The sequence below is a fragment of the Mycolicibacterium chlorophenolicum genome, from assembly GCF_001044235.1.
Taxonomy (GTDB): domain Bacteria; phylum Actinomycetota; class Actinomycetes; order Mycobacteriales; family Mycobacteriaceae; genus Mycobacterium; species Mycobacterium chlorophenolicum.
The window spans coordinates 1-56,312 of record NZ_JYNL01000072.1; the positions used below are offsets into that span (position 1 = coordinate 1).

Here is a 56,312-nt window from a genome sequence, read left to right on the forward strand (position 1 = left end):
GATGACCAGACGAGCCTTCGACATAGCGCTGACGGTCACCCCGCCCGGCTATACCGATGTGTTGCGACACCCTATGCGTATGTCCTGAAACACCACACCGTCATCGGCTCCACCGAATCCAGGCCGGAGACCTCTCTCGCAGGTACCCCTCAGCTTCGGCTGCGCTTCGGTTCGCCGCGCTCGAGATGACGCCGCGACACTGCCGTTCGATCCTCAGCACAGTGGGCAGCTCGGCCTTGATACCGGCGTCAATTACGCCGGTATCCGTCGCCGAACGCTCTAGCCTCTTGTCCTAGGTGGTCGAACCCCCCAGGACCGGTGGTGCCCGGATGACGGCCGTGACGGCATGTCCTACGTGTGGCGGCGGAACCGTGCCGAATGCCCGGTTCTGTTATCGATGTGGGTCGCCACTGGTCGGTTCGACCACCCGTGCGGAGTACAAGCAGGTCACCGCGCTGTTCGCGGACGTCGTGGGTTCGATGGACATCGCGGCCGCGGTGGGTGCCGAGCGCCTGCGCGAGATCATGGCCGAACTGGTCAGCCGCGGCGCGGCCGTGGTGCGGCGCTACGGCGGCACGATGGAGAAGTTCACCGGGGACGGACTGATGGCGCTGTTCGGGGCGCCCGCAGCTCTGGAGGATCACGCGTACCGGGCGTGCCTGGCCGCGCTGGCCATCCAGGAGGAGACGCACCGGTTGGCCGGCACGGTCGCCCGCCGTGACGGTGTCGCGCTGCGGCTGCGGGTGGGCCTGAATTCGGGCCAGGTCGTCGCCGGTGACATCGGTTCGGGTGTCTCGGGCTACGCCGCGATCGGCGAGCAGGTGGGGTTGGCGCAACGCATGGAATCGGTGGCCCCGCCGGGCGGCGTCATGCTCAGCGCGTCCACCGCTCACCTGGTCGAGCATGCCGCGGCGCTCGGAGACGTCGAGCTGGTCTCGATCAAGGGCAGGGACGCGCCGGTGTCGGCGCGCCGGCTTCTGGCGATCCGGCCGCGAACGTCGCGGATCGGGCGCACCGAGGCGAGCCTGGTCGGCCGGCGCTGGGAGATGGCCGCCCTGGAAGCCCTGGTGGACCGCACGGTCAGCGGGAGCGGTGTCGTCGTGAATCTGGTGGGACCGGCCGGTATCGGTAAGTCTCGGGTGGCTCGAGAGGCGGCGGCGCTGGCGGCGGCTCGTGGTGCCGACGTGTATTGGACGCACTGCGAATCTCACGCTCGTGACATCGCTTTCGACGTGGTGACGAGGCTGCTGCGGACGGCCAGCGGCATCGCCGACCTGGACGACGACGCGGCCCGTAGTCATGCCCATGCACAAGTCCCGGATGCCGACCCGCAGGATCTCCTCCTGCTCGATGATCTGCTCGGCATCGGCGACCGGGATGTGCCACTGCCCCGCATTGATCCGGATGCGCGCCGGCGGCGGTTGACCGCGCTGTTGGATTCCGTGACGCTGGCTCGCACCGAACCGGCGCTCTACGTCATCGAGGACGCGCACTGGATCGACGACGTCAGTGAGTCGCTGGTGACCGACCTGCTCGCGGTGATTCCCCAAACGCCCTCGATGGTGCTGATCACCTACCGTCCCGTATACGACGGAGCGCTGACGCGCGTGCCCGGAGCTCAGACCATTGCGCTTGCCCCCCTGAGTGATTCAGACACCGCGGCGCTGATCGGCGAGCTGCTGGGGCCGGATCCGTCGGTCACGGCGCTGGCGACGATCATCGGCGAACGGGCCGCCGGGATTCCCTTCTTCGCCGAGGAGATGGTGCGTGAGTTGGCTCAGCGGGGCGCGCTGAAAGGTGACCGCGGTCGCTATGTCTGTGAAGAGGACGCCGCCGAGATCACGGTGCCGGCCACCGTGCAGGCGGCGATCGAAGCACGCATCGACCGGCTGAGTGAAACGGCGAAGCAGACGTTGAATGCGGCGTCGGTGATCGGCGTCCGCTTCGAGGCGGAGCTGCTGGCCGCATTGGGCATCGATGAGGTGCTCAGCGAACTGCTGGGTGCTGAGCTGATCGAGCAGGTGCAATCCACCCCGAGTCCGGAATACGCCTTTTGCCACCCGCTGATTCGCACGGTGGCCTACGAATCACAGCTCAAAGTCGATCGCGCCGAGCTCCACGGTCGCGTCGCGGCCGCCATCGAATCCGTCGCCGCGGAGGCGGCTGATGAGAATGCCGCGTTGATCGCCCAACATGCAGAGGCGGCCGGTGATCTGCACGCCGCATACGGCTGGCACATGCGCGCCGCGATGTGGGCGACCTACCGGGACATTGCCGCGGCGCGTCACAGCTGGGAGCGCGCTCGAACAATTGCCGACGCAATGCCTGCCGACGATCCCGACCGGGCTGCGATGCGCATTGCGCCACGAACCATGTTGTGCGGTATCGCCTGGCGAGTGCAGGAGACCGTGCTCGGCGACCGCTTCGAGGAGCTGCGGGAGTTGTGCGCCGCGGCCGGGGACCAGGCGTCACTGGCCATCGGGATGGCCGGACTGGTGTTGGAGCGCGCGTTCCGGGGTCGGATCCGCGAGGCGTCGCAGCTGGCATCGGAAGCCTGGGCACTCGTCGAGTCGATCGGCGATCCGACATTGACGGTCGGGCTCTCTTTTCCTGTCATCTACGCCAAGGGTCAAAGTGGCGAGTGGGGTGACCTGCTGCGGTTGTCGCAACGGACCATCGACCTCGCGGAGGGCGATCCGTCGAAGGGGGACTTCATGTTCGGGTCTCCCCTGGCGCTCGCCTTCACGACACGGGCTATCGCCCGGTGGTGCCTGGGTCGTTCCGGATGGCGCGAAGACCTTCGCCACGGCGTGGCCATGGCGCGCAGCGCCGACCCGTTGTCGTACGCCACGGTCATCACCTATGCGTATTGGCCGGGAACATCGTTCGGTGTGCTGGCCCCCTCCGATCAGGCTCTACACGAGATCAAGGATGCGCTCCGGATCGCCGAGCAGTCCGGTGACGACATGGCGGTGGTCTGGGCCCGATCGGCGCTGGGCCTCGCGCTGGTGCACCGCCAGACGGATGCGGAGCGTTGCCGCGGCGAGACGTTGCTCGCCGAGGTCGGCGACACGTTCCAGCGCCGGGGGCATTCCCTGTCGGAGTTACCGCTCGTCCATGTGTACCTGGCACGGGAGCGGGCGCGTCGTGGACACCACGATGAGGCGACACCGCTCATGCTCGCCGCCGTCGACCACCCGGCTCGCGAGGGCCAACTCCTGGCGTGGGGTTACGCCATTCCCGCGACGGGGGTTCTGGTGGAAACCCTGCTCGAGAGCGGGGCCTCGGCCGACGTGGCCGAAGCCGAGGCCACGATCGAACGGCTGGCCGCCGCGGCTGCCGATGACGGACTGGTTGTTCGCGATGTCTGGCTGCTCCGACTGCGGGCATTGTCGGCCCGTGCCAAGGGCGACGAAGCCTCCTACCGCGACTATCGAGATCGCTACCGCGCCATGGCGGAATCACTCGGCTTCGAAGGACACATCGCCTGGGCCGAGGCGATGACCTGACGACGGCTCCTTCAGGGGGCCGGCACCACCTGATTCTTCGAGAGCACCGTGAGGCCGTCCTGGACGATGAAGCCACGAGCCTCGTCGGCCGCAGGATCGACGCCGATCTCGGCGCCGGGTGGCACCACGACGTTCTTGTCGAGGATCGCGTTGCGGACGACCGCCCCCGCGCCGATCTCGACGCCGTTGAGGAGCACCGAGTCGGAGACCTCCGCACCCGAACCGACCCGACACGACGGGGAGAGAACGGACTTGCTCACTGTGCCGCCGGTGATCACCACGCCCGGTGACAGGATCGAGTTGTGGGTCATCGTCGGCGCGCCGATTTCGCCCTCGACCAGCTTGGCCGGCGGCAGGGCTCCGTAGCTGGTGAAGATCGGCCACGCGGAGTTGTACAGGTTGAACTCGGGCAGCGGCGCCACGAGATCCATGTGCGCGTCGAAATAGGACTTCATCGTCCCGACGTCCCGCCAGTAGTCTCGGTCACGCTCGTAAGACCCCGGCACATCATTGTTCTTGAAGTCGTAGACGGCCGACTCCGAACGGTCGACGAACCACGGCACGATGTCCCCACCCATGTCGTGCTTGGACGCGTCGGCGGTCGCATCACGGGTGACGGCGTCGCGCAGCGCGTCGGCACTGAAGACATAGTTGCCCATCGAGGCCAGTACTTCGTGGGGTGCGTCGGGGAGCCCCACCGGATCGGTCGGCTTCTCCAGGAAGGCCCTGATGTTCTGCGGAGACGTGGGGTCGACGTCGATGACACCGAATTGGTCAGCCAGTTCGATTCGCTGCCGGATGGCGGCCACCGTGCAACCGGCTCCGCTCTCGATGTGCTGCTGCACCATCTGAGCGAAGTCCATCCGATACACGTGATCGGCGCCCACGACGACCACGATGTCCGGATCCTCATCGTTGAGCAGATTCAGCGACTGGTAGATCGCGTCCGCGCTGCCGAGATACCACCGCTTGCCGACCCGTTGCTGGGCCGGCACCGGCGTGACGTAGTTGCCCAGCAGAGTCGACATCCGCCACGTCGTGGTGACATGGCGGTCCAGGCTGTGGCTCTTGTACTGCGTCAGCACAACCACTTTGAGGTAGCCGGAGTTGACGACGTTACTCAGGGCGAAATCGATGAGGCGGTAGATACCACCGAAAGGCACAGCCGGCTTCGCCCGGTCGGCGGTCAACGGCATGAGACGTTTTCCCTCGCCTCCCGCCAGGACGATCGCGATGACTTTCTTGCGGCCCGGGGAAACAGTCATCGCCCCAATCTAGTGTGACGCGGGCCACAAGGCCGCACATTGGCGACAAGCCCGCCCGCTCAGCGGGCGACCGGCCAGCTCCACACCGACAGGTCGCCGCGCGGATAGGTCATGCAGACATCCGTGGCATGCGCCACCACGCCCTTGTTGTTGAAGAAGACCTTCGCCCAATTGCCCCACCGGGTCGCCACCTGCTCGTAGTACACGTTGGTGGCGGTGTCCTCGGAGTACTGGCGACGCGCCGCGGCGTCCAGCGAGTAGAACCAGTGGATGCGGTCCACCGCCATCTGCTGGACGTCGGGCGGGCGGTTGCTCTTGTCCAGCATGTACCGCTCGAAGTAGACCGGGCTGGTGTCCCGCACCGCCGCCAGGTACTGCTCGGCGTCGCAGGACGTCTCGATCTGCCTGCGCGGGATCGGGTAGTCATCGGTCGAGTCCGCGCCAGCCGGTGGCGCTCCCAGCAGGCCCGCCACCAACGCCGCCAGCCCAATAGTCAGCATCCGTCTCACACAGTCACCTCCTCGGCGACCCGCGGCCATGGTTTCGGTTTGGGTCGCGGCCGCACGTGGGTCGGCCACCAGAACCACCGGCCCATCAGCGCCGCGATGGACGGTGTCATCAACGAGCGCACGATCAGCGTGTCGAAGAGCAGCCCCAGGCCGATGGTGGTGCCCACCTGCCCGATGGTGATCATGTCGCTGACGATCATGCCGATCATCGTGAAAGCGAACACGAATCCTGCTGCGGTGACGACGGATCCGGTGCCGGCCATCGACCGGATGATCCCGGTCTTGATCCCGGCGTGGATCTCCTCCTTCATACGCGACACCAGCAGCAGGTTGTAGTCGGCGCCCACGGCGAGCAGCACGATGACCGACATGGGCAGCACCATCCAGCTCAGCGGGATGCCGATGATGTGCTGCCACACCAGGACCGACAATCCGAACGATGTCCCGAGGCTGAGCACCACCGTGCCGACGATGACGGCCGCCGCCGCCACAGCCCGGGTCAGGATCACCATGATCAGGAAGATCAGGATCAACGACGCCACGGCCGCGATGAGCAGGTCGTAGTCCGCGCCCTGCTGCATGTCCTTGTACATCGCGGCGCTGCCGCCGACATAGATCGTCGATCCCTCGAGTGGGGTGCCCTTGATCGCGTCCGCGGCGGCGATGCGCATCGGGTCGATGCGCTCGGTGCCGTCCTCGGTCAGCGGGTCACCCTGGTGGAAGACGGTGAAGCGCACCGCCTTCCCGTCCGGCGACATCATGAGCTTCATGCCGCGCTGGAAGTCGGCCGTCTGGAACGCTTCCGGCGGCAGATAGAACGTGTCGTCGTTGCGGGCGGTGTCGTACGCCTCCCCCATCGCCGTAGTGTCCTCCTGCATGGCGATGTTCTGATCCTGCTGCATCTTCTGCGCCTGATACTGATTCAGCATCATCTGCTTCTGGTTCTTCATGGTCTGGATCATCGCCGGCATCAGCGCTGCCATCTGCGGCGTCAACTGCGCCATCCGTTCGATGTCGGGCACCAGTTCGGTGAAGTCGTCGGACATCGTGCTGATGCCGTCGAGGCTGTCGAAGATCGACCGCAACGCCCAGCACATCGGGATGTCGAAGCAGTGCGGTTCCCAGTAGAAGTAGTTGCGCAGCGGCCGGAACTGATCGTCGAAATCGGCCAGATGGTCCCGCACTTCGACCAGATTGGCCGACGTGTCGTTCATCTTGTCGGCCATGCGACGGGTGACATCGGCCAGTTCCAGCGTGATGCCCTGCATCTTCTCCATCGAGTCGATGGTCACCTGCATGTCGTTGGCCTGCTTGAGCGTGTTGTCCAGCACGGTCTGCTGGAAGTCGTTGTTCATGATCTGCCCGTTGCCGCTCTGGCTCACCGTGTAGGCCAGCGATGCATGCTTGATCGGTTTGCCGTCGGGACGAGTGATCGTGGTGACCGACGCGATGCCGTGCACCCGCACCAGCGCCTTGGCGATCTTCTCGATCACCAGGAAGTCGGCGGGATTGCGCATGTCATGGTCGGATTCGACCATCAGCAGGTCGGGGTTCATCTTGGCGTCGGAGAAGTGCCGGTCCGCCGCGGCGTATCCGATGTTGGCGGGGACGTCGCCGGGCAGGTAGATCCGATCGTTGTATGTCGTGTGATAACCGGGCAGGGTCAGCAGACCGACGAGGCACAGCACCGTCGCCATGACGAGGATCGCCCCCGGCCACCGCACGGTGGCCGATCCCAGCCGGCGCCAACCGCGGGCACGGCCTTTGCCCTTGGGCTCCAGCACCTTTCCGAATCGGGTCACAATCGACACCAGCGCGGGGCCGAGCGTCAGCGCCGCCGCCACGACGATGGTCATGCCGACCGCCAGCGGGATGCCCATGCTCTGGAAGTACGGAAGCCGGGTGAAGTGCAGGCACAGCGTGGCGCCCGCGATGGTCATGCCCGAGGCCAGCACGACGTGGGCCGTGCCGTGAAACATGTCGTAGTACGCGGACTCTCGGTCCATTCCCGACCGTCGCGCTTCCTGATAGCGGCCGATCAGGAAGATCGCGTAGTCGGTGGCGGCGGCGATCGCCAAGGTCACCACCATGCTCGTCGCGAAGGTGGTGAGACCGAAGACCTGGTAGAAGCCGAGGAAGGACACGATGCCGCGCGCCGACAGCAGTCCGACGAAAACCATCGACATCACCACGAGCATCGTGGTGACCGACCGATAGACGATCAGCAGCATCACGATGATGATCCCGATCGTCACGAACTCGATGGTCTTCATGCTGGCGTCGCCGACGATGTTCTGGTCGGTGGTCAGCGCCGCGGGCCCGGTGACATAAGCCTTGACGCCCGGCGGCGCCGCCTTGCTGTCGACGATGTCACGCACCGTCTCCACCGATTCGTTGGCCAGCGCCTCACCCTGGTCACCGGCGATGTAGACCTGCACGTAGGCGGCCTTGCCGTCGATGCTCTGGGCGCCGGCCGCCGTCAGCGTGTCACCCCAGAAGTCCTGCACGTGCTGAACGTGTGTGGTGTCGGCATTGAGGTCGCGGACGATCTCGTCGTAGTAGGTGTGCGCTTCCGGCCCCAGGGGTTGGTCGCCTTCGACGACGATCATCACTGAACTGCTGGTGTCGTACTCCTGGAACTTCGCGCCCACGTGCTTGGTCGCGATCAACGCGGGCGCGTCGTTGGGGCTCATCGAGACGGCGCGTAGCTTCCCGACTTCTTCGAGTTGCGGCACAACCGTATTCAGCAGCGCCACGATCGCGATCCACACCAGCACGATCGGGACGGCGAACATCCGGATGAAGCGGGGGAGCTTCGGGCGGGCCGTGGCGGCGTGCCGCGCGGCCGGTATCGCGTCGGTCGGCGCGTCGTCGGCGTTGTCGCCGGGCCGGCCCTTGAGGAACGTGATCATGCTGCCTTCACCAGGCAGTAGGTGGCGGCGTTCACGCCCTGTGCCGTCCTCTCGTCTTTGACCTCGTCGTCGACGGTGACGCGGCACGTGATGGATTGGCCGTCGCCCTGGGCCATGATGTTCGGCATCACCGACGGCAGCGTCGTCTGCAGGGTCAGTGACCAGGGCAGACTCACCTCGCCGGTGCGCTGCGGCTTGCCGTCGAGGTCGGCGTAGTTGATGCTCGCCGACGATCCCGTTCCGAAGATCTCGTAGGTGACGACCTTGGGGTTGAAGTTCTCCGCGGTGTCGGCGTCGACCGGCGTCACGATGGCCTTGTCGGAGCCGAAAACCGAGCGCAGGTTCGCGACCGCCAGCCCGCCGACCGCGATGGCGACGATGACCAGCACGGGTAGCCAGACCCGCTTGACGATCGTGATCATCGCGGCCGTCGCGTTCGAGTGCTGCTGTTGCACAACGGTTTCGCACCTGGCTGAGCGCGCGCGACAACTACAGGCAAGGTCGTGCCTTTCGGTGAGGGACGCCGCGAGCCACCAGCCGGCGTGTGATCTTGTAGGAACTTAAGCCGACAAGTGGATAGAGTCAATCCGGTTGTTGCGTTTTTGTAAGGCGCGTCACTACATTGGGCTCATGGTGATGTGGCGCGCTGCGACCAAACGGAGCGGGTGCCTGCGCGTCGTAGACTCTGCGTCATGAACGCTGGGGATCCGCAGGCAGCGAGCCTGCGCAAGGATGCCGAGCGCAACCGGCGCCGCATCATCGAGGCCGCGCGCGAGCTCTGCGCCACGCGTGGGCTGGAGGCGACGCTGAACGAGGTCGCTCACCACGCGAAGCTGGGGGTGGGCACCGTGTACCGGCGGTTCCCGACCAAGGAGGCGCTCTTCGAGGCGATCTTCCTCGACGGCATCGACCAACTGGTCGCCCTCGCCGAGACCGCGCTGGAAGCCGAGGACTCCTGGGAANTTCGTGTGGTCGATGTGTGAGTTGACCGCGACCGACCGTGGCCTGCGCGAGGTCGCGTTCAGCAAGGCCTACTGCGGGGGCAGGGTGGACGCGGGCCGCACCCTGCTCGATCCCGTCATCTCGAAACTCGTGAAGCGGGCCAAGCGCGACGGCTACCTGCGGCCCGAGGTGTCATCGACAGACATGCCGCTGCTCGGCCTGATGGCGGGCACGGTCGGCGAGTACTCCGACGGAGTGTCGAAGGAGCTGTGGCGCCGCTACGTCGGCCTTCTCCTGCAGGGCATGCGGTGCCAGCCGGGTCTGGAGCGGTTGCCGGTCGACGCGCTGACGCACGACGAGCTGCAGGATGCGATGAGCACCTGGCAGGTCACACCGGATTGACCACCCAGGCGCCTGTGCGCATGACCCCGGTGACCGACAGGTCATCGTCGAGCACCACCAGGTCGGCGGCCGAGCCGACGGTCATTGCGGCACTGGGCAACCCGAGGGCGCGGGCGGGGATGACCGACGCCTGGGCCACCGCGGCCTGCAACGCCGCGTCCCGCGGCATCCCGCTGTGCGTGACGGCGAACCGCAGCACCCGGTCCATCGTCGCGGTGCTACCGGCGATGGTGTCGGTGCCCGCCACCCGGGCCACCCCGGCGGCGACGTCCACCGCCAACGGACCGAGCAGGTACCGGCCGTCGGACATCCCGGTCGCGGCCATGGCGTCGGTGATCAATGAGATCCGCTCAGGGCCAACGGCTTTGCTGACGAACCGGTAGATCGCAGGATCGAGGTGCACCCCGTCGGTGATGAGTTCGACCGTGACGCGGGGGTCTTCCATCAGCGCCACGATGGGTCCGGGCTCCCGCCGGTCGATCGGTCGCATCGCGTTGAACAGGTGCGTGCCGACCGTCGCCCCCGCGTCGATGGCCGCACGGACCTGGTCATAGGTGGCCTCGGTGTGACCGACCGCCACCACCACGCCCGCCGCGGTGAGCTGCTCGATCGCGGCGACGGCTCCGGCGCGCTCGGGTGCGATGGTGACCATGCGGATCGCGCCATCGCCCGCGCGCAGCACCGCATCGATCTCGGCAGGCTCCGGGTCTCGCATCAGGGCGGGCTGATGGGCGCCGCAGCGCAGAGGTGACAGCCACGGACCCTCGAGATGAATTCCGTCGATCACACCGGCGCGCACGTCGCGCGCCAGCGCTGCGACCTGCCGACGCAGGTCGGCGGGACCGGCGGTGACGAGTGAGGCGATCAGGGTGGTGGAGCCGTGCCTGCGGTGTAACTCCGCCGCGGTGGCCGTCTCCTCGGGTTCGGCAGCCGAGAAGTTGGCGCCCCCACCGCCGTGCAGATGGGTGTCGACGAATCCCGGAACCACCGTCGCGGCGAGATCCATATCGGGTGGCGCGGGCGGGGCGCCCGCGCCGACCCGGCGGATCACGCCGTCGGCGATCTCCAGCCAGCCCGGGCGCAGCAGGTCCCGCCCGGTCAGCACCGTGTCGGCGCGCAGCAGCACGTCAGATGCCCTGCCAGTCCGGTTTGCAGCGGTAGGTCTCGCGGTAGTAGTCGACGAGTTGGAGCCGGCGGGCGGCGGCAGCGTCGAGCAGCACGGTGACGTGCGGGTGATGCTGCAGCACGGTCGCCGGCCACATGGCGCTCACCGCGCCCTCGACGAGATGGTGCACCGCCTCGGCCTTGCCGCGGCCGGTCGCGACCAGGACGATGTGCCGCGCCTCCAGGATGGTGCCCAACCCCTGGGTCAGGCAGTGCGTCGGCACCGCATCGACGTCGTCGCCGAAGAACCGGGCGTTGTCGATGCGCGTCTGCCGGGTGAGGGTCTTGATGCGGGTCCGCGAGGCCAGCGACGACCCGGGCTCGTTGAACGCGATGTGCCCGTCGGTTCCGATGCCGAGGATCTGGAGGTCCACCCCGCCCGCGCCGCGGATCTCCGCCTCGTAGGCCGCGCACGAGGCGGGGATGTCGGCGGCCAGACCGTCAGGGCCCTGCACCGCCCCGTCGGGAAAGTCGACACGAGACACGAACACCTGGTCGATGACGTTGCGGTAGCGCTCCGGGTGATCGGCGGGCAGTCCGACGTACTCGTCGAGGGTGAAGCCGCGGGCCTGGCGGAAGGACAACTCCCCCGCGTCGTATCGCGCCGCCAGTTCGTCGTAGATGGTCAACGGGGACGAACCGGTGGCCAGCCCGAGCACCGCGTCCGGTGTACGTTTCAGCAACGCCGCCACCGCGTCGGCGCCGACTCTGCCGATCTCCGCGCGGTCTTCGAGGATGACGACTTCCATCAGGTGGCCGCGATGAAGAGTCCGTCGCCGTGGGCGATCACCGCGCCCTCGAGCACGGCCTCGGCCGGCGTGATGGCCTCGGCGTCGCGCTGGTCCATCACCACAACGGGGACAATGGGATTCAGGCCCTTGGCCTCGATGGCGGGGACGTCGTAGGTGATCACCTTCTGGCCCGCGGCGACGTCGTCGCCCTGGCTGACGTGGGTGGTGAACCCCTCGCCGTCGAGGGCGACGGTGTCGAGGCCGAGATGAACCAGCACCCCGACGTTGTCGGGCGTCATGATCACATAGGCGTGCGGCATCAGCTTGAGGACCTTGCCGGCTACCGGCGCCACCGCGTCGATGACTTCCCGCGGCGGATCCACCGCCGCGCCATACCCCACCATGCCCGCGGAGAACACCGGGTCGGGGACATCGGACAGCGGGACCGCGCGGCCGGCGACCGGGGCGAGGACGGACGTATTGCTCATTGGCGCTACTCCTTTTGGCCGATCGGATGAAAGCCGATCCCACCCAGAATAGGCTTGCTCCACTTGCGCAAGGGCACGAAACGGGCGAGAGAGAAGGCTGACCTGTGACCAGTGATTCTGCGAAACCACAAGAAGCGCAGAGCAAGTCGGGCCTGCGGATACCGGGGTTCGCCCAGCTGCAGCGGCTGGGCAAGAGCCTCATGCTGCCGATCGCGGTGCTGCCTGCTGCCGGCATCCTGCTGCGATTGGGGCAGCCGGACCTGCTGGGCCGGATCGAGGTGCCGGTCATCGGCGCGTTCTTCAAGGCGATGAGCGCCGCCGGAGACGCGCTGTTCACGAATCTGCCGCTGCTCTTCGCCGTCGGCGTCGCCATCGGTTTCGCCAGGAAGGCCGACGGATCGACCGCGCTGTCGGCGGTGGTCGGCTATCTGGTGGTCCAGGCGGTGTTCAAGACGATGTCGCCGATCGTGCTGGCCGGTCAGGTCGACAAGGCGGGCGAGCAGGCGCAGATCAACTACAGCGTCTTCGCCGGCATCCTCGTCGGCTTGCTCACAGCGTGGCTGTTCGACCGCTACCACGACATCGTGTTGCCGTCCTATCTCGGATTCTTCGGTGGCCGACGGTTCGTCCCGATCATCGTCTCGCTGGCGAGTCTGTTCCTCGCGTTCGCGATGAGCTACTTCTATCCCATCTTCGACGCCGGGCTGACCGGCCTCGGTGAGTTCATCGGCGCGTCGGGGGCAATCGGGGCGTTCATCTACGGATTCGCCAACCGCATGCTGATTCCGCTGGGCCTGCACCACATTCCGAACTCCTACATCTGGTTCCTCTACGGCGACTACCAGACGCCCTCGGGCGAGACGGTCACCGGCGAACTCACCCGGTTCGCCGCCGGCGACCCGACCGGCGGTCATCTGACCGCCGGCTTCTATCCGATCCTGATGTTCGGCCTGCCCGCCGCCGCCCTGGCGATGATCCACGCGGCGAACAAGAAGCAGCGCAAGGTCGCGGTCGGCATCCTGTCGGCCGCGGCGCTGACTGCGTTCCTGACCGGCATCACCGAACCGCTGGAGTTCGCGTTCATGTTCGTCGCGTTCCCGCTGTACGTCATCCACGCGGTGCTGACCGGACTGTCCCTGGCGATCGCCTACCTGCTCGACATCCATCTGGGCTTCTCGTTCTCCGCCGGCCTGATCGACCTGCTTCTCTACGGGACGGCTCCGGCCGCGAAGAACATCCCGCTGCTGATCGGGATGGGCGTGGTGTTCTTCGTCGTGTACTACCTGCTGTTCCGGTTCGCGATCACGAAATTCAACATGCGCACCCCCGGACGCGAACCGGAGGACGAGTTCGAGGCCGAGGAGCAGGCCAACCTGGAGGCGGGCGCGTCAGGAGCGACGACGACGGCGGTCGCCGCGCCGGCTCAGACGAAGGCCGAGCAACTCATCGCCGCGTTCGGCGGCCGCGACAATCTGGTGAACGTCGATGCCTGCATCACCCGGCTGCGCATGGAGGTCGCCGACAAGTCCAAGGTGGATCAGGCTCAGCTCAAGGCACTCGGTGCCGCCGGTGTCCTCGAGGTGGGCAACAGCGTCCAGGCGGTGTTCGGCACGCAGTCCGAGGCGCTGAAGAACGACATCCGGGACGTGCTGTAACCGGAGCGGTCAGCCGACCTTCTGGAGCTGGAACGGGCTCTGGGTGACGATGCCGCCCGCGCATCCGTAGTTCGAGTCCGACGACACCACGCCGCTCAGCGTCACCGGATCGACCGACATCGACACCACGGCCGGTTCGTAATGTCCGTCGTCGCAGGTGAGTCCGCCCGGCTTCGTCACCGTGAACACCCACCGGCCGTCGGTGAACGTCGTGGGAGTGCTCCAGCCCTGGTTGCTGCTGACGGTCCCGGCGCATCCCGTGGGGTCGCAACTCGTCGTGATGGTCAGCACGTTGTACGGATCGCCGTCGGCGGATCCGTAGGTGCCGTTGAGCAGTGGCGGATCGGCGGCCGCGGCGCCGGCGAGGGCGACGGCCGCGATCACCGGCGCAGTGACGGCGGCGAGAGCGCGAAGGACCTTTGCCATAGTGATTCGCAGGGTACGGCCTCGTCAGCCCGGATCGTCGCAGGCAGACGGTCTGATCCTCGGTCGTGTCCGTCGTGTCGCCGAACCGAGATCTGGGACGCAGGGTCGGCCGCGCGTGATCGACGATGGGTAGCGTCGAATCGTGACAGAAACTCCCGCCGATGTGGTCGAGCCCGTAGGACCCGAACATCGACCCCGGCGCCGATTCCGCGTCGTGGCCACCATGTTCGGCATCGCCCTGCTGCTGTTCGGCGTCCCGTGGTGGACGCTGTTCGCGTCGGGTGCCGCCTGGCCTGCGCCCGTCTTCGTGATCGGGACAGTGGTGTTCGTCGCGCTCTTCGCCGTGCTGCCGCTGTTGATGATGGCAGGCCACGGCGCCAGACATCGGGACCGAGCCGCCCTCGCGGGCGATGCGCTGCTCGGTGCGGGGTGGGTGCTGTTCGTCTGGTCGGTGTTCGGACAGGTGCTGCTGTTCTTGCTCTTCGTGGCCGGAATCGAGAACCCCCACCGCGGTCGGGTGGTGGCGGGCGCGGTCGTGGTCTCAGTTGCGGTCCTTCTCGCGTGGGGATACGCCGAAGCGATGCGCGTTCCCCGGGTCAGGAGGCTCGACGTCGTCATCGACCCGCTCGGTGCGGCGTTGGACGGGCTGCGCGTCGCGGTGATCACCGACACCCATTTCGGGCCGATCAACCGCGTCCGCTGGTCGGCAGACGTGGTGGCGAGAGTCAACGAGCTCGACGCCGACATCGTCTGTCATGTCGGGGACATCGCCGACGGCACGGTCGAGGTACGCCGCGAACAGTCGGATCCCCTGGCGTCGGTGCAGGCGTCGTCGGCTCGTGTGTACGTCACCGGCAACCACGAGTACTTCAGCGAGGCACAGGGCTGGCTGGACTACATGGAAGGCATCGGCTGGACCGCACTGCACAACCGGCACGTCGTCGTGCAACGCGGCGATGACCGGCTCGTCGTCGCCGGTGTGGACGACGCGACGGCGGAGGCGTCAGGTCTGCGCGGTCACGGTGCGAATCTCGAAGCGGCGCTGGCGGGAGCCGAGAGCACGCTTCCCATTCTCCTTCTCGCGCATCAACCCAAACAGGTGATCCATGCCGTGCGCGCGGGCGTCGATCTGCAGATCTCCGGACACACCCACGGAGGTCAGATCTGGCCGTTCCATGCCCTGGTCCGACTCGAGCAGCCGGTCGTGAGCGGTCTGAGTCGTCACGGTGAGCGCACCGCGCTGTACACCAGTCGCGGGACCGGGTTCTGGGGTCCTCCCTTCCGGGTCTTCGCACCGAGCGAGATCACCCTTCTGACGCTGCGCTGCCCGTGATTCCGTTCAGGCCGCCGCTGCGAAGAGCTCCAGCTGGATGTTGTCGGGGTCCCGGAACACGAGGGTGGCGAACGCGACCGGCTCATCGCCGGTCCTGACACCGGAGTGCGGGATGTCCAGTGCGTCAAGCCAACTGGCCCACGCGTCCAATTCCTCGCGGGACGACACCCCGAACCCGATGTGGTCCAGCCCGGTCTGCGCCTCGTCGAAGAGGTCACCGCCGTTGCCGGTGTTCTTGTGGAGCCCGATCGCCAGCCCCGAGCGCGGTTCGATGAGCAGCACGGCGTAACCGGTGTCCTCGCACCCGTAATGCGGAAACGTCATCGGTAATCGTTGCGCGTGGAACACCCGCTCGTACCAGCTGATGCTGGCATCGATATCGCGCACGGTGAAGGAGATGTGGTGGATCCCCGCGATCGCGGGGGCGCTGTGGTCGGCCATGGAAACCGTCTTACGCCATCACTGGGCGTCGGCGGGGCAAGACGACGGGATGACGTACCCGCGAGCGGTTCCCAATGGGCCCCGAGGTGAAGGTGCAGTAGCGCACTACTGCACCTTTCACAGCGGCCACTGATCATGATGAGGCGCGTACAGAGAACCATCCGCGAAATCGCTGACGAGGACGCCATGAGAGCTGGTCTGTTGATTGGGCGAGTCGGTGGGCTTGCCGTCGCGTTGGGAATCGGTGCTGCCGTGGCAGTCGCCGCTCCAGCTGCCTGGGCCGATCAGACTGGCGGCGGGACATCTGATTCCTCGCCATCAGCTTCGACCCAGAAGTCCGAGTCGCGGCCGCCCCGGAATCCCGGTCGTCATGCGCGCCTGGGCGCGGCACGAAATCGGACTGCGGACCGACACGGCACACGCTCGAATGACACTGCGTCGATCGAACATCCTGCGTCGTCGATGCCTGTGAGGATCGGTGTTGTACCGCGGGCAGGTAGGCGGTCAGCGTCGGGAAACGTTGATCCCGGTAACCCGGTCGGAACACCGGCCCCATGGGTCGTCGCCGCGGTCGCACGCCGCGAATTCGGCGATACCGCCGATGCGGCCGTCTTGAGCAACGCGGCAGCGGGGAATCAGCCACCGGTCATCGCCACCGTGACGATCGGTCGACCGAGCCCCTTCTCCGGGCGTGTGACCGGCAGGGTCAGCGCCTCGGATCCGGAGCACGACGAGCTGAGCTTCAGCGTCCCGACGGTCAGTACCAAAGGCGCCGCAGTCACGATCAACTCGAGTACCGGTGCCTTCACCTACACGCCGAGCGCGACTGTGCGCCACGCCGCCGCGGTACCAGGAGCAGCCAACGACTCGATGACCGTCACCGTCTTGGACGGCGTGGGCGGCACCGCAGCCACGACGGTCACCGTGCCCGTCCTGCCAACGAACACCCGCCCGAGGGTGGCGTGGACGCCGAAGGTCGGCTCCCCCGACCCCGCCACCGGCGCGGTCACCGGCACTCTGAACGCGCGCGACGCCGATCGCGACCTGCTGGCTTTCATCGCCGCGCCCACCAAAGGCAGCATCGTGTTCGGCTCGGGAGGCGCCTTCACCTACATACCGACCGCGGCCGCACGCCGGGCCGCCGCAAGTCCGGGTGCGTCTGCAGCGGTCAAATCGGACACGTTCGCGGTGGTCGTGAGCGATGGCCACGGCGGCACCTTGACCAGGACATTAAAGGTGGCGATCGCGCCGACGGCTGTAACAGGTGCGGTGACCGTGCTGGGAAGTGTCGCGGTCGATGGTGACGATCCACCCGCGTCGCCAGTGCTGAGCGCGAACGGTGCTCGGGGCGTGCTCGTCAGCCCGCTGACCGACCCCCGAACGCTCGCCGCCGTCACGCATGTCGTTGTCTTCGATCCCGCGACGGGCACGCAGGCCGGCGCCACCCTGACGCTCGCCGGCGCTGGCCGATCGCCCGTCTTCAGTGCGGATGGCACTCGTGTACTCATTACCACCAGGGATCTCAACACCACGACCGGGATGTACACCGTCCGAGAGACCGTTGTCGACGCAGTGACGGGCGCACAGATCGGCACCACAGTCGATCTTCCCGGCGCTCCGATGAGCTCCGTGGTCCTGGATCCCAACGGTGCAACGGTGGTCCCCGAGCCCGCTGCGGCTTCAACCTCGCTGATCGTGAACCCCGACGGTACCCGCGCCGTTACAGTCACTCAGGACTACAGCGACCTCTACGACACCAGCACCTACACCAGCCGCATCGCCGTCATGGACACCGCCACGGGAAAGCAGGTCGGTACCTCGGTATCCCTCACCGGAGCCGGTGATGCGCCGGTGTTCAGCAACGACGGGAAGTACATCCTCTTCACCGCCTCGGTTTCCGACTGGGGTCAAGGCTACGGCTATGTCAACACCTCCCAGCTGGCGTTGATCGACAGCACCACAGGTCTGCTGATCGGTGACGTCGTGAACGCCAATGGCGCGGTGGGCGCGCAGTTCAGCGACGACAGCACGCACGTCTTGATCACCACGTACGACCGGCATGCGGAGTCAACGGTCGTTTCGACGATGTCGACCGCCACCGGTGCGGCAACCGGTACACCGATCTCGTTCAGCGGTCGACCGCTGAGTACCTTGTCGGGAGGTAACTCGGTCATCAGGACACTCAATACCGACGGAAGTCGTGTCCTCATCGGTATCAGTCAATACTCTCCGACAACCATGGCGGCGACCATTCGGTTACTCGTGGGCAATACCACGACGGGAACGACCACAGGTACCACCGTCACCCTGCCCGGGAGTGACAATCCCTATGGCGCAACGCTTTTCAGCACTGACGGGAAACGAGTACTGATCACCGTCAATGCTTACGACTCATTCGGCCACACCGCAAACAGTCGGGTGCTCGTATTGGATACCGAAACAGGCACGCAGATCGGCACCACACTGGCCCTTCGTGGTTTCGCGTCGACGCGGTTCAGTTCTGACGGGCGACACATATTCATCACGACAAACGATGACAACACGCACATCACTCAGGCGGCGGTCTACGACATGGTCACGGGAACGCAAACCGGGTCCACCCTGACCTTCGGTGGGTACCTCAGCACGACGGTTGCGGTCGGCCCGGACGGTCGCAACGCCATGCTGGTCATCGGTGCGTCGAGTGAGCCGAAGACCAACGTCGTGTTGATCGACACCGTCACCGGCGAACAGAGCGGCTCTGCAGCCAGCCTCATCGGCAGCCCAGCCGGCTACCCTGGACCCATCATCAACGGTGATCGCGCCATGGTGACCACCACCGTCGCGACCTCTTTCACAACCAGTACGAGTCGGGTATCGGTGCTCCAGATCGGCTGACCGGTTGGATGGTCCTCCGAGATACGGCATTGCCGTCACAGGCGGGCGCGGGCGGCGTCCATCAACGCCTGCGCGGCGGCCTTCAGCGATAGGTCCGCGCGCAGCACCCCGAAGTTCTGTTCACCGTCGGTGGGATCCGTTCCCCCGTCGACGAGTTCGTAGTACATCAGCGGTCCGGCCCAGTTCCACTGCGCGACCTGTTGCTGGGCTTGCAGCAGGATCGTTGCCTGGTCCTGCTCGGACACGGCGTTCACACTGGTCCCCGTCGGTGCACCGAACTCGGTGATCCAGATCTTCTTGGCGCCGTCGCCGTGGTTGGTCATCACCGTCTGCAGTGCTGGTAGGTCGACGAATCCCCCGACCTGCCGTTGCGCCGGATCCATCGGCAGGTTCGGATAGCTGTACGGGTGAGCGGCGATCCCGTCGGCGAGTTGGGCCGTGCCGTTGGCATAGAGCTGTTCCAGATAGACCGCGGGAGGCACTTCGGCGGCCGACCCGTCGTACTGCGGGCTGAGACCGCCGATCAAAAGCGTTGCCCGGGAATCGACTCCGCGTATCGCGGTCGCGACCGCGCGGAACAGCTGACCGTACTCGTCGGCATCGGGTCGTGTCGGCCAGAACTTCGCGGTGTTCGGTTCATTCCACACCTCCCAGCAATGCAGGCCCAGCGGCGCATAGCGCCGCGCGGCGAGGCTGGCGAAGTTCGCGAGATCGGACAGATTCGTGGGCCTGGCATGCGTCGGATCCGGAAGCAGTCGCGACGCCGTCGATCGCGCCCACTCCGGCGTGTACGCGATGGTCACGAGCACACTCATCTGATGCGCCACCGCCTCGTTGACGAGCAGGTCCGTCGGTGCCCAGTTCAGGCTGCGCCGCTTCGGTTGCACTGCCGACCAATCGATGTCGATGCGCACCCACGTGACACCCATGTCCGACATCAAGTCGAATTCCTTCTTGACGGCCGCCGCATCGGCCCCTCGCAGATGCAGTGTCATACCGATACCCGAGACCGCATCGTCGTTGGTGAGGATGACGTCGGTCTGGCCGAGGAGTTGACCCGCGGTGCGCACGATCAAAGCCCCGACGGCGCTGGTCAATTGGACGCGGAAGGCCTCGTCCGGCTCGTAGGCGGTGTCACCGAGGATGGTCACCGGAATCGTGGCGGACGTCTGGCCGGGCGTGAACACCAACGAACCAGTCGCCGCATTGAAATCTTCGCCCGCCGTTGCCTTGTAGCCGCTTCCGGGATAGACGGACACCGTGTACTGGACGGTCACCGTGGTCTTCGCCGCACCCGACAGCCGCACCGTCAACAGCTCGACCCGTGATCCGCTGTCCCCTTCGGCAAGGTAGGCGACGCTCTGCGGGAATCCGACGGTGATCGTGGTGGAGCCGCTTGTTCTGGCGGCGGAGAGTTTCAGGCTGAAGGTCTCGACGCTACTGCGCAACGACTGGAGCCGTTCTTCGCGGCGCGCGGCCAGGGCGGCGCCCCACATCAACGGCACCACGGCAGGAGAGACCGGATCACCTGGGGCGGACAGCCGCCTGTTCGCGCCCAGCCACGTCGCGAGCCACGTGCGCACCGGTGTCGCCCGTGCAGGCGCCGCGGGACGCGACGCCGGAGCATCCACGGTCACTGTGTCGGCACGTGTGGGAAGCGGCTGGGATGTACCGGACTCGTCCGTCCTCGAGCGAGGGGTGTCGTCGGCGGCGGGCGCCGGCTCGGTCACCGATGCATCCCGCGGGTCCGGCTCGGCGGCCTGCTCGATGGCCCGACTGCGGGAACGCCCGTCCCTCACAGCCGCGTGCGATCGATGTCTGCCGGAGCGTTCCGCAGTGGCAGGACTGACGGTGTCGTCGTCGCCGGGATCGACGACATGGCTCGCCGGCGCATCCGGCTCGGCGGGCGCGTCCTCGTCGGCCTCGTCGGAGTCTTGTGTCGCATCGTCTGCCGACGCCCCGCCACTCGGACCGGACTGCGGCTCCGCTTCTTGGTGCGTCTGTCCTGGGTCGGCCGAATCCGTCGACGACGACGGATTCGACACCGCGGAGTGGTGCGAGTCATCTGAGCCCGCGGGATCAGCGACAGCCACCGCGGGCAGGGACGCGACAGCCGCACCGATACCCAGCGCGACAGCAAGCGCTCCCACGCGTCCGATCGGTCCGCCGCCGACAGACAGTCGCCGAGCCGTTGTCACGATCACCCCCCGGGCGCGCGCAACCGCGGTCCCAGCGACCTGCCTGGACGCTTGCCGACGCGCTCTCGGGAGCTTAGCTCCCCCGAGCCCTACATGCGGCAAAACCAGGGCAATCACCGTGGCTAGAATGGCAATCGCGTTTGCCTACCGTCGCCGCAGCACCGCCGACAGGTGGTGCTGCAGCGGCTGCCCGACGGCGGCCATCCGCAGGCTGTACGTGAGGGTGTCCGCGCGGACCTCGATCGACCGGCATACGGCCATCACCTCTTTGGCCGATTCGGCGCGGCCGATCTCGCTCGACACCAGATCCATCCGCAACCCCTCGCCGTCCGCCGTCAGCCGCCCCTCCTGGATCTCGGTGATGCCCGTGGGATGGGCGAGGATCCACTCGACCCGGTCCGGCGCCGGGGCGCGCAGATATCCCGTCTCAGCGTGCAGCGGCCGACCGTCGGCCGTGGCGCGGGTGCGTTGTACGTAGGTCAAGAACGGCTTGCCCACGTGGTCGAAGGTGACCTCTTCGACGTAGCTGAACGGCTCGATCGTCGGATACTCCCCCGTTCCGTCGCCGGCCCACGTTCCGAGCAGAGGCGCCAGCACGGCGATGCCAGGATGCAGCTCAGCAGCGGAAACAGCCATCGGATCAGCCTACGTCGCACCCCCCGATGTGACTACGCTCACAGGACAACGTAGGTTGTCACGGTTGGCCGGTGTCAGGACGGAGTCGTTTGCGGTGATGAACGTGGAGCGGGCGCGCAGACGCGCGAGGATTCGGTACGCCCTGGTCGCCGTGGCGCTCTGCGCCGGGATCGCCGGCGCACCGGCACCGGCCGTGGCGTGGGCCGAGCCCGCGGGGTCGGATTCGACCTCGAGCACGACCGCCCACACCGGCGCAGCGGACGCGGACTCCTCCTCTCCGTCCACCGGCGATCAGGACACGAAGGCCGACACCTCGCCCACGGAGTCGAAGGACGATTCCCCGAAGGATGAGGCCGAATCCGAGATCCCCGACCGCGGCACCGACATCGGTACCGACACCGCCGACAGCACCGACGAATCTGACGGCACCGAACACGAGGTGGCACAACGCCCTTCGCGTCACACCGAGATCGAACAGCCCACGAAGCCGGAGCGCCGCACGCCGCTTCTGGACCGGCTCCGGGCGAGAATCGACCGGACGCCGGCCGACGAGGACAGCACCGAAGCCGCGCCGCTGACCCGGCACCTGACCGTCGTCCGCACCGAGGATGCCACCCCACCGGCGGCAGCCGTGGCCCCGAACGTCGCCACGATCGACGTCCCGGTCACCACCGACACACCGGAGGGTCCGCAACCGCTCTCGCCGCTGGGGAAGCTGCTGCAGCTGCCCGGCCACCTCGTCAACACGGTGCTGCAATTCTTCGACATCACCCGGTCCTCCCAGGGCCCGGCCGCGCCGATCAAGATCGCACCGCCGATCAACGATCTGCTGTTCGCCGCGTTCCGCGAAGTGGAGAAGTGGATCGGACTCGACCGCACTCCCCCGCCGCAGCCGCCGTTCCCGACGCTGACCTACACCGGCCCCACCACCGCGAAAACCCCGACGGTGGCCCAGTTCCTCAACGCCTCGGCGGCCGCGTACGGCCTCGGAACCACGCCCGGCGGACTGGTTCCGTTCACCGTCAACGGTTTTCAGATGGCGTCGGCCAACATCATCTCGGGCATGGCGGCCCGGGTGTGGGTGACCCCCGACAATCAGATCGTCATCTCCTACCAGGGCACCACGGGCGGGACGAACCTCTTGTTCAACCCGTTCATCGCGGTCGCGCAGATCCTGACCGACCTTCAGGTGATCTACACCCAGACCACACCGTGGGCGTTCCACGACGCGCTGCGCTTCGCCGAACGGGTGCAGGCCGCCGCGGCTCTGCAGGGCTACGGCACCGACGACATCTTCGTCACGGGGCATTCGCTCGGCGGGTGGGAAGCCCAGTACGTCGCCCAGCAGATCGGCCTCGCCGGCATCGGCTTCGAGAGCCCCGGCATGAGCAGCACGGTCCCCGGCAACGGCGCGGACTCGCTGTTCGTCAACGTCGAAACCTACGGTGACCCAGCCCCGTTCATGGCCACCGATCTGCCGGGGCTGCAGCCCTTCATGCCGCCTTACGTGCCCGGTGGCGGTATCAAGCCGCACTACGGCCACATCGTGATGATCGGCGACCCCGCGGCGATGACGCCGCTGCTGAACGCGGTCACGCTGTGGCGCACGGGCCCGATCCGCAACTTCGTCTTCTTCGTCGACTTTCTCGGCAACTTCTTTCAGTACCACCTGCCCGGCATCCAGGCCTACCACCTCGGCGTCACCCCGGATCCCGGCGTGGTGCCGTGGCTGGGTACCGCGCGCGGACCGGTGAACACCGGTTGGGGCGATTTGACGATCCCCGAGTTGCTGCAGGCCGCCTCGGATGCCGGCAGCCTGCACCGCTCCGCCGTCGCCGCCTGACGATCAGAGCGCTTGACCCTCCCCCTGGGGGAACCTCCAGGGTGGCGGTATGACTGACACCGGCACCTCGTGGAATGCCCTACCCGCCGTCGTCACCACCTACCTCACCGCGCACACGTCGCGTGACGTCGCGGCCGCGCTCGACACCTTCACCGCCGACGCCGCCGTCACCGACGAGGGCCACACCGTGCGGGGGCGCGACGCCATCGGCGCGTGGCTGAACAAGGCAGGCAGCGAATACACCTTCACCACCACGTTCACCGGCGCGACCGTCTCCGACTCCGATCACGTCGATGTCGTGCAACGTCTGGAGGGCGACTTCCCGGGCGGAGTGGCCGATCTGCACTACCGGTTCACGCTGGCCGGGGAACTCATCAGCGGACTCGTCATCGAGCCCTGACCCGGCCCCACCCCCGACGGAAGTACCTGCGACGTGCCCTGGCTGCGTGCGCGGTACGACTTCGCGCTGACGCCGAAAGTGACTGGAGAACAATGAGAATCAGTGAGTACGACTACGTGGTGGTCGGCGCCGGGTCAGCCGGGTGCGTGATCGCCGCCCGGCTGTCCGAAGATCCCGCAGTCCGGGTGCTGCTCCTGGAGTCCGGTCCGGCCGACACCAGGCCCGACATCGCCGCGCCGCCCGCCTGGCCGACCCTGTGGGGCACCGACGTCGACTACGCGTACGACACCGTCCCGCAACCGGGCACCGCCGGGCTCACCCACAACTGGCCCCGCGGGCACACACTCGGCGGCAGCAGCAGCATCAACGCCATGGTCTATCTGCGCGGCCACCCCAGCGACTACGACGGATGGGCTGCCGCGGGTTGCGCCGGGTGGGATCACGCATCGGTGCTGCCCCACTTCCGCCGCATGGAGACCGTACGCGGCGCGGATCCCCGATTCCGGGGTGTCGACGGCCCGATGCGCCCCGCACCCGCCGCTGAGGGGGTGGCCAATCCCCTCTCCCAGGTGTTCCTGGAGGCCGCACGGGATTCCGGTTTCCCTCTGACCGACGACTTCAACGGCGCCGAACCCGAGGGTGCCGGCTGGCATGATCTGTCGATCACCGGTGGAGCGCGGCAGAGCACGGCGGCCGCCTATCTGCACCCCGCGCGCAGTAGGGCGAACCTGACGGTCATGACCGATGCGCGCGCCCGTCGCCTGCGGTTCGTCGGCAGCCATTGTGCCGGCGTCGATTACGTGCAGTACGGGCGTCGCATGACCGCCTACGCAGATGCTGAGGTGGTGGTCTCGGCCGGCGCCGTCGATTCGCCGCGGTTGCTGTTGCTCTCGGGCATCGGGCCCGCCGCCGAACTGTTCGACGTCGGCATCGGCGTCATCCACGACCTTCCCGGGGTCGGTCGCAATCTGCACGACCATCCGCTCTGCGGCGTCGTCTACGAAGCGGCACAGGCCATTCCGGCCGGGAAGACCAACCACGCCGAGACGTCGCTGCTGTGGCGCAGCGACGTCACGCTCCCCGGCCCCGACATGCAGCTCATGTTCATCCACGTGCCGTTCCACCCGCCGCACCTGACCGCGCCGCCGAACAGCTTCACCCTGGCGGTCGCGACGGTGCCGGACGCGCGTGGATCCCTGCGGCTCGCCGGACCGGATCCTGCGACACCACCGCTGATCGATCCGAACTACCTCGGCGTGGAGTCCGACGTACGGCGCATGCTCCACGGGCTCGAGGTCGCCCGCGAGATCGCCGCCGCCGCGCCGTTCACGCCCTGGCGGGCGCGGGAGGTGCTTCCCGGACCCGACGTCACCGATGAGGCCGCGCTGCGGGCATTCCTGGCCCGCGGCACCGGCACCTACTACCACCCGGTCGGCACGTGTGCGATGGGCACGGACCCGGACGCGGTGGTCGGGCCCGATCTGCGTGTCCACGGGCTGACCGGTGTGCGGGTGGCCGATGCGTCGATCATGCCCCGGATCCTGCCGGTCAACACGAATGCGGCGGCCATCATGATCGGCGAGAAGGCCGTCGACCTCCTCCGCCGCCCGGACGGGCGACAGACGGTGCGCCGGCAATTCTGACGTCCTCGTCATAGACGTTTGACGCGCCGCGCCGACGGCAACGCCCCCGGTCATGATCATGAAGCGCTGGCAGTTCTCGCTGGTCACCTGCGTCGCGGGCGCATGTCTCGCGTTCGGTGTCGGCGCCGGCATCGCGGCGGCCGACAGCGGCGCGTCCGGCGAGGGTGCGTCGTCGAGTCAGGCCGCCGAGCGCGGTCCCGCGTCGGAGACACGTGAGGCGCCGGCGCGCCCCCAACGGTCGGTCAGGAAGTCATCGGACGCCGCGGAACGCACGCCGCTGTTCCGTCCGCGCGCCGAGAGGCAGGAGCCGGAGACGCCGGACGCAAAGCCCGACCGGAAGTCCGCGACCACACAGAAGCCCCTGTGGCGCTGGAAGGCCAGGACCACAGCGACGTCCGAAGCAACTGACGAGGCGACACCAGAGCGGGCGACGGCCACGACACGCGACCGTTCGCCCGGCCCGGTCGCGACAGCGATGCTCGGCGCGCTGTCCACCCTGAGCGGTGCGGCGCGGCCCGCAGCGGCCCCGCAGCCACCGGTCACGGTGCCGTCGGTCGACGTCGATCGGTACCTCGGCACCTGGTACGAGGTAGGCAGCGTCAAGCAGTTCTTCTCCCTCGGACTGGTGAACACCAAGGCCGAGTACAGCCGCAACACCGACGGGTCCATCAAGGTCGTCAACTCCGGCAACTACTTCTTCGACCGGGGCCCGAAGTCGAGTATCAACGGCGCCGCGCTGCCCGTCGACGACACCAACGCCAAGCTCAACGTGGCGTTCTTCGGGCGGCAGCCCTCGGCAACGCCACCCGGCAACTACTGGGTCGTCGACCTGGGATCGGACTACGACTACGCGATCGTCACCGACCCGACCGGACGGAGCGGCTTCATCCTCAGCCGCACGCCGACCGTGACCGCTGAGCAGTACAAGGCCCTCGTCGCCCAGGCCAAGGCTGACGGTGTGCGCGGCTGGATCACGAAGACCCGGCAGCCCGGCGCCAGGAGCACCGCGCTGGCCTGACGGTCGGGTTACGAATCCGTTTGTCGTGCAGCCGTTTCCGCTCTGGTGATCGCCGCCTGCACACCGCGGTTGTGCAGCAGCACGTCGTCCATCACCGACGTGGTCAGGGACCGCATCGCCAGCAACGGGCGCACCCAGCCCGGTGCACTGACCCGTGCCGCGCGCCGCTCGATCGCATCGAGCACCGCATCGGCTGCCGCGCCGACCGTCATCTCCTTGGTGAAGATGCCGGGCACCGCCCGGCGCACCGCTGCGGCAGCCTCGTCCGCGAACGCGTCGTTGGCCAGATCGGTGTCGATGAAACCGAGGTAGGCGATCCCGGCCGTCACCCCGTGCGGCGCCAGCTCGACCCGCAGCGCCCGCGCCAACTGCTCCACCCCGGCCTTGCTCACCGCATACGGCGCGGCCAGCACGCCGTTGAAGAACGCGTAGATCGAGCCGACGAGCAGCACGTGGCCGCGGCGCTCCAGCACGCTGGGCAGCGCGGCACGCACGGTCCGCCACTGCCCGAGCAGGTCGACCTCCACGGTGTGCTCGAAGGCATCCGGGGCGATGGTGGCCACGGTGTGTGACGGCGGGGCGATCCCGGCGTTGGCGACGATCACGTCGATGCCACCGAACGTGGCGATCGCATCGTCGGCGGCGCGTCGAAGATTCTCCGCCGAGGTCACGTCCGCCTCGAACGCAGCTGCGCCGGAACCGAGTTCGTCAGCGAGCACCTGCAGCGTCGCCAAGGTCCGCCCGACCAGCGCCACTCGGGCCCCGCGGGCGTGAGCGCGGCGCGCCGTCTCGGCGCCGAGCCCCCGTGCGGCACCGGTGATGAACAACACCTTGCCGTCGAGATCCATCCGCGGTGGCCGCGTCACCACGCGGGCAGCGGTCCGGCCGGCCAACCGCACAGCGTCGTCGAGGAGCACGGGTCCGAAGGTAGCCGTTCGGGACGGGCCCGAAACCGGTATCGCCGACCGAGGACCCCCGGCCCGGCGCGACACGCCGCACCCGGCCGGATGGCAGGAAGGGCGACCGCCCCCGGCCGGCATCATTTATCGTCGTGCCGTGCCAGAAATGGATCGTCGCCACCTGATGTTCATGTTCGGTTTGGGCGCGGCGGCTGCTGCGCTGCCCGCCGCGACGGCCCATGCCCAACCGGTGCCCGGCGACATCCCCCCGGTTCCGGCACCCCCCGGGGCGGCAGCGCCTCCGACGGCCGACGCCGGCCCGGTGTTCCTGTTCCAGGAAGAGTTCAACGGTCCCGCCGGCGCACCCCCCGACCCGGCGTGGTGGTTCATCGTCCCCGAGCGCGAAGTCATCAAGAACCCCGTCGAGTGGGACAAGCCCTACAACATGGGCCGCTACGTCACCGACCAGGAGCACGTCTTCCAGGACGGCAAGGGCAACCTGGTCATCCGGGCCACCCGCGGACCCGGCACCACGATCCAGGAGAAGTACGCGAGCGCCAAGATCATCGGCAACTGGCGCGGCGGGGTCGGCACCACCTGGGAGGCCAGGATCAAGCTCGACTGCCTCACCGACGGCGCCTGGCCCGCGTTCTGGCTGCTCAACGACAACCCGGTGCGCGGCGGTGAGGTCGACCTGGTCGAGTGGTACGGCAACAACGACTGGCCGTCCGGCACGACGGTGCACGCGCGACTGGACGGCACGTCCTTCGCCACCGATCGTCATCCCATCGACAACGCCTGGCACACGTGGCGGATGACGTGGCTGCCGACCGGCATGTACTTCTGGAAGGACTACCAGCCGGGGATGGAGCCGTTCTTCACCGTGCCCGCGAACTCCATCGACGACTGGCCGTTCAACGACCCGGGCTACACCCTGGCGCCGGTGTTCAACATCGCCGTCGGCGGCTCGGGCGGTCGCGAGCCCGCGGGCGGGACGTATCCGGCGCAGATGCTCATCGACTGGATCCGGGTGTTCTGACCGCCCCACCTCTGCACGTTCTGCACACGAAGTGCGAGTAGCGGCGTGCAGAACGTCGTGGGCTGAGGCTCCTGGGACAGGCCGGGTGACGGCGGGATCAGCGGGCCGCGCCCCGGCAGCGCCGGGAGCAGTACACGATCTGGTCCCACTGCCCGCGCGACTTCCACTTCTTGCGGTTGTGGAAGGGCCTGCCACATACCGGGCAGATCTTCACCTCGCGCTGATCAGGCATTCCCCTTTTTACGTGACGTGCCGCTGACGTTGTCGACAATTCGCTTCGCGGTTCGTCCGCGCACGGTTAGATTCCGCACGTGACGTCAAGACAGCGGGGTTACTGGTTCTTTGCCGCGGGTGCGGGCGCGTGCATCGCGCTCGGCGCCGGACACGGTGTCGCCGCCGCCGAGCCGGACGCCGGCGGCGACGACTCCCCGAGCCGGTCGGCCGACACCGACACGGCGCGCCCGACGCGGGACACCGCGGCCGACGAGAGCACCACGCGGGACACCGACCCCGCGACCGCCCCCACCTCGACCCGCGGACACGACGACGAACCCGACGACACCGAGGCGCAGGCCCCCCGCAAACCCCGCCACAAACTGTTCACCCTCCGGCACTCCGCCGAGGACAGCAGCGCCACTGACACCGACGAGGATCCGGCACCGAAGAAGACCACCGGCGCCGACCACCGGCGCACCCCGGGCCCGCTGGCCACCCTCGCGCTCAGTGCGATGTCGTCGCTGGCCAAGCCCGAACGGCCCGACCCCGTCGACACCCCGCCGGTGCAGACGCTGTCGGCCCCCGCCGCCGACGTGGTCACCGGCGTCAAGACCGGTCGCGCCACACTCGACATCCCGATCGGTGACAAGGGGCTCACCACGGGTGCCGACTGGTACTTCCCCACCCGGGCCGACGGTTCGGTGGACGCGACGGGCGTGATCTACCTGCAGCACGGCTTCATGGGCCGCAAGTTCTTCTACTCCGCGCTGGCCAAGAACCTGTCGCAGCAGACCAACAGCATCGTCGTCGCCCCCAACCTGCCGTCGTTCCCGTCCCTGCGCTGCGGGGGCTGCTGGATCAACGGGGTGCCGACCCAGCAGGGCGTCGCCGCGCTGTTCCAAGGCGACGAGGAGGAACTGAAGGCGAGCGCCGCCGCGGCCGGGTTCGCCGGAGTCCTGCCGGCGGACTTCGTGCTCACCGGGCACTCCGCCGGTGGCGGACTGGCCGCCGCGGCCGCCGGCTACTACGCGGACGACCCGAACAAGGGCGGCACGCTGCGGGGCGTCGTGATGTTCGACGGTTTCGCGTTCGGCGGCGTCGTCCCCGACGCCCTGGACCGGCTGAGCGACCCGTTCATCCCCGTCTACCAGATCGCGGCGCCGCCCCAACTGGGCAACCTCTTCGGGGCCACCACCGCCGAGCTCGTCGCGGCGCGCCCCGACCGGTTCGTCGGAGTGACCCTGGCCAACGGTTCGCACGTCGACTCGCTGATCGGCGGCAACCCGATCGTCGACTTCTTCTCCCAACTGGTCACGCGGTTCTCACCGCCCGGGAACACCGCGGCGGTCTACACGCTGGCCGACGGGTGGATCAACGACCTGTACGCCGGGCTGGGGCCGCTCGACGGCAACGGCATCTACGGCGCCCCCGACCAGTACATCGTCATGGGCGACACCGCTGCCGTGGTGCTCTCGCCGCCGCCGGTGGTGGACCTGGACTCCTACCTCGGCACCTGGTACGAGGTGGGCAGCGTCAAGCAGTTCTTCTCGATCGGGCTGGTCAACACCAAGGCCGTCTACAGCCCCAACCCGGACGGGTCGATCAAGGTGGAGAACTCCGGCAACTACTTCTTCAACAACGGACCGCAGTCCACGATCGAAGGTGCGGCGCTGCCGGTGGATCCGTCGAACAACAAGCTCAACGTCACGTTCTTCGGCAAGCCGAAGGCCAACCCGCCGGGCAACTACTGGATCGTCGACCTGGACCCGGACTACCAGTGGGCCATCGTCAGCGACCCGACAGGGCTCTCCGGCTTCCTGCTCACCCGCGAGCAGACCGTGAGCGACGCGTTCTACCAGGAGCTGCTCGACCGCGCGTCGGTCTACGGAGTCCGCGGCCGGATCACCCCGACGCGCCAGCCGAGCGCGGAGACCACGGTCTGAAGCGTCTGAAGTAGCTCACGAGGCCGTACGGTGGCACCGGGCTCGGCCAGTCCTCGGAGCGGAAGTAGGCGTCGGTTCCGCCGTCGACGACGAGGACACTGCCGCAGAGGAACTCGGCCGCATCGGACAGCATGAACACGGCCCAGTCCGCAAGCTGTCCGGCGTTGCCGAACCCGCCGGTCGGGACGGGGAAGGACCGCACGTACTTCGCCCGGTCCGGCGAGGACAGCTGCTCCTCCAGTAGGGGGGTCATGATGGCTCCCGGCGCCAACACGTTCATCCGTACACCAGCACCGGCCCAATCCGTGCTCACGGCGTGCCGCCGCACCCAGCGGCTCACGGCGATCTTCGACGCGGCGTACAGCAGCGCCGAGGCGTTCCGTCCGAAGTGCCGTACAGACCGCACCGCCTTGTCGGGGTCGGAAGCGAGGAGTGCCCGCACCGCGCGCCCCGGCACCAGCGGTGTGGTGGTCGCCGAGTTACTGCCGAAGACAACGACTTTCGCATGGCCGGTGGCGACCAATGCGGGGCGCCAGGCGTCCAGCAGGTCGACGACGCCGTAGACGTTGACCTGTGCGATCGACCTCAGCCGGGCGGGTCCGGGGCCGGGGCCGACGCCGGCGGCCAGCACCGCGCCGTTCAACCGGGCGCCGCTCGCCGCGAGCACACCGTCGGCGGCCGCCCGTCGGCCCGCCGCTGTCGACAGATCGGCCACGACGTCAGCGTTGTCGAGATCAACTCCGATCACGGTGTGGCCGGCGGCGCGCAGCCGGACCGCAGTCTCGAGGCCCATGCCCGAGGCCGAACCGGTGACGGCGTAGACACCCATTCACGTCTCCTCTGCAGTGGTGGCCACCGCCGTCTCCAACTCGGCGAGGGCTTGTTCGGTGAGCGGGATCAACGACCCCACATCCGGTATCACACGACGACCCGAGACGTAGCCGAACGTCACCCGATCGGCGTAGGAACACATCGTCACGTTCAGTGCCTGACCGTTGATCGCCGTCGACACCGGATAGATCTCCTCGACGAGCGCTCCGTTCCAGTACAACCGGCTCGGCGGACCGGGAACGTTGGAGATCGACACGTTGTACCCGCGGCGCACCCGCGGCGCGAAGGGCACGATCGGCGGCAGCACCGTGGCCGCGATGCTGGGTGCCGCCAGCAGCGTCGCCGCGGCGGGACCGCCGTGGGCGACCTGGTGCTTGGCCCGCGCCATCGCGCGGTGAATGTGGGTCAGTCGCTCGGCCGGATCAGCCAGGTCGGTTCCCAAGGGGCACAACTGCAGACCGAACAGATTCGCCTGCCGGTCCTCGTCGGTGACGTGGTCGCGAGCGCGGACGGTGATCGGGCAGATCGCCACCAGCGTGCTGTCGGGCAGTTCGCCGCGCGCGCCCAGCCACTCGCGGAGCACACCGGACACCACAGCCATGAGCACGTCGTTGGCCGTCACAGCGGCCGCCTGCGCAACGGCGCGGATCCGGGATCTCGGGAAGTCGACCCCGGCGAACGTGCGGTGCCGGCCGAGGCGCCCGTTGAACCGGGTGTAGGGGGCGTCGACCGGCAGAGCCGCAGTGCCGTCCGCGAAGCGCCCGACGGTCACGGCCAGGCCGCCGAGAGCGACACGGCGCGCCAAGGCCACCCCCGATGTGACGCCGTTGAGCGACGCGCGCACCAACGACAGCGGGTGGACTCGGCCGGGTGGCGGGGCAGCCGGCCGGGCAGGCGGGGACGCGGTCGCAGGTAACGGCCGAACCGACCGGCTCGCGGGATCGGTGCTCAGCACATCGGCGATGACCTTCAACCCGGCGACGCCGTCGACCACGGTGTGGTGCACCTTGATGTAGAAGGCGAACCTGCCGTCGGTCAGACCGTCGATCACGTACGCCATCCACATCGGCCGCGACCGGTCCAGCGGTTTGCTGTGCAGCGATCCGACCAATTCCCACAGTGCCTCCCGGTCGGCGGGCGGTGGGAGCGTCACTAGCAGGAGATGCTCGCGCATGTCGACGGCGTCGTCGGCCCGCCACATCCACAGCCCGGCCGTGTCGACGCCGATGTGCGGGTGCCGCCGGAAGCGCAGGTCCAGCTCCGCCGTCGCGGTCACCGCATCCCGATAGAGCGCGTCGACGTACCCGGGGCCGGCCTCTTCGGGCGGCGACAGGATGAGCAGCGCGGCTGTGTGCAGCGGGTGGGAGAGCAACTCGGCGGTCATCATCGCCGCATCCAACGGCGCCAACGGATTCATCGGCCCAACCACACTCCTCGTGCCGGTCGGTTCCCCACATCGTCGCCGTCGCGCGACGCCGCGAACAGTGCCCAGCAGACGTTGTGGGGAGGACCAAAGTCCTCTACAGCCGGCCCTTGAGGATGCGGTGCCAGTACAGCGCGGGCAGTGCGTAGCGGTCGAACGCCCACGCCGAGCGACGCGGCTTGGTGGTGTCGACGAACGACGGCAGCGACGACGTGATCGCGCCGGTGCGGTCGAACTCCCCGGCGATCAGCAGGTGCCTGTCGATGGCGATCGGCGCGACGGTGTATCCGTCGTAGGCCGTCATCGCCTCGCCGCGGCGCGCAGCGGCGAGGTTGTCGACCAGGATCGCGATCTGGCGGCGCAACGCCCCGCCGGACGGATCGGTGTCGACGGCGGCGCCGTCGCCGGCGGCCCAGATGTTCGGATGATCGCGGTGGGCGAAAGTGGCGGGATCGATGTCGACGAGTCCGTGCGGCTGATCGCCGGTCAGCCCCGAGGTCTGCAGCCATCGCGGGCCCCGGTAGGGCGGGACCAGGTGCAGCAGGTCGTAGGTCAGCTGCTCGCCGGTCCCGACGGTGATCGACCGCGACTCCGGCTCCAGGGAGGTCACCCGGGTGCCGTGCAGGACGCGAACGTCCAACTCCTGCAGGCATTCTGAGAGTCGAGCGTCGATGGCGGGGACACCGAGCAGGTGCGGCCGGTCGATGACGAGGGTGATGCTCACCCCGGGCAGCAGTCCGCTGCGCCGCCAATGGCCGGCGGCCAGGAAGAGCGGCTTGATCGTGGTTCCTGTGCAGCTCACCGGCGGGCGGGGCACCGTGAACACGGCGTGTCCCCCGGGCCGCATCGCATTCACCACATCCCAGGTCTTCTCGGCGTGGTCGAGATAGTTGCTCGCCACCGCCGGGGTCCGCAGCGCCGCGTCGATGCCGGGTAGTTCGTCGTCGTCGGGGACCAGACCCGTTCCGATCACCAGGTCGTCGTAGCGGTACCGGTCTCCGGAGGCGCACTCGACCGTGGCCGCGGCCGCGTCGACGGCGACCACCGTGTCGCGGATCCACGTACACCCGGGCGGCGTCACCGACCGTTGCGTCCGTTCCGCGCGACGCAGACTGGCCTCGCCACCCCCGACGTAGGACAGCAGCGGGCGGTAGGTGTGCACGGTCTGCGGCTCGATCACCGCGACGTGTCCGAAACCCTTGCGGAGCAGGCGGGCTGCGGCGCTCAGCCCGGCGTTGCCGCCGCCGATGACCAGGACGTCGAAGTGCTGGTCTCCGTCACGGCTCATCCCCGCGTCGTACCCCGGTTCCGCAGCCGGAAACGCGGGTATGCGTGCCCCGTGTCGGTCACCACGGACTGGTTCCTCACCGGGCGGGAGCGCGGCAACGGCTCGTCCTCGATCCCCGACTGGCGCGACGGGAACCGGGTGGAGCCCCTGATCCACGGCGCCACCTACTTCGACCGGCTCGCGACCGAGGTGGACAGCCTGGGTTCCGGCGATCACCTGTTCTTCACCGACTGGCGCGGTGATCCGGACGAGCGGGTGCGCGACGGCGGCCCCACCATCGCCGAACTGTTCTGCCGTGCCGCCGAGCGCGGCGTCGTGGTCAAGGGTCTGGTGTGGCGCTCACACCTGGACGCGTTCGCCTACAGCGAGGAGGAGAACCAGCACCTCGGGGAGGCCATCGAGGCGGCCGGCGGGGAGGTGCTGCTCGATCAGCGGGTCCGCTTCGGCGGCTCCCACCACCAGAAGCTGGTGGTGCTGCGGCGGCCCGGTCAGCCCGAACGGGACGTCGCATTCGCCGGCGGCATCGACCTGTGCCACTCCCGCCGCGACGACGCCGACCACCACGGCGATCCGCAGGCGGTGCAGATGGCGCGCCAGTACGGGGACCGACCGCCCTGGCACGACGTGCAGCTGCGGATCCAGGGCCCGATCGTCGGCGCGCTGGATCATGCGTTCCGGGAACGGTGGACCGATCCCGCACCACTGGACATGCTCTCCCCGATCGCCTGGGCGGTCGACAAACTGCGCCGGGCCGACCTGGACGCCGGTGAACTCCCGCCGCAGCCGCCCGATCCGCCGCCGTGCGGCCCGCACGCCGTGCAGGTGCTGCGCACCTATCCCGACGCCCACTTCGAGTACGCGTTCGCGCCGCACGGCGAGCGCAGTATCGCGCGCGGCTACACCAAGGCGATTCGGCGCGCGCGACGGCTGATCTATCTGGAGGACCAGTACCTGTGGTCCAGACAGGTCTCGCATCTGCTCGCCGAAGCGCTGGCGGCCAATCCCGAGTTGCACCTGATCGCGGTGGTGCCCAGGCATCCCGACGTCGACGGCCGGTTGTCGCTGCCGCCCAACCAGGTCGGCCGCCAGCAGGCCATCGAGACGTGCCGGCGCGCCGACCCCGGCCGGGTACACATCTTCGATCTCGAGAATCGTGCGGGTACACCGGTGTACGTGCACGCCAAGGTGTGCGTCATCGACGACGTCTGGGCGTGTGTGGGCAGCGACAACTTCAACCGGCGGTCGTGGACGCACGACAGCGAGCTGTCCTGCGCGGTGCTCGACGACACCCGCGACGATCGCGAGCCCCTCGATCCGGCCGGCCGCGGGGACGGCGCGCGGGTGTTCGCGCGCGATCTCCGCTTGCGCCTGCTCCGTGAACATCTCGACCGCGCCGCCGACGGCAGCGACGACGACGGACTCCTGGAGCCGGCGTCGGTGATCGACGCCGTCACCGCATCGGCGAGGGCGCTGCAGGCGTGGCACGACGGCGGCCGGCGCGGCGCGCGACCGCCGGGCCGGCTGCGTCCTCACGAACCCGAGCGGCTCGGCATGCTGACGCGGCTGTGGGCCGAACCCTTGTACCGCGCCGTCTACGATCCCGACGGCCGGTCCTACCGCGACCGCCTACGCCGGCGGTGGTGAGCACTCAACCGGGTCCGTCACCGGCGTACACCCGGTCGATTCCGGGTTCCGGAAAACCGCTGCGGCGCAGTGTGTTCCGGACCGCCTCCACGACGTCGTCGGCGCGTGCGGTGTCGACGAGCGCGATGACACAGCCGCCGAATCCGCCGCCGGTCATCCGGGCTCCATGTGCGCCGGCCCGCACCGCGACGTCGACGATCAGGTCGAGATGTCCAGTGGTGATCTCGAAGTCGTCACGCATCGAGCGGTGCGACTCGGTCAACAGGGCGCCGACCGCTACGGCGTCGAACTCGGACAGATGCTCGACCACCTCCTGCACGCGGCGGTTCTCGGTGAGGATGTGTCGGGCCCGGCGAAAGTCCTCCCGGTCGCCGATCGCCGCCAGTGCCGACTCGTCGTCTCCTGCCTCGCGCAGTGACGGGACGCCGAGCGCCGCGGCGGCGCGCTCGCACGACGCCCGGCGTGCGGCGTACTCGCCACCGGCATGCTGGTGGCGCGCCTGCGAATCGATGAGAAGCAGTGTGGTGCCGTGGCTGTCGGGATCGAAAGGTACCGGCGCGACGGTGAGGTCGCGGAAGTCGATGAGCTGCGCGTACCGCGGCCGGGCGAACAGGATCGCCAGCTGGTCGAGCAGACCCGTGGGGGCGCCGACATACTCGTTCTCGGCCCGCTGCGCGATTCGCGCCTGAGCGATGCGGTCGACCGAGGCGCCGGTGGCGGCCAGAAGCGCACCGAGCGTTGCGCATTCGAGTGCGGCCGACGACGCCAGACCCGATCCGATCTGGACGCCGCCGCTGATCGACATCGTGCCGCCACGCACGGGGTGACCGGCACAGCGCAGCGCCCACACCACCCCGGCGACGTAGGCGGCCCACCCCGTCAGCTCGCCGGGGACTGTGGCCAGTGGGATGCGCACCGGGTCGGATTCGCGGTCGGTGCGCACCACCAGAGTGTCGCCGCCGGCAGGCTGATACTCCACGACGGTGCGCCCGGGCAGTGCGATCGGAAGCGCGAAACCGAGGTTGTAGTCGGTGTGTTCGCCGATCAGGTTGATCCTGCCGGGCGCGGAGAAGCGAATGCTCATAGGCTGCGCAGCCTTTCGGCCAGCGCCTCGGGGACGACGTCGTTGATGAAGGCGTCCATGATCGACTCCGACGACGCCAGGTACTTGAGCTTGTCGGCAGTCCGCCGCGTCGAGATGATTTCGACGTGGAAGCAGCCCTCCCCCTCGGGGTACTGGTGCAGCCCCGCCATGTACGGCAGTGGCGCGTCGTACATCCGATCCAGCCGCCGCAGGATCTCCTGATACACGGCGCTGAAAGCGTCCAGCTCGGCTGCCGAAAGATCGAGCAGCGAATGCACGAAGCGGTTCGGGTAGATGTGCACCTCCACCGGCCAGCGGGCCGCGAACGGCACCAACGCCGTGAACGCCGAGTCCCGCAGGACGATCCGACGTCCATCCTCGACCTCCCGAGTCACCAGATCGCCAAAAAGATTGCTGCCGTGCCGTTCTCGGTACAGCGCAGCCTGCCGCAGCATCTGTTGGGTCCGCGGCGTCACGAAGGGGTAGCCGTAGATCTGTCCGTGCGGGTGGGTCAGCGTCACGCCGATCTCCTCGCCGCGGTTCTCGAAGCAGAACACCTGCGAGATGCCGGGTCGATTCATCAGGTCAAAGGTGCGGTGCCGCCACGCCTCGACGACGAGGCGAGCCTGCGCGGGATCGAGCGAGGCGAACGAGCTGTCGTGGTCGCTGGAGAAACAGATCACCTCACAGCGGCCGCTGCCGGGCACCGGATCGAAAACCGAGCAAGACGAAAGAACATCCCCTCCGGAGAGACTCGCGAACCGGTTCTCGAAGACCACGACGTCGTAGTCCGGCGCCGGGATCTCACTCGTCAGTCCGGACGGTCCCGGGCACAGCGGGCACTCTCCGCGCGGTGGGAGGTAGGTGCGGTCCTGGCGGGCGGGGGCGACGATCACCCATTGGCCGGTGGTCTGATCGAATCGCAACTCCGACAGTGACTCTGACCGCGGGGGTAGTGGACGGAGGTCAGGAACTGGAGCCGGTTCGTGGACGGGAAGACTGAAGAACAGTAGATCGCGTCCGTCGGCGAGAGTCCAAGATGTCACTGCGTCCGTGCGCGACGGATTCTCAACCACGTTTGACGCAACTCCTCTTCCCGGCGCAGAGCCTCAGCGTCCAGGATCTGATGGTAACGCGCGACGAGCTGCTCCCGGGTCAAGCCGAACTCCGGGAGCACCTCGTCGGCGGGCGGGCCGCCGTACGGAGCCCAGCTCCGCATGAACGTGACGATGTCGTGTTCGTAGCGATCCGCGATGCCGGGCATGTCAGGCCCCGCCCTTCTTCTTGTTGTAGATGTCGAAGCCGACCGCAGCCAGCAGCACGAGGCCCTTGATCACCTGCTGCACGTCGCTGCCGATACCGATGAGCGACATGCCGTTGTTGAGGACGCCCAGCACGAAGCCGCCGATGATCGCGCCGAACACCGTGCCGACACCGCCGCTGGCCGACGCGCCACCGATGAACGCCGCGGCGATGGCCTCGAGCTCCATGCCGATACCTGCCTGCGGCGTCGCCGAATTCAGGCGCGCGGCGAACAACAGCCCGGCCAGTGCCGAGAGCAGACCCATGTTGACGAACACCAGGAACGTCACCCGCTTGGTCTTGACGCCCGAGAGTCGCGCCGCGGCCTCGTTACCGCCGACGGCGTAGACCTGCCGGCCGACGACCGTCCCGCGCATGATGAATGCGTAGACGACGAAGGCCAGGGCCAGAATGATGCCGACGACGGGGACACCGCGGTAGCTCGCGAGCAGCAGCGTGAACGCCGCCAGCGCCGCGATGATCGCCGCGCACTTGGCGACGAACCAGCCCAGCGGCAGCACGCTGAACCCGTACTCGCTTTGAGCGCGTCGCTGCCGCACCTGCTGCCACACCGCAGCCAGCATCACGAACACGCCGAGGATCACGGTGGGCCAGTGGTAGACGCTGTTGGCGCCGAGCTCGGGCAGGAACCCACTGCTGACCTGGCCGAAGGTGCGCGGGAACGGCGCGATCGACTGCCCCTCGAGAAGATACTGCGTCGCGCCGCGGAACACGAGCATCCCGGCCAGCGTCACGATGAACGACGGGATGCCGACGTAGGCGATCCAAAAGCCCTGCCATGCACCGATCAACGCACCGAGCAGCAGACACAGCGCTACCGCGACAGGCCAGGGCATGTCGTTGCGGATCATCAGCACCGCCGACATCGCCCCGATGAACCCGGCGATCGAGCCCACTGACAGGTCGATGTGACCGGAGATGATCACGATCACCATCCCGATCGCGAGGATCAGGATGTAGCCGTTCTGCTGGACGATGTTGGTGACGTTGAGCGGCTTGAGCAGGATGCCACCCGTCCACACCTGGAACAGAATGACGATCAGGGCGAGCGCGACGACCATGCCGTACTGGCGGAAGTTTCCCTGCAGCAATGCTTTCACACGCGATACAGCCGAGTCCGCGGGCGGCGGCGCCGGGGCGCTGGGCGGCGTCGACACCGTCGGGGTGGTGGTCATCTATCCTCGTCCCTTCATCATGTAGCGCATCAGCGTCTCCTGCGACGCGTCAGCCCGGGCCACCTCACCGGTGAGCCGGCCCTCGTTGAGTGTGTAGATGCGGTCGCACAAACCGATCAGCTCCGGCAGCTCCGACGAGATCACGATCACCGCTTTGCCCTGCGCTGCCAGGGAATTGATGATCGTGTAGATCTCGTACTTGGCGCCGACGTCGATGCCGCGGGTGGGTTCGTCGAGGATCAGCACGTCCGGGTCGGCGAAGACCCACTTGCTCAGAACCACCTTCTGCTGATTGCCGCCCGACAGGTTGCCGGTGATCGCCTTGACCGACGGCGCCTTGATCCGCATGTCCTTGCGGAACCGCTCGGCGACCTTGGTCTCCTCGTGCTCGTTGATGACCGACTGCCTGCTGACCTTCGGCAACGACGCGAGCGTGATGCTGCGCGCGATGTCGTCCATCAGGTTCAGGCCGAAGTGCTTGCGGTCCTCGGTGGCGTAGGCGATGCCGTGACCGATCGCTTCGGGCACCGTGTGGGTGCGAATCTCTTTGCCGTCCTTGAACACCGCACCACCGGCCTTCTTGCCGTAGCTGCGGCCGAACACGCTCATCGCCAGTTCGGTACGCCCAGCGCCCATCAGCCCGGCCAAGCCGACCACCTCGCCGCGCCGCACGTTCAGCGAGACGCCGTCGACGACCTTGCGCTGCTGATCGAGCGGGTGGTAGACCGTCCAGTCCTCGATCGCGAACGTGATGTCGCCGATCTCGTGGGCGGTGCGCTCCGGGAACCGATCGACCAGCGGCCGGCCGACCATGCCGCGGATGATGTCCTCTTCGGCGAGCTCCGGCCCGACCGCGAGTGTCTCGATGGTGCGCCCGTCCCGCAGCACCGTGATGGTGTCGGCGACGCGCATCACCTCGTTGAGCTTGTGGGAGATGATGATGCACGTCAGGCCCTGCCGCCGGAGTTCGAGGATCAGGTCCAGCAGATGGCGGCTGTCCTCGTCGTTCAGCGCGGCGGTCGGCTCGTCGAGGATGAGCAGTTTGACCTTCTTCGACAGTGCCTTGGCGATCTCGACGAGCTGCTGCTTGCCCACCCCGATGTCGGAGATCCGGGTTCCCGGGCTCTCCCGCAGCCCGACCCGGTCGAGGAGCTGCTGGGCATTGGTGGTGGTCTCGTGCCAGCTGATCACCCCCGCCGACGCGTGCTCGTTGCCCAGGAAGATGTTCTCCGCGATGGAGAGCACCGGCACCAGCGCGAGCTCCTGGTGGATGATCGCGATGCCGCGCCGCTCACTGGACCGGATGTCCTTGAAATCGCCGGGCGCTCCGTCGAAAACGATCTCCCCGTTGTAGCTGCCGTGCGGGTAGATCCCGCTGAGCACCTTCATCAGGGTGGACTTCCCGGCGCCGTTCTCCCCGCAGATCGCGTGGATCTCACCCTGACGGACCGTGAGGTTCACGTCGCTCAGCGCGGTCACCGCGCCGAAGCGCTTCGTGATGTCCCGCATCTCGAGCAGTGCGGTGCCGTTGTCCCCCATCAGGCCAACTGCGCGGACGTGTAGTAACCCGAATCGACGAGCACCTTTTGGTAGTTGGACTTGTCCACACTGACCGGCTGCAGCAGGTACGACGGCACCACTTTCACCCCGTTGTCGTAGGTGGTGGTGTCGTTGACCTCGGGCTTGCCGCCGGTCAGCAGCGAATCGGCCATCTGCACGGCCGCTTTCGCGAGCTCCCGGGTGTCCTTGAAGACGGTCTGCGTCTGCTCGCCGGCGATGATCGACTTCACCGAGGCCAGCTCGGCATCCTGTCCAGTGACGATCGGCAGCGGGTTGGCCGGGGTGCCGTAGCCGGCGCTCTTGAGCGCCGAGATGATGCCGAGCGACATGCCGTCATAGGGCGAGAGCACCGCGTCCACCCGACCGCTGGTGTACGAGCGGCTCAGCAGGTTGTCCATCCGCGACTGCGCCAGGCCGCCGTCCCAGCGCAGCGTCGCCACCTGGTCGAAAGAGGTCTGCCCGCTGCGCACCACCAGCTTGCCGCTGTCGAGGTAGGGCTGCAGCACGCTCATCGCACCCTTGAAGAAGAACGTCGCATTGTTGTCGTCGGGCGAGCCGGCGAACAGCTCGATGTTGAACGGCCCCTTGCCCTGTGCGACGCCCAGCTTGTCGACGATGTACTGCGCCTGCAGCACACCGACTTTGAAGTTGTCGAACGTCGCGTAGTAGTCGACGTTCGCCGAGCCGCGGATCAACCGGTCGTAGCTGACCACCGGGATCTTCGCATCGGCGGCGCGCTGCAGGATGTCGGTCAGCGACGATCCGTCGATCGGCGCGATCACGAGCACCTTGACGCCCTTGGTGATCATGTTCTCGATCTGCGAGACCTGGTTCTGCACCACGTCGTCGCCGTACTGCAGGTCGGTCTCGTAACCGAGTGACTGGAACTGCTTGGCCATGTTGTCGCCGTCGGCGACCCACCGCTCGGAGGACTTCGTCGGCATCGCGATGCCGATGGTCCCGCTGCGGTCACCTCCACCACCGCCGCCGGTGGCCTCGGGTCCGGTCGAGCGGCCGCAGGCGGCGAGCGAGGCCGTCAGCGCCAGCGCGGCCGCGATTCGCAGAAAGCTCTTTCGCATGGATTCCTCCGGTTGGTCCGGCGCTCGTCGCGGGTCCGGCACGCGGACCGCCGTCACGATGTGAGCGCTAACATCGAGCATCTTGTGACGCGGCTCACGGCCCTGTCAAGGGTTCACGCCGGATGAATGTGAGCGCTAACAAGTCGTTGACACGGCTCGGATGTGAGCGTTAACATCGCCACAGTGTAACGCCGGTCACATACTCACCGGCGCCGCCTATCCCCGCCAATCAGGGACGTGAACTGGTCCGATGGCATCCCGTAAGGAGTCCCCGTGAAGAAGATCCTCTCAGCGATGCTCGCCGTCGCCACGGCCGGTGTGCTGGCGGCCTGCGGCAGCGGACCGGCGCCCGGAAACGCCCCCGGAGGTGGCGGCGGAGCCGGCGGCCAGATCACCATGGGCTTCTCGCAGGTCGGTGCGGAAAGCGGCTGGCGCACCGCGAACACGACCTCGATCCAGGACGCCGCCAAGGCCGCCGACATCAACCTGAAGTTTTCCGACGCCAACGGCAAGCAAGAGAATCAGATCTCGGCCATCCGGTCCTTCATCCAGCAGCGCGTCAACGTGATCGCGTTCAGTCCGGTGGTGCGCACCGGCTGGGACGCGGTCCTGCTGGAGGCCAAGAACGCCAACATTCCGGTGATCCTCACCGACCGCGCCGTCGACACCCAGGAGAAAGACGTCTACAAGACGTTCCTGGGCGCCGACTTCGTCCAGGAGGGCCAGTGGGCCGGCGAGTGGGTGGTCAAGGAGTTCGCCAACGCCACCGGCCCGGTGAACATCGTCCAGCTCGAAGGCACGACGGGCTCCGACCCCGCGCTGGAGCGCAGCACCGGTTTCTCCAAGGCCATCGCCGCCAATCCGAACCTCAAGGTGATCGCCTCGCAGACAGGCGATTTCACTCGCGCCGGCGGCAAGCAGGTGATGGAGGCGTTCCTCAAGGCCAACCCGAAGATCGACCTCGTGTTCGCGCAGAACGACGACATGGGCCTCGGCGCGATCGAAGCCATCGAGGCCGCAGGCAAGAAGCCCGGTCAGGACATCAAGATCGTCGCGATCGACGCCACGCACGACGGCATGCAGGCCCTGGCCGACGGCAAGATGAACTTCATCGTCGAGTGCAACCCGCTGCTCGGGCCGCAACTGATGGACCTGGCCAAGAAAGTCGTTGCCGGTGAACCTGTTCCGGCCCGTGTCGTGACCCCGGACCAGACGTTCGACCAGCAGCAGGCTGCTGCCATCCTGCCCGAGCGCAAGTACTGACCGACGCGTGCACGCCGTCATGACAGCACCGACCGTCGACCCGGTCGTCCACATGCGGGACGTCACGATCGACTTCCCGGGGGTCAAAGCCCTCGACGGGGTGGAGTTCCGCCTGTTGCCCGGTGAGATCCACGCGCTGATGGGCGAGAACGGCGCCGGGAAGTCGACGCTGATCAAGGCCCTCACCGGGGTCTACGACATCGACGCGGGCTCCATCACCGTCGACGGCGTCGCGCAGCGGTTCACCACGCCGCGGCAGGCGCAGGACGCCGGCATCAGTACCGTGTACCAGGAGGTGAACCTCTGCCCTAACCTGACGGTGGCAGAGAACATCCTGCTGGGACGCGAGCCACGGCGCTTCGGCCGTATCGACTCGCGTGCCATGAACCGCCGGGCCGCAGAGCTGCTCGCCGAGCTCGACCTGACCATCGATCCGCGGTCCACACTGGGCTCGCACCCGATCGCGGTGCAGCAGCTGGTGGCCATCGCCCGCGCGATGGCGGTCTCGGCGCGGGTATTGATCCTCGACGAACCGACCTCGAGTCTGGACGGTGACGAAGTCGCCGAACTGTTCCGGGTGATGCGACGGCTGCGCGACGCCGGCACCGCGATCCTGTTCGTCTCCCACTTCCTCGACCAGGTGTACGCCGTGTCCGACCGGATGACGGTGCTGCGCAACGGCCGCCGCGTCGGCGAGTACCAGACCGCGACGCTGGACCGGCTCACGCTGATCTCGGCCATGCTCGGCCACGAGCTCGCCGTCCTCGACGAGATCGCCGAGAGCGCCGGCTCGCCGGTCAGCGACGACGTCGTGCTCAGCGCCCGTGAGCTCGGCCGGGAACCGGCGCTGCACCCGGTCGATCTCGACATCCACCGCGGCGAGGTCGTCGGGCTGGCCGGGCTGCTCGGTTCGGGCCGAACGGAATTGGCGCGTCTGCTGTTCGGCGCCGACCGCGCCACCAGCGGAACGGTGACGATCGACGGAACGGCCGCCGCTCTGCGGTCACCGCGCGCCGCGATCGCCCACCGGTTCGCGTTCTCCTCCGAGGACCGCAAGGGCGAGGGCATCATCGGTGAGCTCACGATCCGCGACAATCTGATCCTCGCGCTGCAGGCCCGGCGCGGGTTCGCCCGTCCGCTCTCCCGCGCCGCCAAGGACAAGCTGGTCGACCGCTACATGGAGGCGCTCGACATCCGTCCGCGCAACGCGTCGCTGCCGGTGAAGAACCTCAGCGGCGGCAATCAGCAGAAGGTGCTGCTGGCGCGGTGGCTCATCACCGAACCCCAGCTGTTCATCCTCGACGAGCCCACCCGCGGGATCGACGTCGGCGCCAAGGCCCAGATCCAGAAGCTGATCGCCGATCTGGCCGCCGACGGCATGGGAGTGGTCTTCATCTCCGCCGAACTCGACGAGGTGGCGCGCATCAGTGACCGGATCGCGGTGCTGCGCGAAGGCCGGTGCATCGCGCAGGTCGGAAACGACTGCAGCGTCGCAGAACTGACGTCACTGATCGCCGGGCATGGTGCCTCGTGACCAAGAAGATCACAGCCTCGCCGCTGCTGTGGCCCGCGCTGGCGCTCGTCGCGCTGCTCGTCGTCAACGTCATCCTGACACCCAGCTTCCTGAACATCCGGGTGCAGGACGGCCACCTGTTCGGCAGCCTCATCGACATCCTGCGCAACGGCGCCCCCACCATGCTCGTCGCGCTGGGCATGACGCTGGTCATCGCTTCGCGCGGCATCGACCTGTCGGTCGGCGCCGTCGTCGCGGTCAGCGGCGCGCTGGCGTGCGCGCACATCGCCGGCTCGGATCAGCCCGGCAGCACCGGCACCGTGCTCTCCGCGATGGGTATCGCCCTCGGAGTCGCCGTCGCGCTGGGATTGTGGAACGGCGCGCTGGTGTCGGTGTTCGGGGTGCAGCCGATCATCGCCACGTTGGTGCTGATGACCGCGGGACGCGGCATCGCATTGTTCATCACCGACGGCCAGATCGTGACCACCGAGAGTGCACCGTTCAAGGTCCTCGGCGCGGGTTTCGCGTTCGGCCTTCCGGTCGCGATCCTCGTCAGCCTCGCGGTGTTCGCCCTCGTCGGACTGCTGACGCGTCGCACCGCGCTCGGCATGCTCCTCGAGTCGGTCGGCATCAACCCCGAAGCGAGCAGGCTCGCCGGGGTGCGGCATCGGTCGATCGTGTTCGCGGTGTACGTGTTCAGCGCGCTGTGCGCCGGCATCGCCGGATTGATGATCGCCTCGAACATCTCGGCCGCCGACGCCAACAACGCCGGACTGTGGATCGAGATGGACGCGATCCTCGCCGTCGTCATCGGCGGCACGTCGCTCCTGGGCGGCCGGTTCAGCCTGACCGGAACGATTCTGGGCGCGTTGATCATCCAGACGCTGACCACCACGGTGTACACGGCCGGCATCACGCCGGAGACCACGCTGGTGTTCAAGGCGCTCGTGGTCATCGCGGTCTGCCTCCTGCAGGCGCCGAAGTTCCGCGCGCTGCTGCGACGCCGCAGGCGCACCGCACGAACCACACCCGCAGCCCCCGTCAGCGTCCGCCCCGCCGAACCGGTGGTGACCCGATGACAGTGACCGCCACCCGGCTGGGCGCACTCACCGGTCTCGCCCGCTACGCCCGCGGCCGCTACCTCTCGCCGTTGGCCTCGCTCGCGCTGTTCGTCGTGATGTTCACCGCCGTGGTCACCCGCTGCGACTTCGCCAGCCCCACCCAGGTGTTCCTGAACCTGTTGGTGGACAACAGCTATCTGATCGTGTTGGCCGTCGGCATGGCGTTCGTGCTGCTGACCGGTGGCATCGACCTCAGCGTCGGCTCGGTGGTGGCACTGTCGACGGTGATCGTCGCGACCGCACTGCGCGCCGGGTGGCCGACGCCGCTGGCGCTGGCCGCCGTCCTGGTGGTGGGTCCGGTCCTCGGCCTGCTGATGGGTCTGGTGATCGAGTACTTCGACGTCCAGCCGTTCATCGTCACCCTCGCCGGGATGTTCCTGGCGCGCGGCCTGTGCTACGTGATCAGTGTCGACACGCTGCCGATCAACGACCCCGCGATGCGCGCGGTGGGGCTGAACTACGTGTACCTCTACGAGGCCCTCTTCATCCGATGGACGGTCATAATCGCCCTCGTGGTCGTCGTGGCCGCCGTCTACGTCCTGCACGTGACCCGGTTCGGCCGGACGGTGTACGCGGTCGGCGGCAATCGGCAATCCGCACAACTGATGGGGCTCAACGCCTCCCGGGCCAGGGTCGGGGTGTACGCGATCAGCGGCTTCTGTGCGGCGCTGGCCGGGCTGCTGCTGGCCACGCAGAAGCTCTCCGGGTACAGCCTCAACGGCATCGGCCTGGAACTCGACGCGATCGCGGCTGCGGTCATCGGCGGGGTACTGCTCGCCGGCGGGGTCGGCTTCGTCCTCGGATCGCTGATCGGCGTGCTGGTCCTGGGCACCATCGGAACCTTCGTCACCGCCGCCAACCTCGACTCCTACTGGACCCGCATCACGACCGGGGTCCTGCTGCTGATATTCGTCCTGGTTCAACGACTAGTGGTGAGGAAACCCGGATGAGCACCCAGCCCACTCCCCCGACAGCTTCGAAGCCCGTCATGGCCGACGTCGCGCGACTGGCGGGCGTCAGCCACCAGACCGTCTCCCGGGTGATCAACGGGTCGGCGAGCATCCGCCCGGCCACCAAGGCCCGCGTCGAGCAGGCCATCGAGGAACTCGGCTACCGGCCGAACACCGCCGCGCGCGCCCTGGTGACACGGCGCTCGGGCATCATCGGCATCGTCGGCACCAACAGTGCCCTCTACGGACCGTCGAGCATCCAGCGGTCCGTCCAGGAGGCCGCCCGCGCCGCGGGGTACTTCTCCAGCCTGGTCCCGCTCGCCGAGGTCACCCTCGAGAGTCTGCGGGACGCGTTGGACCACCTCACCCGGCAGTCGGTGGAGGCCATCGTGATGATCGCGGCCCAGGAGGACGCGCTCGAGGTCGTGCATTCCGCGCACGCCGATCTCCCCCTGGTCGTGGTCGAGGGCGACCTGTCCGGCCGGGGACTCAGCGTCGGTGTCGACCAGATCGACGGCGCCCGCCAGGCCACCGCCTACCTGATCGAGCTCGGCCACACCGCGATCGAACACGTTGCCGGACCGCTGAACTGGACCGAGGCCAAAGGTCGGCAGACCGGCTATGAGCAGGCCATGCGCGACGCCGGCCTCACCCCGCGCAAGCCCTGTGAAGGGGACTGGACCCCGGCACGCGGCTACGAGATCGGCCGGGAGCTCGCCCGCCAGGGCGACCTCACCGCCGTGTTCGTCGCCAACGACCAGATGGCGATCGGTGTACTGCACGCGTTCGCCGAGGCCGGACTGTCCGTCCCCGGCGACATCAGCGTCGTCGGATTCGACGACATCCCCGAGGCGGGCTTCCTGATCCCGGCGCTGACCACCATCCGTCAGGACTTCCACGCCATCGGCCGCCGCGCCATGGACCTGGTGATGGCGACCCTCGAGGGGTCGAGCGCCAACGTCCCGCTCCTTCCCCCTGAACTGATCGTCCGCGCGAGCACGGCACCCCCGAAGGAGTCTTCGTGAGCAGTGAGAAGTACACGGTAGGGGTCGATTTCGGCACCCTGTCCGGACGTGCGCTGGTGGTGCGAGTCCGAGACGGCGCGGAACTGGCTGCGGCCGAACACCTCTACGAGCACGCGGTGCTCACCGAGACGCTGCCGGGTCGCGCGGATCGACTGCCGCCGCAGTGGGCCCTGCAGGTCCCCCGCGACTACGTCGACGTGCTCCGCACCGCGGTCCCGCGGGCCGTCGCGGAGGCGGGGATCGACCCGGTCGACGTGATCGGCATCGGCACCGACTTCACCGCCTGCACCATGGTCCCGGTCCGCGCCGACGGCACCCCCCTGTGCGAGCTCGCCGAGTTCGCCGACCGCCCGCACGCCTACGCGAAGCTGTGGCGCCACCACTCACCCCAGTCGCAGGCCGATCGCATCAATGCTGTTGCCGCGCAGCGCAACGAGTCGTGGCTACCGCGCTACGGCGGACTGATCTCCAGTGAATGGGAGTTCGCCAAGGCCCTGGAGATCCTCGACGAGGATCCGGCCGTGTACGCGGCGATGGACCACTTCGTGGAAGCCGCCGACTGGATCGTCTGGCAGCTGTGCGGCACCTACGTGCGCAACGCGTGCACCGCGGGCTACAAGGGCATCCGGCAGGACGGCCACTACCCGTCCCGGGAGTTCCTGGCCGCGGTCCGGCCCGAGTTCGCCGACTTCGTCACCGACAAGCTCGAACACCGCATCGGCCGGCTCGGTGAGCCGGCCGGAACCCTGACCGCGCAGGCGGCGCAGTGGACCCGGCTGCCTGCCGGCATCCCCGTCGCGGTCGGCAACGTCGACGCCCACGTCACGGTCGCCGCGGCCGACGCGCTGGAGCCGGGGGCGCTGGTGGCGATCATGGGCACGTCGACCTGTCATGTGATGAACTCCGACGTGCTCCGCGAGGTACCCGGCATGTGCGGCGTCGTCCTCGACGGGATCAGCTCCGGCAGTTGGGGTTACGAAGCCGGCCAGTCCGGCGTCGGCGACATCTTCGGGTGGTTCGTCGACAACTGCGTGCCCGAGAGCCATCAGGCCGAGGCGCGGCGGCGGGGTCTGTCGCTGCACCAGTACCTCTCCGAACTGGCCGGCCGCCAGGGCGTCGGCGAACACGGCCTGATCGCGCTGGACTGGCACAGCGGCAACCGGTCGGTGCTCGTCGATCACGAGCTGTCGGGGGTGATGGTCGGGCAGACCCTGGCGACCACGTGTGTCGACATGTACCGGGCGCTGCTGGAGGCCACCGCGTTCGGTACCCGCATGATCGTCGAAACCTTCGTGCGCAGCGGTGTTCCGGTCACCGAACTGGTGGTCGCCGGCGGTCTGCTGAAGAACAGCCTGCTGATGCAGATCTACGCCGACGCGGTCGGTCTGCCGCTGTCGGTGGTCCCGTCGCCCCAGGCACCCGCGCTGGGCTCGGCGATCCACGCCGCCGCCGCTGCCGGCGCCTTCGCCGACGTGCCGGCGGCCGCCCATCAGATGGGCACACGGATCCGCAACGCCTACACCCCGATTCCCGCCAATGTCGCCGCCTACGAACAGCTCTACCGCGAGTACGTCGCGGCCTACGAGTGGTTCGGCCGCGGCAACGGCATGATGCGTCGCCTGCGGCGCATCGGTACCCCCCAACCCGTAGGAGCGCTGTCGTGACGATCACCTCCGACGTCGACCAGGCCATCTCGTCGCTGCGCAGGCAGGTCTGCGACCTGCACCGCCACCTGACCCGCTACGAGCTGGTGATCTGGACGGCGGGCAACGTGTCGGCGCGGGTACCCGGCCGCGACCTGATGGTCATCAAACCCTCCGGCGCGGACTACGACTCGATGACCGACCGGGACATGGTGGTGTGCGATCTGCACGGCAATCTGGTGGACGGAACCCTTTCGCCGTCGTCGGACACGGCCGCCCACGCGTACGTGTACCGGCACATGCCGCATGTCGGCGGCGTCGTGCACACGCATTCCACCTACGCCACGGCGTGGGCCGCCCGCGGGGAACCGATCCCCTGTGTGCTGACGATGATCGCCGACGAGTTCGGGGGCGACATCCCGGTCGGCCCGTTCGCGCTCATCGGCGACGACTCGATCGGGCGCGGCATCGTGGAAGCATTGCGCGACAGCCGATCTCCCGCGGTGCTGATGCGCAACCACGGCCCCTTCACCATCGGTCGCACCGCCCGCGACGCCGTCAAGGCCGCCGTGATGGTCGAAGACGTCGCCCGCACCGTCCACATCAGCCGCCAACTCGGCGTCCCGCCCGCCCTCGACGCCGCCGACGTCACCGCGTTGTTCGAGCGCTACCAGAACGTGTACGGCCAGCCCGGCCGGCCCGCCGACCTTCCTGAGGAGAACCATCGATGATCGCGTCCCGACTCGTCACCAGCCAGGTCTGGCTGGTGACGGGCAGCCAGTCGATGTACGGGCAGGCCATCCTGGACCAGGTCGCCGACCAGTCCCGCCAGATCGCCGAGCACCTCGGCGCGAGCACGGAGATCCCGGTCGAGGTGCGGTGGCTACCTGTGGTGACCGATCCCGACCAGATCGCGCAGGTGCTCAGCGACGCGAACACCTCGGCCGACTGCGTCGGCGTCATCGCGTGGATGCACACGTTCTCCCCGGCGAAGATGTGGATCCGCGGGCTGAAGACGCTGACCAAGCCGCTGCTGCACCTGCACACCCAGTTCGGTGTCGAATTGCCCTGGGACAGCATCGACATGGACTTCATGAACCTCAATCAGGCCGCGCACGGCGATCGCGAGTTCGGGTACATCCAGACCCGGATGTCGCATCCCCGCAAGACCGTCGCCGGCCACGTGAGCGATCCGCAGACCCGTCACCGGATCGGATCCTGGGTACGGGCGGCGCTAGGCCGTGCCGAGCTGTCGACACTGAGGGTCGCGCGGTTCGGCGACAACATGCGCGGTGTCGCGGTCACCGAGGGCGACAAGGTGGAGGCCGAGGCCCATTTCGGCGTCTCGGTGGACACCTACGGGGTCAACGACCTCGTCGACGTCGTCGAGCGGATCCGGCCCGCCGAGGTGGACAAGCTGGTCCGCGAATGCGAGCACACCTACCGGGTGGCCCCCGAACTGCTGCCCGGCGGCGATCGGCACATGTCGCTGCGGCACGGCGCCCAGATCGAGCTGGGATTGCGAAAGTTTCTGCAAGGCGGCGACTTCCACGCGTTCACCACGAACTTCGAAGATCTTGGCGGGCTGCGTCAGCTTCCCGGTCTGGCGGTGCAGCGCCTGATGGCCGACGGATACGGCTTCGGCGGAGAGGGCGACTGGAAGACCGCCCTGATGTTGCGCACCCTCAAGGTGATGGCCGAGGGCCTGCCGGGCGGCACGTCCTTCATGGAGGACTACACCTACGATCTGACACCCGGGCACGAACGCATCCTCGGTGCGCACATGCTCGAGGTCTGCCCGAGCATCGCGGCCGGTGTGCCGACTCTCGAGGTGCACCCGCTGTCGATCGGTGACCGCGACGACCCGGTGCGGCTGCGGTTCACCGCCGCCCCGGCCGATGCCGTGATCGTCGGGATCTGCGACATGGGCGATCGGTTCCGGTTGGTGGCCAACGAGGTCCGCGTGGTCGAGCCGACGGCCGACCTGCCCCGGCTCCCCGTGGCCTGCGCGGTGTGGGAGCCACTGCCGAACTGGTCCACCTCGGCGGAGGCGTGGCTGATGGCCGGCGCGCCGCACCACACGGTGATGACCACCGCGGTGGGCACCGAGACCCTCGAGGACTTCGCCGCGATGACAGGGACCGAACTGCTCGTCATCGACGCCGCGACCACGGTCCGGGACTTCCAGAACGCGCTCCGGTGGAACGGCGTGTATCACCGTGTCGCCGCCGGACTCTGACCCCGATGCTCGCCGCTCGACTGCATGGGGTCGGTGATCTGCGGGTCGCCCCCGAACCCGCACCGGACGAACCCCCACCCGGCTGGTCGCTGCTCGCCGTCACCTCGGTCGGCATCTGCGGTTCGGATCTGCACTGGTTCACCGACGGAGGGATCGGCGAGAACCGCATCGAGACGCCGGTCGTGCCAGGACACGAGTTCGCCGCCGTGGCGCTCACCGGGCCGCTGGCCGGTCGCCGGGTCGCGGTCGACCCGGCCATCGCCTGCCGGGCCTGCGAGATGTGCCGTGCCGGCTACGAGAATCTCTGTCCGACCGTGGAATTCGCCGGACACGGCACTCTCGACGGCGGCCTGCGGGAACAACTGGCGTGGCCGGACCATCTGTTGCACCCCCTGCCCGACGCTCTGAGCGACGACGCCGGGGCGCTGCTCGAGCCCCTCGGGGTCGCCGTGCACGCGGTCGGGGTCGGCCACATCCGGGCGGGCGCGGACGTGCTCGTCGTGGGCGGGGGCCCGATCGGCGTGCTGGCCGTCCAGGTGGCGCGGCGGGCCGGCGCCCGCCGGGTCTACGTCGTCGAGCCGCTCGAGCACCGGAGGGCGACCGCGCTGCGCTGCGGCGCCGACGCCGCGTTCACGCCCGCCGACGGGGCTGCCGCAGTGCTGGACGCCACATGCGGCCGTGGCGCCGACGTCGTGATCGAGATGGCCGGCACCGACGGGGCCATCGCCACCGCCGTGGAGGCGATCAGGCCGGGTGGGCGTATCGCCCTCGGCGGGATCCCCTCGCAGCACCTGTCGTCGTTCCCCGCCGCCGCAGCCCGCCGTAAAGGGCTCACGTTCGCGATGGTGCGCCGGATGAACGACACCTACCCCCGCGCGATCGACCTGGCCACCAGCGGCGTCGACCTGGACGCGCTGGTCACCCTGCGCCGTCCGCTGGCCGACGCGGCCGACACCTTCGTCGCGGCCGCCGACCGCACCGGCGACAAGGTCGTCGTCACCGTGTCGAGCGGCTGAGGCCGCTTCGCACCGGCGCAGGAGTACGGGGCGAGCTGCGCGGGTACCGTCCCGGCATGGCCGACATCATCGATCTCATCTACGCCGATCACGACTGGCTGCGCCGCCAGTTCTTCCGGCTCGACGACGCGAGGACCCCCGACGAACTCGCCGCGATCTGGAAGGCGCTCGGCACCCGGCTCGACGCGCACGCCGACGCCGAGGAGACGGTGTTCTACCCGGCGCTGCTGGCCCACGGCGGCCGGGACGACCCCGGCAACCCCGAGGGCGACCCCGAGGACGAGACCGAGGACGCGATCACCGATCACAACGCGATCCGTGACGCGGTCCGGCAGTCGCGGCTGCACGATCCGGGGAGCGAGGAGTGGTTCGAGGCGGTGAACACGGCCCGCAAGGAGAACGGTTCGCACCTCGACGAGGAGGAGCGCGAGGCGATGCCGGACTTCATCAAGAGCGCCACCCACGACTTACGCCACGAGCTGGGCGCGAAGTGGCTGCAGTTCTACGCCGAGCGTGAATCCGTCACGGGCATCGACACCTCCGACAAGGACGCCGACGAGTACATCGAGGAGCACTCCTAGCGCCGCTACTGCTGATCGGACCCGTAGTACCCGCGCCGCAGCAGTTCGGTGATCTCGCTGACCAGCGGCATCCGCGGGTTGGTCCGGTTGCTCAGATCCTCGAATGCCGTCATCGCCAATGTCGGTAGGGCGGCGAGGAATTCGTCCTCGTCGACACCGGCCATCTTCAGGGAGCGCGGCATCTGGACCTGGCTCAGCAGCTCCTCGACCCCGGCGAGCAGCCGGGCCCGGCTGTCGTCGGGTTCGTGTCCTCCGAAGATGAGCCGGCCGATCTGGGCGTATTTGTCGGGCGCGATGTACGCCGAGTATCCGGGCGCGGGCATGAACTTGCTCGGCAGTTCGGCGTTGTAGCGCAGCACATGCGGCAGGAAGATGGCGTTCGCGCGGCCGTGGGCGATACCGAACCGCGCGCCGACGGCGTGGGCCAGCGCGTGATTGGTCCCGACGAACGCGTTCGAGAAGGCCAGCCCGGCCAGCGTCGCCGCATTCGACATGTCGGTGCGCGCCTCGAGGTCGTCGGGATCGCGGTAGGCCCGCGGCAGCGCGTCGAAGATCAGTCGCGCCGCCTGTGCGCACAACGCGTCGGTGTAGGGCGACGCGAAGATCGACACGGCCGCCTCCAGCGCGTGGGTGAGCGCGTCGATGCCGGTGTCCGCGGTCAGCGTGGGCGGCATCGACGACGTCAGCACCGGGTCGACGATGGCGAGGTCGGGCACCAGGCTGTAGTCGACCAGGGTCTCCTTCTTGCCGCGCACGGTCAGCACCGCCGCCGGCGACACCTCCGATCCGGTGCCCGACGTCGTCGGGACGGCGACCAGGTGGAGCCGGTGCCGATCGGTCGGATAGTCGGCCACCCGTTTACGGGGATCGAGGAACGGCATGGTGAGCTCGTCGAGCGACTTCTCGGGGTGTTCGTAGAACAGCCGCATCGCCTTACCCGCGTCCAGCACCGACCCGCCGCCCACCGCGATCAGTGCGTCGGGCTGCACGCGCTGCAGTAGTTCGACACCGCGGCGGATCGTCTCCTCGTCCGGCTCCGGCGTCACCTCGCTGAAGACCTGCACGTGCCGGGCCCGCAGCTTGCCGCGCACCAGATCCACCACTCCGCGCCCATCGGTCAGCGCGTCGGTGATCACCACGACGGTCGCGCAGTCGAGGTCGCGCAGATTCTCCAGCGCGCCCGCGTTGAAGTACGTGTTGGCCGGGACGCGGAACCACTGTGGCGGGGTGCGGCGCTGCGCAACGGTTTTGATGTTCAGCAGCTGGCGGTAGTTGACGTTCTCCGTGGTGCTCGACCCGCCCCAGGTACCGCAGCCCAGCGAGAACGTCGGCGTCAGATTGTTGTAGACACCGCCGAGTGCGCCGACGGCGGTCGGTGCGTTGACGAGGATGCGTCCGGTGCGCACCGCCGCGCTGTAGGCGTCGACCACGGCCTGGTCGTGGGCGTACACCGCCGAGGTGTGACCCAGCCCGCCGTGCTCGGTGACCAGCACAGCGACGTCGATCGCATGGCGGACGTCGCGGGCCCGGACCACTCCGAGCACCGGCATCAGCTTCTCGGCGACCAGCGGGTGCGCGGCCAGCTCGTCCAGATCCGCAGGCAGCGCGGCGAGCAACACCTTGACCGTCGGTGGCACCGAAAACCCGGCTCGCGCAGCGAGTTCCGGTGCCTTCTGCCCCAGGGCATCGAGTGAGATCTTGTCGCCGCAGCCGAACGCGAACCGGGTGATCGCCGCGGCCTCGTCGTCGGTGAGAAGCCGGGCGCCCATTCGCTCGAACTCGGCGATCATGGCGTCGTAGATCTCGTCGTCGATCACGCAGGTCTGCTCGGCGGGGCAGATCACCGACGAGTCGAACGTCTTAGAGATCAGGATGTCGACCACCGCGCCCTTGAGGTCGGCGGTTTTGTGGATGTAGATGGGCGCGTTGCCCGGCCCGACGCACAGTCCCGGCTTGCCCGACGCGCTCGCCAGCGCCACGATCTTCGGACCACCCGTCACCCAGATGAAATCGACGGCCGGGTGCCGGAACAGGTAGTGGGTGATCTCGTGGGCCTCGTCGGGGATCACCTGCAGCGCACCGGCGGGCATCCCCGCCGCCTCGGCGGCCGCCCGCAGGATCTCAACGCTGCGTTGACAGGACCTGACCGCATACGGTGAGGGTCGAAACACGATGGCGTTGCGCGTTTTCGCCGCGACGATGGCTTTGAAGAGCACCGTCGAGGTGGGGTTGGTGACCGGCGTGATGGCCAGCACCACCCCGATCGGCTCGGCGACGTGGACGATGTTGTGCTCGACGTCGGTGTCGATGACCCCGACCGACTTCTTGTCGCGCAGGTAGTCGTGGAGGAACTCGGTGGCGACGTAGTTCTTGACCACCTTGTCTTCGAAGACACCGAAGCCGGTCTCCTCGATCGCCACGCCGGCGAGTTCGGCCGCCGCCCGCACCCCCGCGCGGACCATCGCCTCGACGATCCGGTCGACCTGCTCCTGGTCGAAGGCGCGGAACTCGGCGGCGGCGGCCGCCGCGGTGGCCACCACCGCGTCGATCTCGGCAGTGCGGCGGCCGTCGATGTCCGGCTCATGAACAGCGGTGCTCGGGGGCATCGGCTGACCTCCTCGGTGCGGGGCGCGCGCAGCTGTGTACGCCGCTGTCATCGTCGGCCCCACGCCCGCAGGTGACTAGAGGCTTAAGTCCGTGCCCAAGGGCCCGGTGTGGTTTGGGTCACGCGATGCTGGGTAGAGGTCCGGTCATGCTGCAGAAACACTGGACGCTTCCTCCCGTCGTCGCCGCCGCCACCGCGGCGGCGGCACTCGCTCTGGCTCCGCTCGCCGCCGCAGGTGGTCCGGCCGGCTGCGTCGACCCCTACGGCACCGGCTGTGCCGCACCTCCGCCCCCGCCGCCTCCGGCGCCCGGTTACTGGGCGCCGCCTCCGCCGCCGGCGCCGGGCTATGTGCCCCCGCCCGCGCCGGGCTACGGCGTGGCCGGACCGGGCGGTGCCGCGGGCGCCATCCCCGGCGGGCCCGCGGGAGCAGCCGGACCGGCCGGAGCGGCCGGCGTGATCC

At 68.2% G+C, this 56,312-nt stretch carries 45 protein-coding genes and 2 pseudogenes; 24 read left to right on the forward strand and 23 right to left on the reverse strand.

Annotation, left to right across the window (positions count from 1 at the left end; all coding sequences use genetic code 11):
* The first annotated feature begins 329 nt into the window (after positions 1-329).
* Entirely contained in the window at positions 330-3,509 is a 3,180-nt protein-coding gene (locus MCHLDSM_RS34585) for an adenylate/guanylate cyclase domain-containing protein (RefSeq protein WP_048474290.1), read from the forward strand.
* 11 nt (positions 3,510-3,520) lie between these two features.
* On the opposite strand, the gene glgC is transcribed toward MCHLDSM_RS34585, so the two are convergent.
* From glgC to MCHLDSM_RS34605, 4 genes are read right to left on the reverse strand one after another with little or no spacing between them, the layout of a single operon-like run.
* Positions 3,521-4,774, reverse strand: a complete 1,254-nt coding sequence (glgC, locus tag MCHLDSM_RS34590; RefSeq protein WP_048474291.1) for a glucose-1-phosphate adenylyltransferase — start codon at positions 4,772-4,774, stop codon at positions 3,521-3,523.
* 59 nt (positions 4,775-4,833) lie between these two features.
* Positions 4,834-5,274 carry a DUF5078 domain-containing protein gene (locus MCHLDSM_RS34595; RefSeq protein WP_048474292.1) on the reverse strand — a complete coding sequence of 147 codons (441 nt, stop codon included), beginning with the start codon at positions 5,272-5,274 and terminating at the stop codon, positions 4,834-4,836.
* A 5-nt stretch (positions 5,275-5,279) separates the two neighbouring features.
* Positions 5,280-8,195 (reverse strand): MMPL/RND family transporter, encoded by a 2,916-nt coding sequence (locus MCHLDSM_RS34600; RefSeq protein ID WP_048474293.1) that lies wholly within the window; start codon positions 8,193-8,195, stop codon positions 5,280-5,282.
* On the reverse strand, positions 8,192-8,617 hold the full coding sequence (locus tag MCHLDSM_RS34605) for an MmpS family transport accessory protein (RefSeq protein ID WP_048474325.1): 426 nt from the start codon (positions 8,615-8,617) through the stop codon (positions 8,192-8,194). Before MCHLDSM_RS34605 ends, MCHLDSM_RS34600 begins: the two co-directional genes overlap by 4 nt.
* A gap of 270 nt (positions 8,618-8,887) precedes the next feature.
* Here MCHLDSM_RS34605 and MCHLDSM_RS40020 point away from each other — a divergent pair.
* Positions 8,888-9,157, forward strand: a 270-nt coding sequence (locus tag MCHLDSM_RS40020; RefSeq protein ID WP_234714295.1) for a TetR/AcrR family transcriptional regulator, incomplete at its 3' end; no start/stop codon positions are given.
* A gap of 1 nt (position 9,158) precedes the next feature.
* A pseudogene (locus MCHLDSM_RS40025) lies at positions 9,159-9,539 on the forward strand (TetR/AcrR family transcriptional regulator); the annotation flags it as partial.
* Here the strand turns inward: MCHLDSM_RS40025 and nagA are convergent.
* Genes nagA through MCHLDSM_RS34625 form a run of 3 tightly spaced genes read right to left on the reverse strand, consistent with a single transcriptional unit; the run spans position 9,526 to position 11,922 of the window.
* Complete coding sequence (nagA, locus tag MCHLDSM_RS34615) at positions 9,526-10,665, reverse strand: N-acetylglucosamine-6-phosphate deacetylase (RefSeq protein WP_048474294.1); 1,140 nt, start codon at positions 10,663-10,665, stop codon at positions 9,526-9,528. The pseudogene MCHLDSM_RS40025 and the gene nagA overlap by 14 nt on opposite strands.
* A gap of 1 nt (position 10,666) precedes the next feature.
* Entirely contained in the window at positions 10,667-11,452 is a 786-nt protein-coding gene (nagB, locus tag MCHLDSM_RS34620; RefSeq protein ID WP_048474295.1) for a glucosamine-6-phosphate deaminase, read from the reverse strand.
* Complete coding sequence (locus MCHLDSM_RS34625; protein ID WP_048474296.1) at positions 11,452-11,922, reverse strand: PTS sugar transporter subunit IIA; 471 nt, start codon at positions 11,920-11,922, stop codon at positions 11,452-11,454. The genes nagB and MCHLDSM_RS34625 overlap by 1 nt, the downstream gene beginning before the upstream one ends.
* 104 nt (positions 11,923-12,026) lie before the next feature.
* Between MCHLDSM_RS34625 and MCHLDSM_RS34630 the strand changes: the two genes are divergently transcribed.
* Entirely contained in the window at positions 12,027-13,577 is a 1,551-nt protein-coding gene (locus MCHLDSM_RS34630; protein ID WP_048474297.1) for a PTS transporter subunit EIIC, read from the forward strand.
* A gap of 9 nt (positions 13,578-13,586) precedes the next feature.
* Here MCHLDSM_RS34630 and MCHLDSM_RS34635 read toward each other — a convergent pair whose 3' ends face one another.
* Complete coding sequence (locus tag MCHLDSM_RS34635) at positions 13,587-14,003, reverse strand: hypothetical protein (protein WP_048474298.1); 417 nt, start codon at positions 14,001-14,003, stop codon at positions 13,587-13,589.
* A gap of 142 nt (positions 14,004-14,145) precedes the next feature.
* Between MCHLDSM_RS34635 and MCHLDSM_RS34640 the strand changes: the two genes are divergently transcribed.
* Positions 14,146-15,336 (forward strand): metallophosphoesterase, encoded by a 1,191-nt coding sequence (locus tag MCHLDSM_RS34640; RefSeq protein WP_048474299.1) that lies wholly within the window; start codon positions 14,146-14,148, stop codon positions 15,334-15,336.
* A gap of 6 nt (positions 15,337-15,342) precedes the next feature.
* Here MCHLDSM_RS34640 and MCHLDSM_RS34645 read toward each other — a convergent pair whose 3' ends face one another.
* Entirely contained in the window at positions 15,343-15,777 is a 435-nt protein-coding gene (locus MCHLDSM_RS34645) for a VOC family protein (protein WP_048474300.1), read from the reverse strand.
* A 612-nt stretch (positions 15,778-16,389) separates the two neighbouring features.
* Between MCHLDSM_RS34645 and MCHLDSM_RS34650 the strand changes: the two genes are divergently transcribed.
* Positions 16,390-18,654: a WD40 repeat domain-containing protein gene (locus MCHLDSM_RS34650; RefSeq protein ID WP_109789024.1), complete on the forward strand. Its 2,265-nt coding sequence runs from the start codon at positions 16,390-16,392 to the stop codon at positions 18,652-18,654.
* Between the two features lie 35 nt (positions 18,655-18,689).
* Here MCHLDSM_RS34650 and MCHLDSM_RS36875 read toward each other — a convergent pair whose 3' ends face one another.
* On the reverse strand, positions 18,690-20,804 hold the full coding sequence (locus tag MCHLDSM_RS36875) for a Calx-beta domain-containing protein (protein ID WP_053083179.1): 2,115 nt from the start codon (positions 20,802-20,804) through the stop codon (positions 18,690-18,692).
* A 192-nt stretch (positions 20,805-20,996) separates the two neighbouring features.
* A complete protein-coding gene (locus MCHLDSM_RS34660; protein WP_048474302.1) occupies positions 20,997-21,488 on the reverse strand; it encodes a peroxynitrite isomerase in 492 nt (163 codons plus the stop codon).
* Positions 21,489-21,585: 97 nt separating this feature from the next.
* On the opposite strand from MCHLDSM_RS34660, the gene MCHLDSM_RS34665 reads away from it, so the two are divergent.
* From MCHLDSM_RS34665 to MCHLDSM_RS37570, 4 genes are all read left to right on the forward strand, one after another.
* Entirely contained in the window at positions 21,586-23,331 is a 1,746-nt protein-coding gene (locus tag MCHLDSM_RS34665) for an alpha/beta hydrolase family protein (RefSeq protein WP_048474327.1), read from the forward strand.
* A 49-nt stretch (positions 23,332-23,380) separates the two neighbouring features.
* Positions 23,381-23,731 (forward strand): nuclear transport factor 2 family protein, encoded by a 351-nt coding sequence (locus MCHLDSM_RS34670; protein ID WP_048474303.1) that lies wholly within the window; start codon positions 23,381-23,383, stop codon positions 23,729-23,731.
* A 92-nt stretch (positions 23,732-23,823) separates the two neighbouring features.
* Positions 23,824-25,374, forward strand: a complete 1,551-nt coding sequence (locus MCHLDSM_RS34675; protein WP_048474304.1) for a GMC family oxidoreductase — start codon at positions 23,824-23,826, stop codon at positions 25,372-25,374.
* A 58-nt stretch (positions 25,375-25,432) separates the two neighbouring features.
* Entirely contained in the window at positions 25,433-26,392 is a 960-nt protein-coding gene (locus tag MCHLDSM_RS37570; RefSeq protein WP_234714296.1) for a lipocalin family protein, read from the forward strand.
* 8 nt (positions 26,393-26,400) lie between these two features.
* On the opposite strand, the gene MCHLDSM_RS34685 is transcribed toward MCHLDSM_RS37570, so the two are convergent.
* The gene (locus MCHLDSM_RS34685) at positions 26,401-27,309 is read right to left on the reverse strand and encodes a short-chain dehydrogenase/reductase (RefSeq protein WP_234714297.1); all 909 of its coding nucleotides are present in this window, start codon (positions 27,307-27,309) and stop codon (positions 26,401-26,403) included.
* Between the two features lie 148 nt (positions 27,310-27,457).
* Between MCHLDSM_RS34685 and MCHLDSM_RS34690 the strand changes: the two genes are divergently transcribed.
* On the forward strand, positions 27,458-28,330 hold the full coding sequence (locus MCHLDSM_RS34690; RefSeq protein WP_048474305.1) for a glycoside hydrolase family 16 protein: 873 nt from the start codon (positions 27,458-27,460) through the stop codon (positions 28,328-28,330).
* A gap of 97 nt (positions 28,331-28,427) precedes the next feature.
* On the opposite strand, the gene MCHLDSM_RS36885 is transcribed toward MCHLDSM_RS34690, so the two are convergent.
* A complete protein-coding gene (locus MCHLDSM_RS36885) occupies positions 28,428-28,562 on the reverse strand; it encodes a DUF2256 domain-containing protein (RefSeq protein WP_082162423.1) in 135 nt (44 codons plus the stop codon).
* 79 nt (positions 28,563-28,641) lie between these two features.
* On the opposite strand from MCHLDSM_RS36885, the gene MCHLDSM_RS34695 reads away from it, so the two are divergent.
* Entirely contained in the window at positions 28,642-30,489 is a 1,848-nt protein-coding gene (locus MCHLDSM_RS34695) for a lipocalin family protein (RefSeq protein WP_048474306.1), read from the forward strand.
* Here the strand turns inward: MCHLDSM_RS34695 and MCHLDSM_RS34700 are convergent.
* From MCHLDSM_RS34700 to MCHLDSM_RS34710, 3 genes are all read right to left on the reverse strand, one after another.
* A complete protein-coding gene (locus tag MCHLDSM_RS34700) occupies positions 30,449-31,318 on the reverse strand; it encodes an SDR family oxidoreductase (RefSeq protein WP_048474307.1) in 870 nt (289 codons plus the stop codon). The two genes, MCHLDSM_RS34695 and MCHLDSM_RS34700, sit on opposite strands and share 41 nt — an antisense overlap.
* Positions 31,319-32,737 carry a wax ester/triacylglycerol synthase family O-acyltransferase gene (locus tag MCHLDSM_RS34705; protein ID WP_048474308.1) on the reverse strand — a complete coding sequence of 473 codons (1,419 nt, stop codon included), beginning with the start codon at positions 32,735-32,737 and terminating at the stop codon, positions 31,319-31,321. It abuts the gene before it with no gap.
* Positions 32,738-32,840: 103 nt separating this feature from the next.
* Positions 32,841-34,031 carry an NAD(P)/FAD-dependent oxidoreductase gene (locus MCHLDSM_RS34710; RefSeq protein ID WP_048474309.1) on the reverse strand — a complete coding sequence of 397 codons (1,191 nt, stop codon included), beginning with the start codon at positions 34,029-34,031 and terminating at the stop codon, positions 32,841-32,843.
* Between the two features lie 51 nt (positions 34,032-34,082).
* On the opposite strand from MCHLDSM_RS34710, the gene MCHLDSM_RS34715 reads away from it, so the two are divergent.
* The gene (locus MCHLDSM_RS34715; protein WP_048474330.1) at positions 34,083-35,675 is read left to right on the forward strand and encodes a phospholipase D family protein; all 1,593 of its coding nucleotides are present in this window, start codon (positions 34,083-34,085) and stop codon (positions 35,673-35,675) included.
* A gap of 4 nt (positions 35,676-35,679) precedes the next feature.
* Here MCHLDSM_RS34715 and MCHLDSM_RS34720 read toward each other — a convergent pair whose 3' ends face one another.
* The 6 genes from MCHLDSM_RS34720 to chvE are packed head-to-tail and all read right to left on the reverse strand — an operon-like array spanning position 35,680 to position 41,896.
* On the reverse strand, positions 35,680-36,759 hold the full coding sequence (locus MCHLDSM_RS34720; RefSeq protein WP_048474310.1) for a galactokinase: 1,080 nt from the start codon (positions 36,757-36,759) through the stop codon (positions 35,680-35,682).
* Entirely contained in the window at positions 36,756-37,835 is a 1,080-nt protein-coding gene (galT, locus tag MCHLDSM_RS34725) for a galactose-1-phosphate uridylyltransferase (RefSeq protein ID WP_048474311.1), read from the reverse strand. Before galT ends, MCHLDSM_RS34720 begins: the two co-directional genes overlap by 4 nt.
* Complete coding sequence (locus tag MCHLDSM_RS34730; RefSeq protein ID WP_048474312.1) at positions 37,802-38,023, reverse strand: hypothetical protein; 222 nt, start codon at positions 38,021-38,023, stop codon at positions 37,802-37,804. Before MCHLDSM_RS34730 ends, galT begins: the two co-directional genes overlap by 34 nt.
* A gap of 1 nt (position 38,024) precedes the next feature.
* Positions 38,025-39,257: a multiple monosaccharide ABC transporter permease gene (gene mmsB, locus MCHLDSM_RS34735; protein ID WP_048474313.1), complete on the reverse strand. Its 1,233-nt coding sequence runs from the start codon at positions 39,255-39,257 to the stop codon at positions 38,025-38,027.
* Positions 39,258-40,799 carry a multiple monosaccharide ABC transporter ATP-binding protein gene (mmsA, locus tag MCHLDSM_RS34740; protein ID WP_412178271.1) on the reverse strand — a complete coding sequence of 514 codons (1,542 nt, stop codon included), beginning with the start codon at positions 40,797-40,799 and terminating at the stop codon, positions 39,258-39,260. It lies immediately after the preceding gene.
* Positions 40,796-41,896, reverse strand: coding sequence for a multiple monosaccharide ABC transporter substrate-binding protein (gene chvE / locus MCHLDSM_RS34745; protein WP_048474331.1), 1,101 nt, complete (start codon positions 41,894-41,896; stop codon positions 40,796-40,798). Before chvE ends, mmsA begins: the two co-directional genes overlap by 4 nt.
* 273 nt (positions 41,897-42,169) lie before the next feature.
* On the opposite strand from chvE, the gene MCHLDSM_RS34750 reads away from it, so the two are divergent.
* Genes MCHLDSM_RS34750 through MCHLDSM_RS34795 form a run of 10 tightly spaced genes read left to right on the forward strand, consistent with a single transcriptional unit; the run spans position 42,170 to position 53,247 of the window.
* The gene (locus MCHLDSM_RS34750) at positions 42,170-43,159 is read left to right on the forward strand and encodes an ABC transporter substrate-binding protein (protein WP_048474315.1); all 990 of its coding nucleotides are present in this window, start codon (positions 42,170-42,172) and stop codon (positions 43,157-43,159) included.
* A 19-nt stretch (positions 43,160-43,178) separates the two neighbouring features.
* Positions 43,179-44,693, forward strand: a complete 1,515-nt coding sequence (locus tag MCHLDSM_RS34755; RefSeq protein WP_048474332.1) for a sugar ABC transporter ATP-binding protein — start codon at positions 43,179-43,181, stop codon at positions 44,691-44,693.
* Positions 44,690-45,751 carry an ABC transporter permease gene (locus tag MCHLDSM_RS34760; RefSeq protein ID WP_048474316.1) on the forward strand — a complete coding sequence of 354 codons (1,062 nt, stop codon included), beginning with the start codon at positions 44,690-44,692 and terminating at the stop codon, positions 45,749-45,751. The genes MCHLDSM_RS34755 and MCHLDSM_RS34760 overlap by 4 nt, the downstream gene beginning before the upstream one ends.
* Positions 45,748-46,743, forward strand: coding sequence for an ABC transporter permease subunit (locus tag MCHLDSM_RS34765; RefSeq protein WP_048474317.1), 996 nt, complete (start codon positions 45,748-45,750; stop codon positions 46,741-46,743). The genes MCHLDSM_RS34760 and MCHLDSM_RS34765 overlap by 4 nt, the downstream gene beginning before the upstream one ends.
* The gene (locus MCHLDSM_RS34770; RefSeq protein WP_048474318.1) at positions 46,740-47,768 is read left to right on the forward strand and encodes a LacI family DNA-binding transcriptional regulator; all 1,029 of its coding nucleotides are present in this window, start codon (positions 46,740-46,742) and stop codon (positions 47,766-47,768) included. The genes MCHLDSM_RS34765 and MCHLDSM_RS34770 overlap by 4 nt, the downstream gene beginning before the upstream one ends.
* Complete coding sequence (gene araB / locus MCHLDSM_RS34775) at positions 47,765-49,432, forward strand: ribulokinase (protein WP_048474319.1); 1,668 nt, start codon at positions 47,765-47,767, stop codon at positions 49,430-49,432. Before MCHLDSM_RS34770 ends, araB begins: the two co-directional genes overlap by 4 nt.
* The gene (locus tag MCHLDSM_RS34780) at positions 49,429-50,142 is read left to right on the forward strand and encodes an L-ribulose-5-phosphate 4-epimerase (protein ID WP_048474320.1); all 714 of its coding nucleotides are present in this window, start codon (positions 49,429-49,431) and stop codon (positions 50,140-50,142) included. Before araB ends, MCHLDSM_RS34780 begins: the two co-directional genes overlap by 4 nt.
* Positions 50,139-51,650: an L-arabinose isomerase gene (araA, locus tag MCHLDSM_RS34785; protein ID WP_048474321.1), complete on the forward strand. Its 1,512-nt coding sequence runs from the start codon at positions 50,139-50,141 to the stop codon at positions 51,648-51,650. Before MCHLDSM_RS34780 ends, araA begins: the two co-directional genes overlap by 4 nt.
* Positions 51,651-51,655: 5 nt before the next feature.
* On the forward strand, positions 51,656-52,666 hold the full coding sequence (locus tag MCHLDSM_RS34790; protein WP_048474322.1) for a zinc-dependent alcohol dehydrogenase: 1,011 nt from the start codon (positions 51,656-51,658) through the stop codon (positions 52,664-52,666).
* Between the two features lie 56 nt (positions 52,667-52,722).
* Positions 52,723-53,247 (forward strand): hemerythrin domain-containing protein, encoded by a 525-nt coding sequence (locus MCHLDSM_RS34795; RefSeq protein ID WP_048474323.1) that lies wholly within the window; start codon positions 52,723-52,725, stop codon positions 53,245-53,247.
* A gap of 5 nt (positions 53,248-53,252) precedes the next feature.
* Here the strand turns inward: MCHLDSM_RS34795 and adhE are convergent, their stop codons facing one another.
* Positions 53,253-55,853 (reverse strand): bifunctional acetaldehyde-CoA/alcohol dehydrogenase, encoded by a 2,601-nt coding sequence (gene adhE, locus MCHLDSM_RS34800; protein ID WP_048474324.1) that lies wholly within the window; start codon positions 55,851-55,853, stop codon positions 53,253-53,255.
* Between the two features lie 146 nt (positions 55,854-55,999).
* On the opposite strand from adhE, the pseudogene MCHLDSM_RS38305 reads away from it, so the two are divergent.
* Positions 56,000-56,312 (forward strand): annotated as a pseudogene (locus MCHLDSM_RS38305) (hypothetical protein); the annotation flags it as partial.

Bases quoted from the DNA above. Each gene is read 5' to 3' on its own strand.
- MCHLDSM_RS34720 (WP_048474310.1), bottom strand. From the start codon at position 36,759: ATGAGCATTCGCTTCTCCGCGCCCGGCAGGATCAACCTGATCGGCGAA.
- MCHLDSM_RS34700 (WP_048474307.1), bottom strand. From the start codon at position 31,318: ATGGGTGTCTACGCCGTCACCGGTTCGGCCTCGGGCATGGGCCTCGAG.
- MCHLDSM_RS34770 (WP_048474318.1), top strand. From the start codon at position 46,740: ATGAGCACCCAGCCCACTCCCCCGACAGCTTCGAAGCCCGTCATGGCC.
- MCHLDSM_RS34790 (WP_048474322.1), top strand. From the start codon at position 51,656: ATGCTCGCCGCTCGACTGCATGGGGTCGGTGATCTGCGGGTCGCCCCC.
- chvE (WP_048474331.1), bottom strand. From the start codon at position 41,896: ATGCGAAAGAGCTTTCTGCGAATCGCGGCCGCGCTGGCGCTGACGGCC.
- mmsB (WP_048474313.1), bottom strand. From the start codon at position 39,257: ATGACCACCACCCCGACGGTGTCGACGCCGCCCAGCGCCCCGGCGCCG.
- MCHLDSM_RS34600 (WP_048474293.1), bottom strand. From the start codon at position 8,195: ATGATCACGTTCCTCAAGGGCCGGCCCGGCGACAACGCCGACGACGCG.
- araA (WP_048474321.1), top strand. From the start codon at position 50,139: ATGATCGCGTCCCGACTCGTCACCAGCCAGGTCTGGCTGGTGACGGGC.
- MCHLDSM_RS34595 (WP_048474292.1), bottom strand. From the start codon at position 5,274: ATGCTGACTATTGGGCTGGCGGCGTTGGTGGCGGGCCTGCTGGGAGCG.
- MCHLDSM_RS34710 (WP_048474309.1), bottom strand. From the start codon at position 34,031: ATGAGCCGTGACGGAGACCAGCACTTCGACGTCCTGGTCATCGGCGGC.
- MCHLDSM_RS34635 (WP_048474298.1), bottom strand. From the start codon at position 14,003: ATGGCAAAGGTCCTTCGCGCTCTCGCCGCCGTCACTGCGCCGGTGATC.
- nagB (WP_048474295.1), bottom strand. From the start codon at position 11,452: ATGGAAGTCGTCATCCTCGAAGACCGCGCGGAGATCGGCAGAGTCGGC.
- MCHLDSM_RS34765 (WP_048474317.1), top strand. From the start codon at position 45,748: ATGACAGTGACCGCCACCCGGCTGGGCGCACTCACCGGTCTCGCCCGC.
- MCHLDSM_RS34665 (WP_048474327.1), top strand. From the start codon at position 21,586: ATGAACGTGGAGCGGGCGCGCAGACGCGCGAGGATTCGGTACGCCCTG.
- MCHLDSM_RS34625 (WP_048474296.1), bottom strand. From the start codon at position 11,922: ATGAGCAATACGTCCGTCCTCGCCCCGGTCGCCGGCCGCGCGGTCCCG.
- MCHLDSM_RS34730 (WP_048474312.1), bottom strand. From the start codon at position 38,023: ATGCCCGGCATCGCGGATCGCTACGAACACGACATCGTCACGTTCATG.
- adhE (WP_048474324.1), bottom strand. From the start codon at position 55,853: ATGCCCCCGAGCACCGCTGTTCATGAGCCGGACATCGACGGCCGCCGC.
- glgC (WP_048474291.1), bottom strand. From the start codon at position 4,774: ATGACTGTTTCCCCGGGCCGCAAGAAAGTCATCGCGATCGTCCTGGCG.
- MCHLDSM_RS34675 (WP_048474304.1), top strand. From the start codon at position 23,824: ATGAGAATCAGTGAGTACGACTACGTGGTGGTCGGCGCCGGGTCAGCC.
- MCHLDSM_RS34605 (WP_048474325.1), bottom strand. From the start codon at position 8,617: ATGATCACGATCGTCAAGCGGGTCTGGCTACCCGTGCTGGTCATCGTC.
- MCHLDSM_RS34690 (WP_048474305.1), top strand. From the start codon at position 27,458: ATGGATCGTCGCCACCTGATGTTCATGTTCGGTTTGGGCGCGGCGGCT.
- MCHLDSM_RS34645 (WP_048474300.1), bottom strand. From the start codon at position 15,777: ATGGCCGACCACAGCGCCCCCGCGATCGCGGGGATCCACCACATCTCC.
- MCHLDSM_RS37570 (WP_234714296.1), top strand. From the start codon at position 25,433: ATGAAGCGCTGGCAGTTCTCGCTGGTCACCTGCGTCGCGGGCGCATGT.
- MCHLDSM_RS34705 (WP_048474308.1), bottom strand. From the start codon at position 32,737: ATGAATCCGTTGGCGCCGTTGGATGCGGCGATGATGACCGCCGAGTTG.
- MCHLDSM_RS36885 (WP_082162423.1), bottom strand. From the start codon at position 28,562: ATGCCTGATCAGCGCGAGGTGAAGATCTGCCCGGTATGTGGCAGGCCC.
- MCHLDSM_RS34755 (WP_048474332.1), top strand. From the start codon at position 43,179: ATGACAGCACCGACCGTCGACCCGGTCGTCCACATGCGGGACGTCACG.
- MCHLDSM_RS34585 (WP_048474290.1), top strand. From the start codon at position 330: ATGACGGCCGTGACGGCATGTCCTACGTGTGGCGGCGGAACCGTGCCG.
- MCHLDSM_RS34660 (WP_048474302.1), bottom strand. From the start codon at position 21,488: ATGGCTGTTTCCGCTGCTGAGCTGCATCCTGGCATCGCCGTGCTGGCG.
- MCHLDSM_RS34795 (WP_048474323.1), top strand. From the start codon at position 52,723: ATGGCCGACATCATCGATCTCATCTACGCCGATCACGACTGGCTGCGC.
- MCHLDSM_RS34670 (WP_048474303.1), top strand. From the start codon at position 23,381: ATGACTGACACCGGCACCTCGTGGAATGCCCTACCCGCCGTCGTCACC.